Origin of the sequence: Gluconobacter morbifer G707, assembly GCF_000234355.1 — a bacterium.
GTDB classification, from domain to species: Bacteria; Pseudomonadota; Alphaproteobacteria; order Acetobacterales; family Acetobacteraceae; genus Gluconobacter; species Gluconobacter morbifer.
In genome coordinates, this window is record NZ_AGQV01000015.1 from 1 (window position 1) to 46,554 (window position 46,554).

Consider the following 46,554-nt stretch of genomic DNA (forward strand, 5'->3'; position numbering starts at 1 on the left):
TATTCGATATCCGACTTACAGATCGTCTGAGGTCACAGGCTTCCCATCAATGGTCAGAGCCTTGTCTTCCGACGAAACCTTGACCTCTTCCCCATCATGGATGGAACCATCCAGCAGCATTCCAGCAAGCGGATTCTGAAGGCTGCGCTGGATCACACGCTTCAGGGGACGGGCACCATAAACCGGATCGTATCCTGCTTCCGCCAGCCACTCAGTGGCTTTCTGATCCAGATCCAGTGTGATCTTACGATCTTCCAGCAGCTTCTGCAGACGCCCGATCTGGATTGTGACGATACGGTCCATGTCTACCCGTTGGAGACGGGAGAACAGAATGATTTCGTCCAGACGGTTCAGGAATTCAGGACGAAAGTGACTGCGGACCACTGCCATAACCTGCGCCCGGACAAGATCCGTCGATTCTCCATCCGGCTGATTAGCCAGAATGTCAGAACCAAGGTTGCTGGTCAGGATAATGATAGTGTTGCGGAAATCCACGACACGTCCCTGCCCGTCTGTCAGACGGCCATCATCCAGAACCTGAAGAAGGATATTGAAGACGTCTTCATGTGCCTTCTCCACCTCATCAAACAGGATGACCTGATACGGACGGCGACGGACTGCTTCAGTCAGAACGCCACCTTCATCATATCCGACATACCCCGGAGGGGCGCCGATCAGACGGGAGACAGCATGTTTCTCCATGAATTCGGACATATCGATCCGGAGAAGTGCCTTCTCATCGTCAAATAAGAACTGGGCCAGTGCCTTTGCAAGTTCGGTCTTGCCCACACCTGTCGGACCCAGAAACAGGAACGACCCGATAGGACGGTTTGGATCCTGCAATCCGGCACGGGCACGCCGCACGGCATTGGAAACGGCAACAAGAGCCTGCTCCTGACCGACAACGCGCTCACGCAGCACATCTTCCATGCGCATCAGCTTGGCACGTTCACCTTCCAGCATCCGGTCCACCGGCACACCAGTCCAGCGGGAAACAACGGCTGCCACACCCTGATCTGTCACGGTGTCCGCGAACAGACCACTCTTGGATGCAGCGTCTTCCTCTTCCTGGGCCTTGGCGATCTGTGCTTCAAGCTGCGGAATCGCGCCATACATCAGCTCGGAAGCCTTGCCGAGATTGCCCTGACGCTGAGCCACCTCAACATCTGACCGCGCCGTATCCAGTTGTTCCTTGAGTTTCTGGATGGCGTTCACACGATCCTTCTCGGCGTGCCAGTCCGCACTCATGGCGTTGGACTGCTCCTCCAGATCTGCCAATTCGGCTTCCAGAGCAACCAGTCGGTCTTTCGACGCAGTGTCGTCTTCCTTGCGAATGGCTTCTCGCTCGATCTTGAGCTGAATGATGCGGCGATCCAGTTCATCCAGCGCTTCAGGCTTGCTGTCGATCTGCATCCGCAGGCGGCTTGCCGCCTCATCGATCAGGTCAATGGCCTTGTCCGGCAGGAAGCGGTCCGTGATATAGCGGTTGGACAACGTAGCGGCTGCGACAATGGCATTGTCCGTGATGCGGACGCCGTGGTGCAGCTCGTACTTTTCCTTGATTCCACGCAGGATGGAAATCGTGTCCGCGACAGAGGGTTCACCCACGAAAACTGGCTGAAAACGGCGAGCCAGAGCGGCATCCTTCTCGATGTACTTGCGGTATTCATCGAGGGTGGTCGCACCGACGCAGTGCAACGTTCCGCGGGCCAGTTCCGGCTTGATGAGATTGGACGCATCCATCGCGCCATCGGAGCGTCCGGCACCGACCAAGGTGTGCATTTCGTCAATGAACAGGATAATCTCGCCTTCGGCGGCTTCGATCTCCTTAAGGACGGCTTTCAGGCGTTCCTCGAACTCACCGCGATATTTCGCACCTGCGATCAGCGCACCCATGTCGAGCGACATCAGCTTCTTGTTGCGCAGGGCTTCGGGAACGTCACCGTTGACGATGCGCAGGGCCAAACCTTCCACGATGGCGGTCTTGCCGACGCCCGGCTCACCGATCAGGACGGGATTGTTTTTGCTGCGACGGGCGAGAACCTGAATGGTCCGGCGGATTTCCTCATCACGCCCAATGACGGGATCAAGCTTGCCAGCCTGCGCTACCGCCGTGACATCACGGGCGTATTTCTTCAGCGCATCGAAGGTGTTTTCAGCAGAGGCGCTCGTGACGGTCCGGCCCTTGCGGATTTGCGCAACGGCGCGTTCCAGCGCTGCGGCATCGGCCTTGCCCTGAGCCAGAGCCTTGCCGGCGGGAGTGTTGCTGGCGGCGATGGCGATCAGAAGACGGTCCTGCGCGACATGGCTGTCACCGGCAGCTTTCGCAGCGGCTTCGGCGGAATCCAGCAGGCGAACAAAATCCGGAGTTGCCTGTGGCTGACCAGCGCCACCCCCCTGAACCTGAGGTAGTTTGGCAAGAGCGGCATCGTTGGCCTGCTGCACGACCTTGGGATCACCCCCTGCCGCGCGGATCAGGCCGGAAGCGGCGCCCTGTTCGTCATCCAGCAGGGCCTTGAGCAGGTGCTCCGGCGTCAGCTGCTGGTGATAGTCACGGAGCGCAATGGTCTGTGCGGCCTGAAGAAAGCCCTGACTGCGCTCGGTAAACTTCTGAATGTCCATTCTTCAAATCTTCCTTTTATGCCCCGTTCCGGCAGCATGGATGGGTAGGCCGCCCCTTTGAGGCAGCGGCCTTTTGATTAATATTTAGGCAGTCATTTTTTCGTTTCAAGGGCTTCCTTCTGCTGAAGATCCCGAACCCGCTTGGCAGGACCATGTAGCACCATGTCCGCGGGCGACAGCCGATCGAAGGCATTCCGCTGTTGGTGCCAGTAGGGGTAGATCAGGTCCGGCGCGCTCACGTCATCCAGGCGCTGGACCTGTTCGCGGGTCAGGCGCAGGGAGGCGGCGGCCAGATTGTCGAGAAGCTGGCTTTCCTTGCGGGCGCCGAGAACAAGGGACGTGATGCCCGGCTTGTGCAGCGTCCAGGCCAGGGCGACGCGCGCCGGAGAGACACCATGTTCTTCCGCGACCTGAACCAGAACCTCGATGGTGTCATAGAGTTTGTCCAGATTGCGGACTTCCGGTTCCGGCCAGCCGGAGATGCGGCGGCTATCTTCCGGGGTAGCCTTGCCGCGGCGGTATTTGCCAGTCAGCAGACCGCAGGCGAGCGGGCTCCAGACCTGCACCCCCAGTCCCTGATCGACGGCCAAAGGGAGAAGTTCGTATTCAGCGTCGCGGGATTCCAGGGAATAATAGATCTGCTCACTGACCGGAACGACGAGGCGGTCACGCTCGGCGGCGGAGATAAGTTTCATGGACTGCCAGCCCGCATAGTTGGAAATGCCGGCATAGCGGATCTTGCCGTGGTCACGCAGGGTCTGAAGGGCTTCCAGCGTTTCCTCGACCGGAGTCAGGCCATCCCATTCATGCAGGTAATAGAGGTCGATGTGGTCTCGGCCCAGCCGACGAAGGCTGTCCTCGCAGGCATTGAGGATATGATGGCGGGACAGGCCTTCCTCGTTCGGGCCCTTGCCGGTCGGGAAGCGGACCTTGCTGGTGACGAGCAGTTCGCGGCTGCGCCCCTGGAGTACGCGGCCGAGGATTTCTTCCGCCTCGCCACCCGAGTAAGCATCGGCGGTGTCGAACATGTTGACGCCGTGTTCAACGCAGATATCCACCATTCGGGTGGCTTCAGCGATATCAACATTACCGGTGGCTGCGAAGTTGCCCTGTCCGCCGAATGTGACGGAACCGAAATTCAGGGCTGAAATCTTGAGACCGGAACGACCAAGCTGACGATACTGCATATCTTCGGACTCCTCCTGCTTGAGACATGTCTTGATACACAACACCCCATCCCGGGATCAGTCCCGGTAGAAACCGGTTTTCTCGCCGGAAAGTGAGCAGTAGCCCATCTCTCATGCAGGAACTATGTCCACAGGAAGCGCCGGGGTCCATGACCGAAGTCAAAACCGGATCCGGTCTCGATGCCTCCGGCCTTCAGGACGATGGCATCATGCCGCGAAGGCCAGGCTATCCGAAGCGGGCCGGATTTTCAGGCAGCGAAACCATCGAAAAGTCCGACATTAGAGAGCTCGCTCATGGACTGGCGATAGGCTTCCACTTCCAGTGGATAACGGACGCCCTTGATGATCGACAGGCTGTGCAGCTGGGCGAAGAGATGGATGTCGTCGGTCGAAAGAGTCCCGTTGACAGCTTCGGGAGAGCGGATCATGGGCGCCAGTCTCTCCAGATGCCCGTTCAGTTCCGCAAGTTCCGCCGTGCCATCTTCCAGAAGGGCGCTGAATGATCCGACGCCCGGTTCCTTGCGGCGGATAAAGCCCGCCCGTGCCGAAGTCGTGTCAAATTCCGGCAGAGGCGCGGAGGCTGCGCGGGGCAGGAACAGGCGATAAAGGGGTTTTGCGGAAGCGTGAATCCAGTCCGCGATTTCCGGCCGGACCGGCCCCGTCAGGACCGGGGACCCGATCGCGTCAATATGCGCCACGATGTCCATGCTCTCGGCCATGAACCGGCCGTTTTCCTCAAGAATGGGGACAATCTTGCGACCGACCATGCTGACCGGGCCGTCAACATCGTCATTCAGGAAGATACGCCGTTCGTAGGGGATCTTCTTGAGGCCGAAAATCATCCGTGCCTTCACGCAGAAGGGACAGTGTTCGTAAACATGCAGGATATAGGGTGTACTCATGGGGAGATCCTTGCCGGCGGGAAGGCGGTTTGGCTACCCCAGAGCGCAATGAAACCGGGATGGTTGCTCATGCCTCTCCGCTGGTCGTGGAGAAAAGGAGAGGATCAATGTCGATTGTGGCCAAAGCCTTCCGCCATTTTGCGGAATGGTCCGTTCCGAACACGATATCGTCACTGGATGGGGCGACGAACCACGCGCTGTCACGCAGGATTTCCTCTTCCAGCTGACCCGGCCCCCATGCGGCATGTCCGAGCGCCATCAGGGCCCGTTTCGGCCCCTGCCCGACGGCCAGTTCGCGCAGGATGTCCAGACTGGCGGTCAGGGTGGCTTCATCGTTTACGCCCAGACTGCCCTCGCCCGCCCAGTCCGGGGAGTGCAACACGAAACCGCGTTCGGAATCGACCGGGCCGCCCACACAAAGTGCAATCCGTCGTTCCGGCGGGTTTGGCTCGATCCCGAGCTGCGCGAACAGGTCATCCAGCCCCGGCTGCGAGAGCCGTCGGTTGATCACCAGCCCCATTGCGCCATCCTCGAGGGAATGGGCACAGAGATAAATGACCGACTGCGCGAAGGGCGTGTCAGCCAGATGAGGCGCAGCCACGAGAAGCTTGCCTGTCAGGTTGTCATTCTGTCCGGCGAGTGTTTTCTTCATTCTGCAAAGATGGGTGCATCCCCACCTGCATTGCAAGCGTTGCCGTCCGAGACAGCTTATGGAGGTTCCCCATGTCCCTTACCGTCCTCGTTACCGGAGCGACCGCGGGCTTCGGCCATGCCATCGCCAGCCGCCTCATTCATGAAGGGCACCGCGTCATCGCCACGGGCCGACGACAGGACCGGCTGGATGACCTGCGCGGGAAACTGGGAGAGAACCTCCTGCCGTTCCGGCTCGACATGACAGACCGCGCGGCGCTGCGGGCATTGCTCGGCAGCCTGCCAGAAGGATGGCGGGAGATTGACGTCCTGGTGAACAATGCCGGTCTGGCTCTGGGAATGGAGGTCGCACAGGACGCAGAACCCAATAACTGGGAGACCATGATCGCCACCAATGTTTCTGGCGTTGTGGAACTGACGCGCGCGATTCTGCCCGGTATGGTCGAACGGAATTCCGGCTATGTGATTGCGCTTGGCAGCACGGCAGGAACCTATCCTTACAAGGGTGGCAACGTGTACGGGGCGACAAAAGCCTTCGTTCACCAGTTCACCCAGAACCTGCGCACGGATCTGCTCGGGACGCGCATCCGTGTCACGAACATCGAACCCGGGCTCTGCGGCGGGAGCGAGTTCAGCCAGGTGCGGCTGAAGGACACCGACAAGGCGGCGTCCGTTTACAAGGACACGACGCCACTTACACCGGAAGACATTGCCGAGACCGTGTCATGGCTGGTGCGTCTCCCCTGGCATGTGAACGTCAATCATCTGGAGATGATGCCTGTCTGTCAGGCTTCGGGCGGACTGGCGGTGAACCGTCATGTCGGCTGACAGGATCGGACTTCCATCACAGCTGTTCATCACGAACGGAAAGAACTTCAACCTTTCTTCCATTTCCACCAATGACAAGCTGGGCCGCCAGAAAGCCGCCTCCAGGACGCGCATCCGGGACTGCGTGGACCGGATGCGGATCCTTCAGCAGCGTCTGGCCGCCTATGCCACGCATGGAATTCTGGTCGTGCTTCAGGGCATGGATGCGGCGGGCAAGGATGGTGCCATCCGTCATGCCTTTTCCGGACTCAACCCGCAGGGCGTGCATGTTAAATCCTTCAAGGCGCCGTGGGGCGAGGAAAAGCTGCACGATGATCTGTGGCGCATCCACAAAGCGGTGCCCGCGCGCGGGGAAATCGGAATTTTCAACCGCAGCCATTATGAGGACGTACTTGTCGAGCGCGTTCATCCGGACATGGTCCGCGCCCGGGGGCTGGACCCGGATCAGCCTCATTTCTGGGACAACCGGCTGGCGGATCTGCGCGGTTTCGAGACTTATCTGCGCCATCAGAACATTCTGGTTCTCAAGATCTTCCTGCATGAATCACGGGAAAAGCAGCGCCAGCGGCTGCTCAGACGGCTTGAAATGCCGGAGAAACGCTGGAAATTCAGTGCGTCCGATCTGAAAGAGCGTGAATTCTGGCCGCATTATTCAGCAGCGTATGAAGAAGCCATCCGGGCGACGGCCACACCGGAGGCGCCATGGATTGTCGTGCCGGCCGATCACAAATGGCTTGCACGGGTTCTGGTAGCGGAAACGCTCCTGGCCACACTGGAAGGGCTGCATCTGAAAGAGCCGGATGAAAAACTGTCCGATACCCTGAAGAGCGCTCAGGACGCCCTTCTGGCGGAAGCGCCGTCAAAGACTGACAAACCGTCCAAAAAATAGGCCCGTTCATGAAAAAGCCCCGCCGGGATGGATCTCCCGGCGGAGCTTTTCAGCAGGGTGTCAGCCCTGGTGGGTTCATGAACGACGCTTGCGGGTCGAACCTTCTCCCTTCGGGTTGGGGCCAGACTTTGTACGGCTGAAACCGCTGCCGCCGCGCCCCTTGTAACCGCCACCGCCGCTGCGAGGGCCGCCACGGAAGCCACCGCCGCCACCTGGACGGGCGCCGAAGCGCTTGCCTTCACCCGGGTTGCGGCCACGGTTGCCATAGCTGCCACCGGCCGGAGCTTCGGACGGCTCGATCTGCACTTCGTCAGCCTCGGCACCAGCGAGGCAGGATTTGAAGCGGGCGACACTTTCATCGGCGATCTGGAAATAGGTCTGGTCCTGATCGATGCGGATGCTGCCGATTTCCCGCTTCTGAACGCTGCCAAGGCGGCAGATCAGGGGAATCAGCCATTTCGGATCGGCCCGTTCGGAGCGACCGACGCTCATCTTGAACCACTCGCCGGACATGACGCGCTCTTCACGCGGGGCACGCTCGCCACGCTGCGGCTGTTCCACCGACAGCGGACGGATTTCCTCGACCTTGGGCAGACGGGCGCGGTACAGCCCGACCAGTGCAGAAGCAAGCTTCTTGGCGTCATACGCCTCGGCCAGCTTCGTCACCAGTTCGTCGGACGTCTCTTCCGGCGCATCCTTCAGGATCGGGTCTTCCATCAGGCGCTCATTGTCCTGGGCGGCGATCTGCTGGGCCGTGGGGACCGGGCTCCATTCCGCGTCGATCCGCGCGAGGGACAGCAGGCGCTCGGCACGGCGGCGCTGGTTCAGCGGCACCATGATGACACTCGTGCCCTTGCGACCCGCACGCCCTGTACGACCGGAACGGTGCAGCAGCGTCTCGGACGCACTCGGAATACTGGCGTGAATGACGAGGCTCAGGGCCGGCACGTCAATGCCACGGGCCGCCACGTCGGTCGCGACGCAGACGCGGGCCTGACCGGACCGGAGGCTCTCGATGGCACGGCTACGCTCGTTCTGTCCCATCTCGCCTGAAATGGCGACGGAGGCAAAACCACGCGCCAGCAGGGCGGCCTGCACCTGCCCGACCATCATGCGGGTATTGCAGAACACCATGGCCGTCGGGCTCTCGTAATAACGGAGCACGTTGATGAGGGAGCGCTCGATCTCCTGCGGCTGCGTCAGAACGCAGCGATAGGTGATGTCGGAATGCTGTTTTGCACCCGAGACCGTGTCAATCCGCTCGGCGTTCTTCTGGTACCGGCGCGCGAGGGCAGCGATGTCACGGGCGATCGTGGCGGAAAAGAGCAGCGTGCGGCGCTCGGCCGGGGCGGCGTCCAGCAGCTTTTCCAGTTCGTCACGGAAGCCCATGTCGAGCATTTCGTCGGCTTCGTCGAGAACGACGCAGCGCAGGCCGGACAGATCCAGCGCACCACGGTTCAGATGGTCGCACAGGCGGCCGGGCGTACCGACCACGATATGGGCACCACGGTTCAGGTCCCGCGCCTCACGCCGCGCATCGGTCCCGCCGATGCAGCTTGCGATACGGGCGCCGGTCTCGGCGTACAGCCATTCCAGTTCAGACTGGACCTGCAGGGCCAGTTCACGTGTGGGAGCAATGACAAGGGCAAGCGGATGGGGTGCGGGCGGAAGGCGGTCCGCGTCACCCAGCAGGGTCGGCGCCATGGCCAGACCGAAGGCAACCGTCTTGCCCGAACCCGTCTGAGCGGAAACCAGCAGGTCGCGCTCTTCCAGCCCTGGCTTCAGAACTGCTTCCTGAACGGGAGTCGGCTGTTCGTAGCCGCGCGCATCCAGGGCGCGCCGGAGGGCAGGATGGGTATCGGGAAAAGGCATATCTTGATGAACACTCGGCAAACGTCACGCCGACGCCGAAAATGCGGCGGCTGGGATGCCGCTGCATAAAGACTTCCACGCGCGAACGCCAGCAGGAACGCACACCCGATCACATTCTGGGCATATTCTTCCGGCTGACTATGGTTTTTCAGGTACGGCTCTTACGGCCAATCACAGCCCGGACGGTATCGCGCCAGGCGGTCAGGTCTTCTGGCGGAACCACCTCTCCCGTGTCAAGCTCAATCAGCCCGGCGCGTGACAGAAGCACGCTCACCAGACGGACGCGGTCTTCCGGTTCGAGCGCCTGCCACATGGCCACGGCTTTCTGGCGGTAAAACTGGTCCGAGAAGGTGACGATCAGCGGCGAACCCGGCTTCAGGACGCGCACGACCTCGGTCAGGACCTCCAGCGGGTGCGTTAAATAGGCGATGCCATCACACAGGGTCACGGCGTCAAGGCTGTCATCCTCGAAGGGCAGGACAGGCGTTTCATTCAGATCCTGGACGATGCGTTCTGTCAGCACCGGATTCGCGTCCAGTGCCGCTTTCGAGACTCCCAGTCCGGCAACGGCCTCAAAACGCGCCTCTTCCGGATAATGGCTCAGTGATCCCGCCATCAGGTCAAGCACCCGCCCTCCGACCGGCAGGGACGTCTGGTACAGGGCGGTCACGGCAGTGCGGGCGCCCATGTCCATCAGCGAATCCGGCATACGCTGGGCGTAGAAGATCGTGTCCGGTTCGTTGTTGGCCCGTGTGAAGGCCGCCGGGTGGAAGCCTTCAGGCTCCTGGGTCGCACTCATGCTTGTCCTCCTGACTGAACCGACGACATGAGGACATGTTCTCCGTGCGTCAACCCGCCGGATGTTTTATGAGAAGCCCCATCATGACGCTCTCCTTCACCAAAATGCACGGTCTGGGCAACGATTTCATCGTCATTGACGGCCGCCAGATTCCGGTTGTCCTGCCAGACAGCCTTATCCGCAGACTCTGTGACCGGCATCTCGGAATCGGCTGTGACCAGCTTGTCCTTCTGTCCCCGGCCACGCTGGAGGGAGCGGACGTGCATGTCCGGTTTTTCAACCCTGACGGTTCGGAGGCTGGCGCCTGCGGCAATGCCTCGCGCTGCGTCGCGCTGTTTGTAGGGAACTCACCCGTTCTTCAGACGCGCGCAGGGCTGCTGCCTACCACGCAGAAGGGGGAACAGTTTGCCATCAACATGGGAGCGGCGCGTCTGGACTGGCAGGACATTCCCCTCTCTCGACCCTGCGATACGCTGCATCTGCCGCTGGAAAACGCGGCGGCCTGTTCCATGGGGAACCCGCATGCCACGCTGTTCGGCGACATCGGGCGCGCCGAAACGCTGGGCCCGGTTCTGGAACGTGATCCGCTGTTCCCCGAGCGGGCCAATATCGGGTTTGCGCAGATCCTGTCCCCGGACCATATGCGTCTGCGGGTCTGGGAGCGGGGAGCGGGTCTGACGCTGGCCTGCGGTTCTGGCGCCTGTGCGGCTGTGGTCAACGCTGTGCGCCGGGGGCTGACAGAGCGGACCTGCACCGTGACGATGGACGGAGGCGATCTCACCATCACTTGGCAGGAGGATGGCACCGTTCTGATGACGGGGCCGGCCACCACCGTTTTCCACGGAACCCTTGCGTGAGCGCTCCTACTGTCCTGACGTTCGGCTGCCGGCTCAATGCGCATGAGAGTGATGGCATGTCCCATCATGCGCGGGGGCAGTCCGACACCATTATCGTCAATACCTGTGCCGTGACTACTGCCGCTGAACGGCAGGCCCGGCAGGCCATCCGGCGCGCTCACCGGGAACATCCGGACGCGAAAATCGTCGTGACAGGATGTGCTTCGGAAATCGATGCTGGCCGATGGGGCGCCCTGCCCGGCGTGACGCGCATCGTACCGAATGCAGAGAAGCTGAAACCGAAGACCTGGGGTGATACGGCTGGCGGGCTCCCTCCCTCCCGCCATGCCCGGGCGCTGCTTCAGGTACAGCAGGGATGCGACCATCGCTGTACGTTCTGCATCATTCCCTATGGTCGGGGCGATTCACACTCCACACCCGTGCCGGAAGCCATCAGCCGGGCGCGGACGCTGGTGGAGGCCGGACATCGGGAAATCGTCCTGACGGGAGTGGACATCGCATCATGGCAGGGTACGGACGGGCGCGGACTGGGCACATTATGCCGCCGCCTGCTGGAGGCCGTGCCGGGAATCGCACGTCTGCGTCTGTCTTCCATCGATCCTGTAGCGCTTGATCCCGAAACCGGAGATCCGGACCTGTGGTGGCTGCTGGAGCATGACGCCCGGCTGATGCCGCATCTGCATCTTTCGTTACAGGCCGGGTCGGACCTGATCCTCAAACGCATGAAACGCCGCCATGACACGGCCCGTGTCGCCGCCATGCTGAGGCGTGTGCGTGCCCTGCGCCCTGATATCGGGGTCGGGGCGGATCTGATCGCCGGATTCCCGACCGAAACGGACGCCCTGTTTCAGGAGACCCTGTCCTTCATCGAGGAACAGGATATCCCTTTCCTGCATATCTTTCCCTACAGTGAACGTCCCGGGACGCCGGCTGCCCGGATGCCTGCGGTGCCCAACGCCCGCAGGCAGGAGCGTGCGTCACATCTCCGCGCCGTCGGGGAAGCCAACAGGGATCGGTTTCTCCGCCGTTTCATCGGTCGGCCCGTCGATGTTCTGGTTGAAACGGCTGAAAGAGGACATTCGGCAGAGTTTGCATCTGTCCGGCTGGAAGGAGCCGTTCCTTCGCGGGGCAGCGTCGTCACTGTCCGGCCCCACGCGGTTGAGAATGGATCACTTGTGGCAGAAATCCCCGCCTGATTCGGTAGCAAATGCGCTCCTGCCCTTGACGTCCGGCCTGACCTGTCCGAACTCCGGGACATGGCTGGATTTTTCTCACGACTCAAACAGGGTCTTTCACGCTCGAGTTCACGGCTCGGTGCCGTGTTCACGCATCGCAAGCTCGACGAAACCGCTCTTGAAGAGCTGGAAGATGAGCTGATTGCCGCCGATCTCGGTCCGGTAGTCGCCGAGCGTGTAATCGAGAGCTTCCGGAGTTCGCGCTTCGGCAAGGATGTCACAAGCGATGAAATCCGGGATGCGCTTGCGACGGAAGTGGCCAGCGTTCTGGAACCGGTCGCCATTCCTTTCGAACCCGATCCGGCAAAAAAGCCGCATGTCGTGCTGGTCGTAGGAGTCAATGGCGTGGGCAAGACCACGACCATTGGCAAGATGGCGCGCCTCTATTCCGAGGAAGGCAAGTCCGTCATGCTGGTCGCGGGCGATACGTTTCGTGCCGCGGCCGTTGAACAGCTTCAGGTCTGGGGGCAGCGCTCCAATGTGCCCGTCATCTCCGGCAAGCATGGCGCAGACGCCGCCGGGCTGGCCTATGACGGCCTCAAACGCGCAACCGAGGAAGGCACTGATCTTCTCCTCATCGATACGGCCGGGCGCCTGCACAACAAGGGTGCGCTGATGGAGGAACTGGCCAAGATCATCCGCGTCATGCAGAAGTTCGACGCCACGGCCCCGCATTCCGTTCTGCTCGTGCTGGACGCCACAACCGGCCAGAACGCTCTTGAGCAGGTCCGGGTGTTCCGCGAACTCGTCAACGTCACAGGGCTGATCGTCACGAAGCTGGATGGGTCGGCCCGGGGTGGCATCGTCGTAGCGCTGGCGGAACAGTTCAAACTGCCTGTGCATATGGTGGGTGTGGGCGAGCAGGCTGAAGATCTGCGTCCCTTCTCCGCGCAGGAATATGCCCGTGGCCTTGTCGGTGGGACGAACGATCTGGCGGCCAAGCTGGTGGAAAGCCAGCAGGAGGCCTCCGAAGAGGCGTTGCCAGAAGCTCCGTCGCACGCCGAAGACTGATCAGGCGGTCATCGGGCGCGTCTTTCAGGATGCGCCCGACGTATCATCCGGAACGCTCCACTCTTTCCGCAGAACGGCGATACGCTTTTCGATGGCCCTGCGCTCACGGCGGGCGACATCCGCGTACCACAGGCGCGTGCCAATGGATGACCCTTCCGCCACCAGCCATGCCGCCCCGACGGCCATCCAGTCCAGCAGCAGCGTCAGGGGTTGCAGAACAAGTTCCAGACAGGTCTGCCAGTCCCCTGCGGAACGCCAGGCCTCCCGCAGGGGATGGACCATGACGGCCCCGACATAGAACATGACCACCATCAAGCGCTGCCGGTCCGCGTCCGGATCGAAAAGACGCAGGAACAGGAGCGGCAACAGCAGCATCAGCATGACCAGCAGGCTGCCTGGCGCATAAGCCAGCAGCAGACCAACAATCAGGCCATGCCACCACTGGAACAGGGGACGTTTTTCTCCTCCCGCAGCGCCAGCCCTAAAAACTGCCATTGTTGCTTCTCACTGACAGAATTCCAGCCAGACACTCGCCATGGCCACGGCGATCCCGGCCAGAAGGGAAAAGAACTCGCCCGCATCCCGCGCGCGCCGGTCATTGATGGTACGCTGCGCCGGCTCCTGCACCAGAAGCTCCTGAAGGTGCAGGATTTCCTCTTCCGCCGCCGCAGCCAGACGCTGGTCTTCCCGCAGGCCGGAGACATCATTTACAATGGACAGAAAGCGCGTCAGATCGCCCCTTTTCGCTTCCCTGACCAGAGCGTCCCGCCGTTTTGCCCGGTTGGTCCGGCTGCGCCACTGGTTCAGTTCTCCTTCCAGCAGGGGAAGCGCGCGTCCTGCGATCGTCCGCAGGGACGTTTTGTCAAAATGACGCTGGGCAGCGGCCATCAGAGTCAGATCGGACAGCCAGAGCGGCAACCCTGCCTTTTGCGCATGCGACAGGGGGATGATGCCGCCTTCCGCATAGTGACTGTCCAGGAAAAGCCGCATCTGCTCATCCAGAAACCCTGTCCGCGCCACAACCTCCTGCGGAAGTTCACCCTCTCCTGTATGGTGTTCAAGCCAGCCCAGCAGACCGCCCGGCAACGAAATCCGGAAGGACAGGCAGCGGGAGGACAGGCAAATCAGATACCTGTTCCAGTCATAGGGGAGGCGACGGACCTGTTCCGTCCCCTGCAAGCCTGCGCGCCGGACATCCATCATGACCCTGTGCATCTGCTCATCCATCAGGTCAGACAGATGCAGCGCTTCGAAAAGATCGGGATTGGAGATCAGAAAGCTGGTCATGTTCTGGATGTTGCGGCTTTCCTCCGGGCCAACGATACCGGTCATGCACTGCACCAGCATCTGTGGCAGGGCATCCGGCCAGAACCATCGACCGCCCCAGAACATGGGTGCGGCCGGGTCGAGGATGGCAATGGCGCGCGTCAGGGTCATGGTCGCGGCATCACCGCCCCGACTGGTGCCTGCTGAGAGAAAAGGGGTACTGATCTGTTCGATCAGACTTCCCATGGCAGAGCGTTCAAGCTCCCGGTAAAGCCACTGCGACACGATCCTGCGCTGAAGAAGGGACGAAAACTCTGCCGGGTACTGCCCCGCATACCAGGCCAGGGCGCGGGGTGTGCGGACCTTTACGCCACCGATGAGCAGAGGCGCGCGGGCAGGAATTTCAGGGTGGATAGTGAACAGTTTGTTGGGCGCAATGGTGCTCAGGTCCCAGGGTGAGGGACGACTGTCCGGCTGATCCGCCAGCATGGCTTCAAGAAGGGAGACCAGCCCGGGCGGGATGTTCTGCCCGTCCATATAGGCTGCTGCTGTCCCCATATCGAAGCGACGCTTCAGGATCTCCACGTCGGACAGTCCCTCAAGAGGCCGTCTGCCCGTGGCGAGCATCAGGATCAGGACGCCGAGGGAGAAAATGTCGCAGGGAAGCGTGCCCTCTCCACGCGCGGCGGGCACGCAGACGGCCGCGGACAGCGGCTCGAACAGGACCGGCTGTTTCTCCGCCGGCGGGGTAAGGCCCAAGGGCCCCAGAATGAGACGGTGAATACCCTGCGCCAGAAACAGGTTATCCGGGCGGATGGCGCGGCAGGGAATGCCGGCATCCTGCAGGGCCTGAAGGAGATTGGCCAATGGACGGATCACGCCGTCGATGAGTTGCCCTTCCGTCCAGATACCGGGCTTGTCAGTCAGGGGCGGTCCGGGTGGATTGGGACAGATGACCCAGAGCGCACCTTCCTGATATTCATAGGCGTGTATCGGAACGAGATTTTCATGCCGGAAGCGCAGGATGTCATCGAGACGCGGCGATGGCGCAACCGGCGCGAGCGCAAGATAGGACGCACCCGAGGCTGAAATATCCTGCGCGGAACAGGCCGGGCAACCACCGAGGCCAGGCTGTTTCCGGTCAGGATTGACCAGATAGCGTTCGGCGATAACGAGTTCAGGACTGTCCGCTCTGTTCTGGTAGGCCATGGGTGTTCTGTCGTCTCCCTCCTGCCCGGTCGCTTATGCCCGACAGGAGTTGAGACTTCGTTAATGCCGGGACCATATCCGGCATTCCGCAAGAGGTCAGTCTTCGAACGGATCCCGCATCAGAATGGTGTCGTCGCGTTCGGGGCTGGTGGACAACAGCGTGACGGGTGCTTCGATCAGTTCCTCGATCCGGCGGACATACTTGATGGCCTGCGCCGGGAGTTCGGCCCAGGAGCGCGCGCCGGCGGTCGTTTCCTTCCAGCCGGGCATCGTTTCGTAAACCGGCTTGACGCGGGCCTGCGCGCCCGGCGCGGAAGGGAAGCTTTCGATCTGCTTTCCATCCAGTTCGTAACCGATGCAGATGGAAATTTCATCCAGCCCGTCCAAGACGTCCAGCTTCGTCAAAGCAATGCCGCTCACTCCACCGACGCGCGCCGCACGCCGGATCAGAACGGCGTCAAACCAGCCGCAGCGGCGGGGACGCCCCGTATTTGTCCCGAATTCATGACCACGCTCTCCGATCAGGCGACCCGTGTCATCGTGAAGTTCGGTCGGAAACGGTCCCTCGCCCACGCGGGTCGTGTACGCCTTGGCAATCCCGAGAACGAAGCCGACCGCTGCGGGGCCCATGCCGCTTCCGGACGCGGCGACGGCGGCGACCGTGTTGGAACTGGTCACGAAGGGGTAGGTGCCGTGATCGACATCGAGCATGACCGCCTGCGCACCCTCGAACAGGATGCGGCGACCCGCGCGGCGGGCTTCATCCAGACGGTCCCAGGCCTGGCAGGAATAGGGCAGAAGCCGGGGCGTGATCTCCGTGAGGAAGTCCCTGAGCTGCTCCTTGGTGAAGGTCTCGGCGCCCAGACCGGCCAGCAGCGTATTGTGATGCAGGAGGAGTTCGTCCAGCTTCCAGTCCAGTGTTTCCGGCTCTGCCAGATCGCAGATCCGGATGGCGCGGCGCGCGACCTTGTCTTCGTAGGCCGGACCGATTCCGCGGCCTGTCGTGCCGATCTTATGGTCGCCACGGGCCGCTTCACGGGCACGGTCGAGCGCGCCATGCACCGGCAGGATCAGAGGTGCGTTCTCGGCGATCCACAGCGTTTCCGGCGTGACGGTCAGGCCCTGCGCCGTCACACGGTCGATCTCGGCCATGAGAGCTTTCGGATCGACGACGACGCCATTGCCGATCACACCGATCTTTCCCCGTACGAGACCCGATGGCAGCAGGGACAGCTTGTAAACCTGATCGCCTACGACGAGCGTATGACCGGCATTGTGACCGCCTTGGAAACGGACAACAATATCCGCGCGGCTGGCGAGCCAGTCCACGATCTTGCCTTTGCCTTCGTCGCCCCACTGGGTTCCGATAACGGTGACATTGGACATGAACTGACTTCCTTGATCCTGAAAATTCGTGTGCGGAGGGGTATAACGGGCAGGATCAGAGCGGCTGTGCCGCGCCATCCTGCCAGACATGGGTGCAGCGCAGATGCCGCGCCTCGACCGTCAGATCACTCTCGTGACCGAGCGCCGGGACCGTTGCAAATCCGGCACGATGCAGCGCAATGAGGCTGTCCTGGTCCAGTTCCATCGGCACGTAGCAGCGCGGGCGGGGAGACGGACGGGGTGCTGCCTTCAGCAGGGCCTGCGGACGCAGCGTCAGGCCGCAGGCCGGCTCCTGCCCGGCCAGATAGCGCCCGCCCCGCCCCAGTTCCTCACGCGACGTGTTGGAAAAGACCGTGACGCAGAGGCCGGTATGGTACTGCCAGCCCCGGAAATCGACCGGATCGATGGTCAGACGCAGCGCAGGCATCCGTTCACGAATGACGGCAACGACACCGGCCAGACGCTCGAACTGCGCGCGGCTGGCCGGGGGCCAGTCCAGTGCGGCGAGGATGTCCAGGGCACGGTCTGCCGGGCCGGCGGCCCGCAGCATGACGGCCAGCATCCCCGCGACCGGCCCGCCGAGTTCCGCCACGGCGCTGGCATCTTTGCGGTCCAGTGCGTGGATCAGGCCCTCCCGGTCAACTTCGGAAACGGCACCCTCGATCAGGCCCATCACGAGACCGGGCATGGACAGATCGAAGGACACACCTTCGATCCCGAGTTCCTCAAGGGCTTTCGCACCAAGAATGATGACTTCGGCGTCCGCCTGTGCGGAATCGGGGCCGATCAGCTCGATTCCGGCCTGCGAGACCTGCCGGTCTGACTCGCGTCCCGCCGTGCCGATGACAATGCAGCTTCCGGAATAGGACAGCCTCAGCGGTCGCGGGGCATCCTGAAGACGGACACTGGCGATCCGAGCGATCTGCGTTGTCATGTCGGGACGCAGGGCCATCATGCGATGGCTGTTCGGATCCATCAGGCGGAAGGTCTGGGTTGCGAGGGCCGCACCGGAGCCACTGAGAAGAGACGTTTCGAATTCCAGCATCGGCGGACGGACACGCTCGTAGCCGTGGCGCGAGAATGCCTCCATGACGCACGCGATGCCGCGCGCCTCCGCCTCCGCCTCACCCGGCAGAAGATCGGCGAAACCGGACGGCAGAAGGGCGGTGCTCGGTGTTTCGGAATACAGATTCATCCCGCGAATTCCCGGCGTGTTTCTTCATGGGCCCAGTCAAGCCACGGCAGCAGGCCCCTGATGTCATCCGCGTCCACCGTGGCGCCGCCCCAGATCCGCAGACCGGGAGGAGCATCACGGTAGGATGCAAGGTCATAACCCGCACCTTCCTTGGCCACGAGACCGGTCAGATGCTTGACCGCCCGGCTGCGCGCCTCCGGAGACAGGGCCTCGAACCACGGCGCAGTAATTTTCAGGCAGATGGAGGTCCAGGAACGTTTTGCCTCGTCCTGCGCAAGAAAGGACACCCAGTCCGACGTTTTTACCCACTCCGTCACAACGGACAGGTTCTGCCGGGAGCGGGCTTTCAGCGCGGGCAGCCCGCCGATCTCCTCGGCCCAGCGCAGCCCATCCAGAGCATCCTCGACGCAGAGCATGGATGGGGTGTTGATCGTATCCCCTTCGAAGATGGCTTCGATCAGGCCTTTCCTGTTGGCCAGGCGGAAAACCTTGGGCAGCGCACGGGGCGCGGGCCGGGCCAGACGGGCGGCGGCCTTCGGGCTCAGGGCCACCATGCCATGCGCGGCTTCCCCACCCAGCGCCTTCTGCCAGGACCAGGTCACGATATCCAGCCGATCCCAGGGAAGATCCATTGCAAAAGCGGCGGAGGTGGCGTCACAGATCACCAGCCCCGCATGATCGGCCGGGATGGCACTGGCATCCGGGATGCAGACGCCGGAGGTCGTGCCGTTCCATGTCAGGACGACGTCCCGGCTCCAGTCCACCTGCGTCAGGTCCGGCAGTTCACCATAGGGCGCTTCGAGGACGCGAAGATCTTCAATCCCCAGAACATCCCGCAGGTCCTGCGCCCAGATCCCGGAAAAACTCTCGAAGGACAGGACGTCAATTCCGCGTTCGCCGGCAAGGGACCAGAGGATCATCTCCACCGCGCCGGTATCGGAGGCTGGAACGATGCCGACACGCCAGTCCTCAGGAATACCAAGGACACGCTGCGAGCAGATGATGACGTCCTTCAGACGTGCCCGGCCTTCGGCAGAACGGTGAGACCGGCCCAGCAGGGCCTGCTCCAGTCCCTGAAGGGACCATCCGGGACGTTTGGCACAGGGACCGGAGGAAAAGAACGGGCGGGAGGGCTTAACGGTCGGCTTGGACATGCACGTTCCGGGGCTTGAGCGGTCCTGGGGAGCCTTTCCGGGGTGGAAAAGGCCAGTCATGGTGCGAGAGAGGGGACTCGAACCCCTATGCCTTTCGGCGGTCGATTTTGAGCCGACTGCGTCTACCGTTCCGCCACTCTCGCGTAAGCGGGCAAGACCCTAGTGCATTCGCAACAAAAGGACCAGACCCCTGACGAAGCTATTAAAGGCCCAGCATCAGAAGCAGATTCTGGATAGCCGCCCCTGAGGCGCCCTTCCCCAGATTGTCGAGACGGGCCGTCAGCACGACCTGTTCACCATTATGGTGCACGCGGAGCTCCATCCTGTCCGTATTGGCAAGGGCATCGGCCAGGAGACGTGTCTCCGGAGGCAGGACAAGGACATGCTCGCAGCCCCGGTAAGCCTTCGTGAGCGTGGCTTCGAGATCGCGTGGCGTCGGATAGCCGGGCAGATCCTTCAGATGCAGGGGAATGGAAACGATCATACCCTGCGGAAAGTGTCCGACGGACGGAACGAAAAGCGGAGAATGGGTCAGGCCGGAATAATGCCGGATTTCCGGCAGGTGCTTGTGGTGCAGGTCCAGCCCATACAGGAAAAAGGCGGGACCGCCGTTTTTCTCATGCTCCTCGATCGCCACCCGGCCGGCGCCACTGTATCCCGACACGGCGTTGATGGAGACACGATGGTCTTCCGGCAACAATCCGGCCGTCACCAGAGGATGCAGGAGCGCGATGGCGCCGGTGGAATAGCATCCTGGATTGGCGACGTATTTCGCTGTCCGGATCCTGGCTCCCTGCTGTTCGTCCAGTTCCGGCAGACCATAGACCCAGCCGGGTGCAATGCGATGGGCTGTGCTGGCATCCAGCAGACGCACATTCAGCCCTTCCGCCAGTTTCACGGCTTCGCGGGCGGCGTCATCCGGCAGGCAGAGAATGGCGATATCGGCCTGTTTCAGCAGGGCCCGCCGGGCATCCGCATCCTTGCGCTGGGCTGGATCGATCGACAGGATCTCGAGGTCATATGTGCGGGGAAGAGCCTGAATCCGCTGCCGGATGCCCAGCCCCGTCGTTCCGGCTTCGCCATCAATGAAAATCTTCGCCATTCGCCCAGTCATCCGGTCTGAAAAAATCGGCCTCCGCAATACGGAAACATGATCGGTCGCTTCTCTTTACTCTCTCTTTCCGGCCGCTGTCATCAGCCCTCATGCTTTGCGTCGGAGCGCGCCGGACAGTATGGAAGATGACACGTGCGCTTCACAGCAGTTCCTCCAGAGCAGCCCCCTACAGCAGGATAGTGTTCATGACCCAGCCCGTCCGCCAGATCGACCGTCTTCTGGACATCATGAAGCGCCTGCGCGACCCGCAGAATGGCTGTCCGTGGGATATGGAACAGACGCCGGGTACCATTGCGCCCTATGCCATCGAGGAAGCCTACGAAGTTCTCGACGCCATTGAGCGAAATGACGAAGCTGCCCTGCCGGACGAACTGGGCGACCTGCTTCTTCAGGTCGTTTTCCAGGCGCAGATGGCGGAAGAAGCGGGACGTTTCGATTTCGAAACCGTCTCAGGCATGATTGCCGACAAGCTGGTTCGCCGTCATCCGCATGTCTTTGGAGAAGAAAGGGCCGAAGACCAGAACTGGGAGAACGAGAAGGAGGCCGAACGTCATGGACGGGCGGAATTCGGTGCGCTGGCCGGAGTGGCGCGGCCCCTCCCTGCCCTTCTCCGGGCCGCCAAGCTGTGCAAACGCGCCGCGCGGGTCGGTTTTGACTGGGACGATGCATCCGGTGTGCTGGACAAGATGCATGAGGAAATCGATGAGATGAAGGCGGAGCTTGGGGGAGACCGGGACCGCATCGAGGATGAGCTCGGGGACGTGCTCTTCACGGTGGCCAGCCTGGCGCGGAAACTGGACATTGATCCGGAAGCGGCCCTGCGCCGCAGCAATGCCAAGTTCACCCGGCGTTTCGAGGCCATGGAAGAGGTTTTGGCAGCGGAAGGCCGGACCATGACCGAACAGGATCTTCCCGCACTGGAAGCACTCTGGCAGGCGGTCAAGAAGAAGCCCGGTATGCGCTAAGCCCGTGCTCCTGCATTCCGGGATAGTCCGTGACAGAGAACGCGCCGGCTGAAACCTTCAGAGTCCTGTTCAGGCTTCGTTAACTTTATGACTGGACACTGGAAGCTCCACAGACGGAGTTCACATCATGAGCAGCATTTCCTCCATTTCGGGATCGGCCCTGAGCAGTCTTTACAGCACGTCCGCCAGCAATAGCGGTTCAGGAACATCCTCCTCATCCGGCACGTCCTCCACGCAGGACACGACCAGCACCACAACCAACGCTGACGGATCCATCACGACAACCGTTACGGATTCAGAGGGGAATATCGTGTCCCAGACCATGTCCGGCGGTTCCGGATCGGAGAGTTCCGGTCACGCAGTCAATGTGACAGCCTGATTCATGAAAAGATAACCGGAAGAGGTACGGACGCTGGCGCGAATGTTCGGAAAGAGGAATTTTTTGAAACCCCTGCGCGGGTAATGGCTTATCCTTTTTCGCCTGCTTCGTAAGGAACACCCCGCCATGCCCCAGCCCCCTGCCCGGACTTTTCTGCTGACTGTCACGGGCGTCATACTCGCTTTTCTGGGTCTGGCGCTTTTTCTCCCCGGGCTGCATCTGATCGCTCTTGGCGGATCAGTCTATTATGCTCCGGCCGGACTGCTGATGCTGCTTTCAGGCATCATGATCGCCATGGGACGCGCGAAAGGGCTGCTGGTCTATGCAGCGATGCTGGGACTGACAGTGGTCTGGGGGCTATGGTGTGTAGGACTGGATGGCTGGCGGCTGCTTCCGCCACTGGCTCTTCCCGCCGGGCTGGGACTATGGATTTTCGGACCTTGGATCGGCGGCAGGCTGACGGACCGCGAAAACAGGCCGCGCCTGAATGCGATCTCCCTGGCGGGCATGGGCAGCTGCGTCGCGCTGTTCGTCCTTGTTTTCGCGAGCGGCTGGGCCGTTACGGCTTCGCGTTACCAGAAATACTCCCCTTTCCCGGGCACGACCGGCGCTTCGCTGAATGAGCTGAACGCAGAGAGCCGGAATGACTGGCCGTTCTATGGCGGAACGCCAGCCGGCAACCGCTTCGCTTTGCCCACGCAGATCAACGCGTCGAATGCGCGTGACCTGAAGGTTGCCTGGACCTATCACAGCGGAGACATGCCACGGGAAGGCGAAAATTCCCGCGGACGTGAGTTCAGCTTCGAAGCAACCCCCATCAAAGTGGGTAACAGGCTGTTCTTCTGCACGCCACATCGGGACGTGATCGCCCTTGATGCCACTACAGGCAAGGAAATCTGGCGTCATACTCCCGGAGGTCAATACGGAAAGAACATCTATCAGGCCTGTCGGGGCGTGTCCTATGCCGATATCCCGGGAACAACGGACTGCCCGCATCGTATCATTTCCACCAATTCCGGCTCTCCACCCACGCTGTTCGCACTTGATGCGGAGACGGGACAGTTCTGTCAGGGGTTCGGGAATCACGGGGTGGTCGATCTGCGGGAAGGCATGAGCGCCATGCCAGCCGGCTTTCACTTCGTCACCTCGCCACCCATGGTGATGCATAACCGCATTGTCACGAGCGGCTGGGTCTATGACAACCAGACGGTCGGGGAGCCTTCCGGGGTGATCCGGGCCTTTGACGCGGTCACCGGCAAGCTGGCCTGGGCGTGGGATATGGGCCATGTCCCTGCTAACAGACCTCTGGCACCGGGCGAAACCTATACCTACGGCACACCCAATGGCTGGGGCGTCTATACCGCGGATGCGGAACTGAACATGGTTTATGTTCCGCTGGGGATCGCCACGCCGGATTATTACGGTGCGATGCGCCGTCCTTTCGACGAAAAATATGACACGTCCCTCGTTGCGCTCGACCTGACGACAGGTGAGGAACGCTGGCATTTCCAGACCGTGCATCATGATCTGTGGGACTTTGACCTGCCGGTTGGTCCATCCCTCGTCGATCTTCCCGATCCAGCCGGTCATCTGACGCCCGCGCTGGTCCAGACAACCAAGCAGGGAGAGCTGTTCGTTCTGGACCGGCGCACCGGCGAGCCATTCTATCGTGTGCAGGAACGTCCCGTCCCGCGGGGAGACATTTCCGGTGAGCATTATTCCCCGACGCAGCCTTATTCCGTGGAAATGCCAAACCTGCGCCGACCGAATCTGACGGAAGACGATCTGTGGGGGGCAACACCCTATGATCAGATGGCATGCCGGATTGCGTTCCATTCGATGAAATTCAAGGGGCTGTTTACCCCGCCCAGCGAACAGGGAACGATCGGCTTTCCCGCGTTTGACGGGGTAGCGGACTGGTATGGCGGGACTGTCGATCCCATCCACGGGGTGATGTACATCAACACCACCTTTATCCCTTTCATCATGAAACTGGTGCCGCACCAGAAAGCCATCACGCAGGGGCTGTTCAAGCCTTGGCATGGCTGGAGCCAGCCTTATCCGGAGCCGGATTTTACGAACAACCCCGAGCATGGCCTGCCTTACGCTGCCGTCATCAAACCTTGGCTGGGCATTTTCGGTGCGCCCTGTCTTGCGCCGCCCTGGGGCAAGATGCAGGCCATTGATCTTGTGCATCGGCGGGTGATCTGGGAACGCGCACTGGGCACGACAAAAAATATCGGACCGACGAACATGCTACGGATGCCTGTAGGTCTGCCGACCGGCATTTTCTCGATGGGCGGCAGCGTGACGACGCCGAACGGACTGGTGTTCATGGGCGCGCTGGCGGACCAGAGTTTCCATGTTCTTGATGGCCATGACGGTCGCACCCTTTTCAGCACACAGCTTGATTATGGCGGGAACGCCACACCCCTGACCTATATGGGCGAGGACGGGCGGCAGTATGTTGTACTGGCAGTGGGCGGACATGGGGGCCTGAAAACGCGCAATGGCGATGAAGTCGTGGCGTTCGCGTTGCCGAAACAGCAATAAAAGCAGCGTTTTTTGTTAAAAGATGCGCCGGGCCGGCAGGTCCGGCGTTTTCATGTTCGCGGAACCTGCTAGAGAGCATCCCCATGACGGATGAACTCGCCCCATTCGACTTCCACCTTCCGCACGACCACATCGCGACGGAACCAGCCCGCCCCCGGGACAGCGCAAGGCTTTTGCATGTCCGGCCGGGACAGGCGCCCGTGCTGAATACGGTCCGTGACCTGCCAGGCCTGCTGCGGGAGGGGGATCTGCTGATAGCCAACAACACCGCCGTCATCCGCGCGCAACTGGCTGCGACGCGGGGTGAAGCGAAGATCGGCCTGACCCTTGACCGTATCCTCCCGGACGGGATCTGGCATGCGCTGGCCCGCAATGCACGCAAGCTCAGACCGCAGGACGTACTGCGCTTCGGTGATGATCCCGTGACCGCGACGGTGCGGGAGAATGAAGGGGATGGTGCGGTGAGTATCCGCTTTTCCGTGGAAGGAGAGGCGTTCGATGCGTTTCTGGAGCGGGTGGGCGCACTGGCCCTGCCCCCTTATATCGATCGTCCCTTTGGACCAACGAAGCAGGATGACATCGATTACCGCACGATTTTCTCGCAGTATCGCGGAGCCGTGGCCGCACCGACGGCCGGACTTCATTTCACACCCGAACTTCTGGCCGCACTTGATAAGAAAGGCATAAAACGCCGGACCCTGACGCTGCATGTCGGAGCCGGAACATTCCTGCCCGTCCGTTCCTCCATCGCCGAGCACAGGATGCATGCGGAATGGGGCGAGATCGATCAGGACACGGCGGACGCCATCAATGAAACGCGCGCCAGGGGTAGCCGGATCGTAGCAGTCGGCACCACGTCCCTGCGTCTGCTGGAAAGCGCGGCAGCAGACGATGGCACCGTATCGCCCTGGCGGGGGGAGACGTCCATTTTCATCAAGCCCGGCTACCGCTTCAGGGCGGTGGACGTCCTGATGACCAATTTCCATCTGCCGCGTTCGACGCTGTTCATGCTCGTCTGTGCGTTCAGCGGCACTGAAACCATGCGTGAGGCCTATGCCTACGCCATCGCCCGCGGACTGCGGTTCTATTCCTACGGCGATGCCTGCCTTCTGGAGCGTGCGGAATGACGGAACATGCCACCAAGATGACATGGGTGCCGGAAGCAGCCTGCGGACAGGCGCGCGCCGGACATCTGCACACCCGGCACGGCACGGTCCAGACGCCGACCTTCATGCCCGTTGGCACAGTCGGGACCGTCAAGGGCATGACGATGGACGCCGTGCGTTCGACGGGTGCGGGCATCGTGCTGGGGAACACCTATCATCTGATGCTGCGTCCGGGAGCAGAGCGCGTTCGCAAACTGGGCGGCCTGCACCGGATGATGGACTGGCAGGGACCGATCCTGACGGATTCCGGCGGGTTCCAGGTCATGTCCCTCGGCGCGCTGCGCAAGCTCGATCAGGATGGCGTGACGTTCCAGTCTCACATTGATGGAAGCCGTCACCGTCTGACGCCCGAAATCTCGACCGACATCCAGTACAGGCTGGATGCGACGATCAGCATGGCGTTTGATGAGTGTCCGGCCCTTCCCGCCACGCCGGAAACGCTGCGGAAGTCCATGGAACTGTCCATGCGCTGGGCCGCACGCTCCCGCGAGGCTTTTGTCCAGCGGGATGGCTACGGGCAGTTCGGGATTGTGCAGGGCGGCACGGAGCGTGACCTGCGCGAATATTCGGTCAAGGCCCTGACGGAGATCGGTTTCGAGGGTTATGCCATTGGCGGTCTGGCCGTTGGGGAAGGACAGGAGTTGATGTTCTCGACCCTCGACTTCACGACGCCCATGCTGCCGCAGGACAAGGCGCGCTACCTCATGGGAGTTGGCACGCCGGATGATCTGCTGGGCGCGGTCATGCGGGGCGTGGACATGTTCGACTGCGTGATGCCTTCCCGGGCCGGACGGACGGCGCGCGCCTATACCGAGCGTGGCCATCTGAACCTGCGCAATGCGCGCTTCGCCGATGATACGCGTCCTCTCACACCCTATGACGACAGCCCTCTGGCCGGACGTTACACCCGCGCCTATCTGCATCATCTGTTCCGCGCCAACGAAATGCTCGGCCCGATGCTGCTGACCTGGCACAACCTCGCTTATTACCAGCGCCTGATGCGCCAGATCCGCGCCGCCATCGTGGATGGAACGCTTGATGCACTGGCCGTGAAGCTGCGGTCAGATTGGGCGAAAGGGGACTGGACCGAAGACGAGTGGCCGATGCCGGATCTGTCATTATGAGCGGATGGCTCTGAGAGTTGAAATCTGACATCTTTCCGGAGAATGCTCCCTTTTCCCGCCCCTCCGCTGAAAGGCCTGTCTTCATCTGGCCAGAAAGATTTTTCACATCATGAAACGTTTCATTCTTGTATCGTTCTGCCTTGCCAGCGCGCTGGCCCTGAGCGCCTCGGCCTTCGCGCAGGAAAGCCCGAAAGAGGAAATCCGGGTCTTGGTGGTCGCCAATTTCGAGGTCGGACAGGATACGGGAGACGAACCCGGGGAATTCCAAGAGTGGGTGGAACGTCTGCATCTGGACGAGACGGTGCCGATCCAGGGTGTACCTGATACGCTGCGCCGCAACCGGGACGGTGTTTATGGCATTGTCCTGCGGAACGGGGATCTGGACCTACACGCCCTGGCGCTTGATCCGCGTTTCGACCTGCATCACACCTATTGGCTCTTCACCGGAATTTCTGGCGTCAATCCGAATATTGCGTCCGTCGGGAGTGTGGCCTGGGCACGCTGGGTCGTGGATGGGGACGCCTTGCGGGAAATCGATGACCGCACGGTTCCCGGGGGATGGCCTTATGGACTTTACGCCATCGGCGCCAGCCGCCCCGACACCCTGCCGGACAACCCAAATCATTATGGTTCCGTCACGGATGTGGCGCAGTTGACCAAAGCCTATCCGCTCAACCAGCAACTGGCAGCTTGGGCGTTCAGACTGTCGCGCTCCGCCCGTCTGGTGGATGACCGCACTATCGCCGAGCGCCGCCGAAGCTGGGGTGGCTATCCCAATGCCCGGCGCGCACCGTTCATCCTCATGGGCGAGACGCTGGGCGCGGAACGGTACTGGCACGGTGCGCCGCGCAATCTGTGGGCAGAGAACTGGGTCAGGCTCTGGACGAAGGGCGCCGGGCGCTTCGTGATGACCAATGAGGAAAGCCAGCGTTATCAGTCCGACATGCGGCAGCTCGGGCGGCTGGGTTATATCGATCCGGACCGGATCATGGTTCTGCGTTCGGGCAGTAATTTCGACATGCCGCCGCCCGGGTTGGCCGTCACGGTTTCCATGGGTGATGAAGGACCGGGCCAGAAGATCGCCTACGAGAACAACGAGCGGGCTGGCGAACCTGTCGTGCAGGAACTTGTCCGCCACTGGGACCGTTACCGCGACCATCTCCCCCAGTTCTGACTGCTGATCCTGTCCTTCCTGTCGGGACTGCCCTGCTGACCGGTGCTTTCGGGTCACCAGACAACGTCTTTCGGTCTGACGGCGTTAAAGCAGGAGGAACAGGAAGGAGACTCCATGCACAACATGATCGAACTGACAGCCCAGGGACTGGTCGGGGAAGGCCGGCTTCAGCTCGAGGAACTGGCTCTGGCGTTCGTGCTGTCCTCCCTCGTCGGGCTGGAACGGGAAATACGCCAGAAGAGCGCGGGACTGCGGACCCATACGCTGGTCGGTGTCTCGGCCGCACTGTTCATGCTGATTTCCAAATACGGCTTCATGGATGTGCTGGACGCAGGCAAGGTGGTGCTTGATCCCTCCCGTGTGGCAGCGCAGATCGTCTCCGGCATCGGCTTCATCGGCGGCGGCGTGATCTTCATGCGTCAGGACGTCGTAAGGGGCCTGACCACAGCGGCATCCATCTGGTTTACCGCTGCCCTCGGCATGGCGTGCGGTGCGGGGCTGCCCATTCTGGCCATAGCCACGACCGTCGCACATTTCGTCGTTATGGTGTTGTTCCCCCGTCTGCTTCAGAAGCTGCCGCGTTCCCAGGGGCATACGACCGAACTGTCCATTTCCTACGAGGACAGCCGGGGTCTCCTGCGCACTATTCTCGTACGCTGCACGGAACTGCGCTTCGCCATTGATGGCGTGCGGCTGGAGGGCGACGGCGGTCGCAGTTCAGAGGAAATCCTTGATGAAGCGGACTATGAAGGCACGGAACCCCGTCCCCGCACGGCCAGGCTGGTCACGCTCAGTATGAAGGTTCACGGTAACAAACCGGTTTCGCATCTCATTACCGGGCTGAGCGCCATCGACGGGGTTCATGAAGTCCGGAAAGTTGATACCGATCCGGACTGAGAACCGCAATCAGTCCGCCCCGGGAGGGGTTTTCTCGTACCTGTTCCAGTGCGTTGCCAGTTCCTTCACGACCACACTCCCTACCGTATAGGCCGCATCCACGGAGGCCGGGAAACCGGAAAAACCGGTCTCGTGCGCTTCATCCGCCAGAAGCTGGGCCGCACTTTTACCGGGTGGGGGCATGTCGAAGTTGCTGGTTGTCCGCAGGATCAGAGCACGTTTCGGGTCAACCTGCCCGGCCTTGCCCTGAAGCGCCAGCGCCTGACAGAACGCCACGTCTTCTTCCGCTGTCGTGACCAGCGTTCCCTGATTGTCCGTCCAGTACTGGACCCAGCGTTCGGCCCAGCGGTTCATTTTCGCGCCCACCCAGAAGGTCTCGCCGGAGATCGTAATCCCCAGCATGACGCTAGGAGGTTTCAGGGCAGCGGCATATCCCCTGTAGGGAGCACGCGCGGCCTGAAGACCCGCATTATCTGGCAGAGCGACCTCTTTTGTCAGCCCATAGGCCCAGTGGACCAGTGGTGGATCAAGGGTATATTCCATGTCGCCCATGCCAGAATGAAGGGGTGGACGGGGCATCTCATCAGGGGTGCTACCCTGAACAGGGGTGAAGCCATCGGGCCATGACGACGGGATTTCCCGCGGGTCGATCAGGTGCGAAAGCCCGCCATTCACGACCCGGGGCGCCCAGACGGCTGAACCGATCGTCCCGGTATTGGGGTCCACGCCTGCAATACCAGCCAGCACGAAATAAGCGTGCCGGAGATCGAAGCGCGGATCGAGGGCCAGCGCCGTAATCGCGGAAGCCATGTGCTCCGGTCCCTCCCCGCTGGCGATCCCCAGAACATGCAGATCCGGATTGTAATGCATGACGTCATGGTCAGTGCCGGGAGCGGGAATGGTCTGGCCAAGCGGGAGCTTCTCGACCCAGTTCTGATATTCCCCGGCCGTATCGCCCGTATCGCGGCCGATTTCAAAGGTCGTGACAACGACGACCCGTATGGGAAGAGGCGCAGCCCGGGCGATCGGCGCATAGACGAACGCGGCACAGGCCAGGAGAGAAGAAGCACAAAGGGCTGTCAGGCGGTTCATCGATACAGCATTTCATGTCGGGCAACGGTCTCGAAGGAGGCGAAGCGGGTTTCCAGAGCCCATTGCAGCCGGGCTTTCTCGCTTGTCTTCAGGAAGTCTCCACAGGTTCCGCCAGGTTGTTCCGCCAGAGACGTTGTCTGACAGGCCGCGACGCGAGTACCGACCTGGTGGTTCGCCCAGAGACTGTCTCCGGGCAGGAAGGCATATTCCAGTCCGTTGCGGGAGAGTTGCCGGATGTCCGCGTAACTCAGGTCATAGGTCTGGACGGCACGGAGATATTCCTGCGTGAGATCGCCACGGGAGACACCTTCGTCATCGGTGGACAGCGCCAGCGGCACGCCCGCCCGGCGATACAGGTTGAAGGGATGGTCCGCGCCCTTGACGCCGAGGATCTCGTCATTGCTCGTCAGGTTGATCTCCACCATGACATGCTGACGCGCCATGATGTCCAGCAGGGCTGGTGGGTCATCCTCCAGAGCGACATCCACGCCATGGCCAATCCGCAGGGCACCGGCCGTCCGGACGGCTTCGCGGATGTGATGGCGCAGACCATCGGTCGGGACCAGGCCGGTCGTCAGTTCTCCGGCATGCAGGCTGAGTTTCACGCCGGGATAAACGCCGTTCAGCCACTGGAACATACGCATGTGCAGGTCGTAGTCCCGCATGGCGACCGGGTTGTCTTCCGGCGCGACGATGTTGAGGCCGACGAAGCGGGCATCCGCCCGGACGGTTGCATAACCGGCGTCGAGCTGTGCGTAAACGGCATGCGGAGGAAGAGTCCGCAGGGTCTGGAACAGGTAGCGGGTCGTCACGTCGCAGCCGGGATGGGCCTGCGACGTTCCGCATTTCAGGACGGCCTGCGCCTGTGCCTCCATGGCGTCCGTTTCCGCCCGTGCCTTCTGTACCAGAGCCGGGATTTCAGGGGCGAGTGCCTGATGAGCGGCCGGGAAACCGTCACCCTGCAGGGGGTGGCGGAACCCTGCGCCGATCATCGGGCCGATCCCGGGGGAGACCATCAGTTCCAGATAGGTCACATGATCCCGCGCGGCACGATCCCGGGCTTCAGCTAGCATGTCACCGGCATGGGGGGTGTCCATTACATCAAAACGGCGGAAGGCAGAAAAGAAATGATCGTGGCCCGAGGCGTCATCGGGCGTGGGAACAAATGCACGCATGGACATGGCATCCACGAGCCGGTTTTCCACGTCCGCCTGTCCTGCGAGGGCAGTAGCTGGAAGTTCACCGGTATGTGGATGCGGGCAGGCCCGGTCCAGAATGCGCTGTTGCGTGACGGAAACGCACAGATTGTCCCGCGCTGCCCAGTCGAGCATGTTTTCCGCGTAAACCGCTCCGGCCAGATGGTTGTGCAGATCCGCCCCCTTGGGGAAAGCGCGGAGGAACAGCCCTAGGCGGACGGGATCCTGCCGGACATGCTGGTAGACCTGCTCGATGGTCGGAGGAGCCGGGAACTGTGGTGGCGTCTGCGCCAGGGCAGGCGTAGCCGACAGGAAACATGCCAGGGCCACGGGAAAGAAAGGGAAAGATCCGGAACATTGCATAAGCGAACGATGCCGCTCCCTCCGGTGACTGGCAAGAGAATTTCGAACCGTCACGAACGGGTAGGTCCGCCCTCTCAGAACTGATCCGTCAGAAGGGTCCGCGTTTCGGTTCCGGTGCTGATGGTCCCGGTCTCGCTTCCACTGCCCTCCGGGCTGATCTGTACGTTCGGACAGGAGGATGAACTCTCCCGGGTCTGAACGGAAACCTGCACGCTCATCTGTGCTCGCATGGTTTCGTTCATGACGCTGGCCGGTTCGGAGGATGACGGACTGTCCTGTAGCGCATGCGTCGGTTGCAGGGCCTGGGCCTGAAGGGCGGCAATGGCGGACGCGGAAAAAGCCGCCGCACCCGCCTGAAGCCGGGTCATCACTCTGTCCTGAAGGTACCTCGCCAGTCCCTGTACGGCGGAAGGATGGCTGGCATGACCGTTCTGCGTGGCTGTTGTGCCGAGACTGCCGGACAAAGCGGCCTGCCGGGTGACGGTTCTGCGGGTTTCGATAACCCTGCCGGACAGGGCTGGACCATAAAACGTACAGGCGACGGTCCAGGTGGCGGTTCCCTCTACACTTCCACGAATGTCCAGGATGTCATTCCCGCCGGAGGCCGGCAGCGGACTGCCCGTTTCTCCTACTTTCGCGGCCTGTATGTCTGTTTCCGGAATGGCAGCAGGCGTTTTCACGGTGGGAAAGAGTATGATGCCATAATTTGTGGAAACAGTCATGACATTCCTTCCCGGCAATAGAAGCGAATCGACCTTACTGTTACAAAGGTAAAAAGGGTCTTAATGGTTCGGACCAAACTTCTGGTGCATTCTGCAGGGAATGTCATAGACTGCGCCGAATTTCCAACAGCCTGTGATCTGCATGTCCTCCAGCGCCAAGTCTTCTGCGACGACCCGGTCTTTCCTGGAAGACCGGATTGCAGAACAGGCCCGTCGTCTCGGCTTCGATGCCGTCGGATTCTGCGAAGCCCGTCTTGATCCGGAAATAGAGAAGACACTGCGGGTGTTCGTGGGAGATGGCCATCACGGCACGATGGAGTGGATGGAAACACGCATCGAGCAACGTGCACAGCCCAGAGTACTCTGGCCGGAGGTCAGGAGCATCATCGTGCTGGGCGTGTCCTATGCTCCGGCGGACAACGCGCTGGAAACGCTCGGTAATCCCGATTGCGGCAATATTTCCGTCTATGCCCGTAACCGGGATTACCATGATGTCATCAAGGGGATGCTCAAGCATCTCGCCCAGTTTGTCGTGAAGCTGGGAGATAACGATACACAGGTGAAGGTTTTCGTGGATACCGCACCGGTTTCAGAGCGGGCGCTGGCGGAAAAGGCGCAGCTTGGCTGGACAGGGAAGCATACCTGCCTGGTCTCCCGGACGCAGGGATCATGGCTGCTTCTGGGAGAGATCTACACGACGCTGGACCTTCGTCCGTCTGCACCACAAGGCGGAAGTTGCGGGACCTGCTCGCGCTGTCTGACCGCCTGCCCGACGGAAGCGTTTCTGGGGCCGTACCAGATGGATGCCCGGCGGTGCATTTCCTATCTGACGATCGAACACAAGGGACCGATCCCGCATGAGCTGCGAGAGAAGGTGGGCAATCGCATCTACGGATGCGATGACTGTCTGGCCGTCTGCCCATGGAACCGGTTTGCTGCGGCCTCACGGCATATCAAGATGCAGCCGAGACCGGAACTGGTGGCGCCAAAGCTGGATGAATTGGCCGCGCTGGACGATGCAGCCTTTCGCAGGTTGTTCTCGGGGTCACCTGTCAAACGGATCGGACGGGACCGGTTTGTGCGCAATGTGCTGATCGCGATCGGCAATTCCGGAGACCGGGCGCTCGCCCCGTCCGCGCGGGCGCTACTGGCAGATGCCGATGAGGATGTTGCGGAGACCGCACGATGGGCACTGGAGAAACTGATATGAGCGATCTGGTCAAACGCAGCATTTCCCTTCTGGGACATCGGACGTCCATTGCGCTGGAACCGGAGTTCTGGGCAGTGCTGGACGACATGACACGCCAGCGGCGGCAGAATTTCGCCGCATTCATTGCGTTCATCGATTCCAGCCGACCGCCCGAACGGCCGCTGGCATCTGCGTTGCGGGTCGCGGCCCTGCACCATGCCAGCCAGCAGCTCCCGGAGGCATAGGTATCAGGCTGCCTTGTCTTCCTTGCTGGCGGCTGGGAGGCCCATCCATTCCGGATGGCGGTTCTGGACCCAGAGGAGTGTCCGATCCAGAAACTTCCGGAAAAGCGGAATGTCCTGCGCCAGAAGAATCACCCCGACAGGCAGCATCCAGATCCCCAGGATGGGCAGGATCGAAAGACAGCCTCCGATCAGAAACAGGACACCGGCGGGAATGCGGACCCATTTCCTGTCCGGACGCCGGAGCCAGTTCAGGGTTTTCTGAAGCCACTCCGGCAGGCGACCGATCAGGAGGTCCATGCGTTCATCCATGGTGCGGGGCATTTCTGGGGTCTGTGCGGGTAGCTGGTCTGTCATGAAAAGTCCTTTCTGGTGCAGTGTCCTGCGGAATGAGAACGACGTGTCGAGACTGGAAAGCGCCAGACAGGCCCTGGAGTTTGCCGCCAGTTCCTTGCGGAAGAAGGATGTTGAGCAGAATGTACCATATCTGTCCGATCTGTCATTTGCCCGCTTATCACCGCGTGCTAGGTTGAAGATATGGCTATCTGGGGCAAGATGTTCGGTGGGGTTGCTGGCTTTGCGGTTGGCGGTCCGTTTGGGGCACTGATGGGAGCGGCCCTCGGGCACGCGGCCGATAACGGATCGCTGCTCAAACCATCCACGGGAGGGTGGAGCGAGCGTTTTCCGTCACGCGGCCGACCAGACCCCAACAGCGCGGCGTTCTTCGGTGCGGCGAAGATTGCCGCAGCACTCGGCAAGCGGGACCAGCTTTACGCCATCGGACTGGTGGCCCTTTCCGCCAAGCTGGCGAAGATCGATGGCCCCGTGAACCGACAGGAAATCAATGCCTTCAAGGCCTGCTTCCAGTTTCCGCCGGACAATACGAAAGAGGTCGGCATGCTGTTCGATCGCGCGCGCGATCGGACGGACGATTACGAGATGTATGCCCGTGAAATGGGCAAGGCTTACGGGGACAACAAAGCGCCACTGGAAAACCTGATGGTGGCGCTTTTCCGTATTGCACGTGCGGATGCGGGACCGGATCGGGAACTGCATCCGGCCGAGGTGACCTTCCTCAAGCGTGTACATGTGGCGTTCGGCCTGCCGCCCGGCGCTTGGGACCGTGCGCAGAGCGGCAATGCCCGCGCGGCCAGCAGCAATGAACCCGATGCCTATCGCGTTCTGGGCATCGCCAGCACCGCGACCGACAAGGAGATCCGTGTACGCTGGCGGATGCTGATTCGTGAACACCACCCGGATGTTCTGGCACAGAAGCCGATGACGGAGCGCGAACGCCAGCGTGCGCAGGACCGGGTAGCCCGCATCAACGCGGCCTGGGACCGCATCAAACGTGACCGGCAACTCTGAAGACAGCTTTCCCACCGTAAAGCCTTTCGCACCCCTGCCCTCCTGGCGCTACGCCTTCAAATATGCAGGGGCCATCGGGATCGTTTCCGCGATTGTCGTGGAATCGGAACTGCTGGCGGTCCCGCAGGGCCGGCCCGGATTTTTCCTGCCGCAATGGATCGCCCTGACCATTTTCCTCGGGACCCTGTTCATCGTACCGTATGCGCTGTGTGTCCGTCATGCGCAGCACTATCCGGTCAGGATGATTTACTGGATTTTCTGGGGAATGGCGGGGGGGGTCGTAGGGCCTATCCTGTTCATCGCAATCGTGGAACTGCTGGTCTCCGGGGTTGCGCTGGATGACAGCACGAGTTTTCTCCAGCTTCTGCCCAGTCTGGAGGAAACTTTCGATTCCACGCTGCTGTTGGCGCTGCTGCTCGCGGGCGTCAGTATTCCTCTTGGCGCACTGGGCGGTCTGCTGATCTGGTTCCTCTGATCCACCATCAGTGAAACAACGGACAGGACGAGGGCGCCGGCTCCCGGATGGAAGCGGCGCCCTTACAGATGTTCAGGCCGGAATGGCGGCCTTGACACCCTTTTCGCGGATGACCTTGCGCAGTGCGATCACTTTGCGGTCCAGTTCCGACGTATCGAGATCACGCCACGCATCGAAAGCCGGCAGTTTGAGCGCACTTTCGTAATCATCTGCCTTGGCCAGTTTCTGCTGGGCCGGACCGTAAGTGGGTTCGGACGATTCATAGGTATGGCCTTTCTCGTCCCGCCCACGCAGCATTTCGAGATAGGACGCGATACCGAAAGCGATTCGTGACAGATTGCGTTTCCCCTCGATGGCCTTGCGCACCGTTTCCGTCCAGAACACCTGGATTTTGGAGGCGCCACCGCTGGCGATGCGCAGCGTCTGATCCGCCATGGCAGCGTTGGAGAAACGGCTGATCACGCTGTCACGGTATTTTTCCAGCGTCATGCCCGCGGGAGCCTTCAGGGTGGGGATCACGTCCCTGTTCAGGAAGTTTTCCAGATTGCGGCGCAGATCACTGTCCTGCACGGCCTGATCGACATTTTCGTATCCGACCAGAATGGCGGGGAAGCAGAGCATGATATGCCCGGCATTCAGCATCCTGACCTTGACCTGCTCCCAGTCCGTGACGTCATCCACAAACTGCACGCCGGCCTTTTCCAGCGGCGGCCGACCGTCCGCGAAACGGTCTTCGAGAACCCACTGGTGGAAATCCTCCGCGACGAGCGGGATGTCATCGTCGAGACCGCTTTTTTCGTTCAGTTTACGGGCAATGTCCGGGGTTACGGTCGGGGTGATGCGGTCCACCATCCCGTTCGGGAAGGTCGCGTTCTCTTCGATCCACCGGGCCAGTTCCGGATCGCGCGCTTTCGCGTAACCGAGGAAAGCCTTGCGGGCGACATTGCCGTTATGACGCAGGTTATCACAGGACATGATGGTGAACGCCTTGCCACCCGCCTCCCGCCGGCGACGAAGACCTTCCACCACATAGCCGAACACGGTTTCCGGGTTCTCCGGATTTTTGAGATCCTTCTGGACGGCTTCGTCTTTCAGATCGAACTCGCCGGTTCTCTCGTCAATGTTATAGCCACCTTCCGTGATGGTCATGGAGACGATGCGAATAGCGGGATCGGCCAGATGGGTCAGTACCTTCTGCGGATCGGCCGGCGCCAGGTGATAGTCGCGGAGCGCACCGATGACGCGGACGTCACTTTTCCCGGATGGTGTCGTTTCCGTCAGGGAATAGAGGCAGTCCTGTTTGACGAATTCTTCTGCTTTCCGGCGGGAGCGATCACCAGACGTGAGCCCGACGCCAATGATGGCCCAGTCCGGAGCATGCACCAGGATCTGCTCCACATAGAAGGCTTCATGGGCCCGGAAGAAATTCCCGACGCCGAAATGCACGATCCCCGGTCTGATCCCGTCAATGTCGTATGGAGGAGCCTGGACATCTGCGGGCAGAGATTTGAGGGTTTCGCGCGTGATCATGAAGATCTCCGTTATTGCTGGCGGGTCACTGACGGGGACCGCGATTGCCGGGCATGTTGCCATTATATCACAAATTCAACGTGCATTGTGAAACCGGGTTGCCTTCGGGGACAGACGCGTCTTCGTCAGAGGTCGCTGGCTGCTCCGGCATCCTTGCGCATGACTACGCCCACGGCCCGCTCCAGATCCTCACGGAACAGAGACATGACAAACCGCATTTCCGGGCGGCTCTGTTCTTCAAGCCGGGGAAGCAGATCAAGGATTTCGGTATCGGTGGGATTGTGGGCGTCCTTGTCCGACTTTCCACTCACGATTGTCTCGCAGTTATGGGCGAGCGCGCGCAGGGCGTGGCTCATGCCCTTATAGAGGGGAAGCAAACCGGTATTTCCCGCTGCGCGGCCCGTGGCAATGGCGCGGGCCACAAGCATCGTGTCGTTCAGAAGACGCCGCAGCAGGCGCGGCAGGGCTGCCAGTACGGGGTCGCCCTTTTCAAGATCGCTGAGCCGTTCACGGCGGGCTTCCTCGACCGCGTTTTCGAGATCCGTCAGCAGGGCCACGCAGTCATCATTGCTTTTCTCGATCTCCCGCCACCCGGTGTCCTGCTCCAGTGCGGTCCGGAGCATCTGGTCCAGCCGACGGAACAGGCGAGCGGAGGTGTGGAAGGCCTGACGTCGGGCGCTGCTGTGCAGAACCACGAAGGACACGACGATCGAAATGACTACGCCGACCACGATGGCTGTCAGGCGCGTCACCATGGGCAAGAACGGGCTGCCCTGACTTGGAAAGAGATAGACGATCATCAGAGTGATACAGGCAAAGCGCAGGCTGGGCTGTATGGCGGCCAGGAAAACCAGCGGCATCAGCATCAGCCAGAACGGCATCCAGCGCGTCCCCGTCCAGATTTCCAGAATGACAGCGATCGTTCCCGCCACGGCGCCGATCAGCGTTCCGCTGATCTGGTCGCGGGCCGTGGACATGGTCTGGGTGATACTGGACTGGGTCACGATCAGCGCTGTTACCAGCGCCCATATCGTTTCCTGAAGGTGCATCAGGGCCCCGACGCCCCAGGCCGAGGCGACCGAGATCAGCACCCGGATCGTCTGGCGCGTGGCGGGACGCATGACCTCCCGCCAAGAACTGTTGCGTGGTGGGACGGACAGCCAGCGTCGTGTCAGGTGCGTGAGCACGGTCATGCGGTGTGTCCGCGCAGGTGGGAACCGTCCGTTCCGCAGTCTGTCACAGGCGTCAGTTCCCGAGGAAAGGCACGGGAACCCAGCGCAGGCCGTCGTCATCCTGTACCAGCAGGAGCGCTTCCGTCTTCCTGCGGGCGTGGACCTGCTGGATGGCCTTGGCGAAAGCGTCCGGCGTGTTCACCTGATCCTGTCCGACCTGTGTGATGACATTGCCGGTCGCGATGCCGCGTGACGCTGCCGGGCTGCCGGGTTCAACGCGCGTAACCAGAACGCCGCGCTGGTCATCGGAAAGGGCGTATTGCGTGCGGGCATCGGCGTCGATCGCGCTGACTTCAAGCCCCAGTTCGCCCATGGCGGCATGACGGTGTGCGGGCCGATGAACGTCGGACGGCAAAGCATCAGGTGCGTTGGGGGACTGCCCAAGGGTGATGGACAGGGTTTTCATGCTGCCCCTGTGCCAGACGGTCAGGGTGGTTTTCGTACCCGGCAGGAGCGATGCAATGACACGCGGCATGCTCTGTCCCGTCACGTCACGGTCTCCGACACGAGTGACGATGTCCCCGACCTCCAGACCGGCTTTCGCAGCCGGGCCTTTCGGGCCGATTTCGGAGATGAGAGCGCCCTTGCCATCCGTGCCGTCCGGCTGATGGAAGTCGAGTGTCTCGGCAATATCATTGGTAACGTTCTGGAATTTCAGCCCCATCCAGCCCCGCGAGACATGGCCCGTCCGGCGGAGCTGATCAATGATGCCCCGGGCGTCATCGGCCGGAATTGCGAAGCCGATCCCGATGGAATCACCACCTGAACCACCGTAGATCAGGGTGTTGATCCCAACGACCTCACCGGAAAGATTGAACAGGGGGCCACCGGAATTACCACGGTTGATGGCGGCATCCGTCTGGATGTAGTCGTCATACAGGCCGTGTTCGACATTACGCCCGCGGGAGGAAATGATGCCCGCCGTGACGGTTCCATTCAGGCCAAAGGGGTTGCCGATAGCCAGAACCCAGTCTCCAATGCGAGTTTTGTCACTGTCCGCCAGCGGCACGGCCGGAAGGGGTTTCTTGGGTTTGACTTCCAGAACGGCCAGATCGACTTGGCTGTCACGCCCAACGATTCTTGCAGGCATTTCCGTACCGTCATGCAGGGTGACGGTCACCTGATCCGCCCCTTCAATGACATGGTTGTTCGTCACGATGATACCGGCCGGATCAATGATGAAACCCGATCCTAGGGCCTGCATCCGGCGGGGCGCCCGGTTCGGGGCGGGCTTGTGATTCATGTAGTCATGGAAGAATTTTTCCAGCGGCGACCCCGGCGGAAAGCCCGGCACCTGTGGCCCGTCCGGCGGACTGGCGTCCGGTCCCTTGTCCTCATCCTTGCCCGGCTTGAGGATGGCGGAGGTGGAGACGTTCACAACCGATGGAAGAAGCCGGTTTGCCAGATCCGCGAAGCTGGAGGGTACGGAACGGGGCGCCGCCACGGGTGCGGGCGATGGCAGGGCGGCCGTCTGCGCCAGCGCCTGGGCAGTGAACAGGCCCAGCGACAGAACCAGCAGCGGAGCAAGGGAGTAAGCGGCAGGACGGACAGGTCGTTTTGTCATGATCTGCACGCTAACGCAGAAGGTGGCCTTTCGTCACCATCCCAGGCACGTCATCCCGCGCCTGTAGATGCGTTCCGGCACGATCCGTGCTAAAGTACACGTTCTTCCTGACAGGCCGCTTCCCGATTGAGAGCCCCGGCATGACCGATAATTCCAAGCCCCCCGTTGATGACACCACACCGTCTGTCAGCCCCGAAAAACGCATCGCCGATCTTCTGAACAGCGAGCAGGACGACGCAGGTGCGAATGTGCTGTCCTTTGCGGCGCTGGAGAGCATTTCCGTTCGGGACGGCCACGCGCATGTGTCTCTTTCGACTTCCCGTGACAATGCCGAACGCGTGACGCCTTTCCGGTCGCGGGTGGAGGCGGCGATTGTCCAGTTGCCGGGCATCAGTGCCGCCACGCTCTCCCTGACAGCTCATCGCACGCCTACAGCCGCCAATGCTCCTACCGCAGGACAGGGCGACGGCGGCCATCGGCCACTTAATCTCGGAGGGCGTCGTAACGCCGCCAGTCGGCACGATGCGGCCAGTCTGCTGACGGGCGTCAGGGCGGTGATTGCCGTGGCATCCGGAAAAGGCGGGGTCGGCAAGTCTACCACGGCTGTGAATCTGGCAGTCGGACTTGCAAAACAGGGTCTGAAGGCCGGTCTACTGGATGCGGACATCTATGGCCCTTCCCTGCCCCGTATGCTCGGCCGCAACGCCCGCCCCGAAGTCCGCGATGGCACGATTCTCCCTATCGAGGCCTGGGGACTGAAAAGCATGTCGATCGGATACCTGGTGGATGAAAACCAGGCGATGATCTGGCGTGGCCCCATGGTCATGGGTGCCCTGACGCAGTTTCTGGGAGAAGTGGACTGGGGGGAGCTGGACGTCCTGATCATCGACATGCCGCCCGGCACGGGAGACGCGCAGCTGACACTGGCCCAGAAGCTGGGACCAAAGCTGGCTGTCGGCGGGGCCGTCATCGTCTCCACCCCGCAGGACATTGCGCTGCTGGATGCACGCCGGGGTGTTGCGATGTTCGAGCGCATGGAAACGCCGATCCTGGGTGTTGTGGAAAACATGTCCTATTTCTGCTGCCCGAACTGCAACCACCGGACGGAACTGTTCGGACATGGCGGGGCACGGACAGAAGCGGAAAAACTGGGCGTGCCGTTCCTCGGAGAAGTGCCGCTTCTGGCCGATATCCGCGCCAGTGGGGATGAAGGTACGCCCATCATCCTTTCCGCGCCCGACAGCGAGGCCGCCCGCGCCTATACGGCGCTGGCCACCACGATTGCCCAGAAACTTGAGTCCTCTCCCGTGAAAGAGCCGTCATGATCCGTCTTTCCGCCCTGACAATCCTGCTTCTTCTGGCCGGATGCGCCCATTCCCATCATGCCATCCATCAGGGCCTTTCAGAGGACGGATACGGTTTTGCTCCCAACTCCCCCCACCTGGGACCGCCAGCAGACCTGATGACACCGGTCGGACAACAAAAACCATAAAATCGCTGTCTGGACGCTTGACCTCACTGCCCCGGCCATGGAAAAAGCCGAGGCTGTGGATGCCGGGTTAGCACAGTGGTAGTGCAGCGGTTTTGTAAACCGAAGGCCGGGGGTTCAAATCCCTCACCCGGCACCACGTACCCCAGAATACCGCCAATCCCTCATGGGCGCATGTCGTGCATAAAGTGCAAGTCGCGCACACAGCCCTGGATAAAAACCCGGACACTTATCCGGGCCGTTTTGTGAGCCACGTAAGGTAGATTTCCGTGGCCTTTACTGAGCCATGCTCCAGGTGTCTGGAGTCGTAAATGGAGCGGCCCTGCTGCAAGGATCGAATCGCATAGGTATGGCGAAGGTCATGACATTGGAACCGTTGCGAATCATCCGGAAGCGCCTTTGACATGAGCACTCGAAAACGCCCCGTCACATTCGAGTATCGATCGCCGTGCGGCCCGACGAACACATATTGATCGAATCGCCTGCGTTCGCGTTGCCGGATCAGGTCGCCAATCAGGCGCGGTGACAATGTGATCACTCGCGGAGAGCGTGTTTTTGTCTTTGTGAAGGTGCATGTGCTTTTCACAAGATCAAGCTGCCCCCATTCCAGGGATGCTCCTTCTTCCTGTCTACATCCGGTACGAGCAAGGAAACGGACCAGATCACGAAATCCATCCGGAACAGGGTTTGTTGCAATCCAGCCAGCACGCCGCGCCATCTGCATGAGTCGACTCATTACTGTCAGATCACGACGGATTGTCGCGGATGAAATTTTCTTCCGCCTGCGACCGGCAACATAGCCATGAACGTCAGCAGCAGTGATTTCGGAGATATCGCGGCCTGCGAAGCTATCATGCAACTTCCGCAGACTGATCATGTAGCATTTCTGCGTCGTGGGACGAAGATCCGAAAACTACACTTCCACCCACCGGATTGGGGCGCGTTGTCGCGGCGCGCTGTGAGATGCTCTGAACACTGTGCTGACGGGCATGTTCGACGGCCCGAGCGGACCAGAGCCTGTTTCGGGTTCCGGGATGGGGAAAATCGTCTCTGCCAGCATGGAAGTAAAAAAATCCGCTGGTGATCGATGAAGGGGCGGACCGTCGGCTGACCATGTCCGACATCCGGGAAAGTGGCGCTATCGAGCAGGACGCCCGCTGCATTCTTGGCATGCACCGGGCGGAATACGCTCTCCAGCCTCGTACCGGCATTGACGACAATGTGGCTCGATGGGCCGACAACCCAGTTCAGGGATCAGACGGAAGATGAACGGGGGAAAGCGTGGTGCGGCAGCAGAAAAACCCGTATTTCCTTCTGCTGCCGCACCGAAAGAGCGTCGAAGTTTGTTGCTGAATGTTGTGTAATATCTATCTGATGTCTGTATGTCGAACAGCGGATTTAAATGAACTCCAGCAGCAAATATGAGGGCCATGATGAAGAACACGTATGTTGTCGTGATTGGTGCCGCAGCTTTTTGCGTGGCGTTGGGGGTCTTGGCCGCAAGTGGTCCTCACGGATCCGCTGGCAGGTTGCTCGCCATCGGGATTCCGGTTTTTACGGCGGTTATTTTTACAGTTAATAAAAACAAGCGTCGGCTCTAATGTCCCGCGGAAAAGGAAAAATCGAGCGTACCCCCGCCAAGGAAGACCTACCCTCGAAAGTCTGCCCTGTGTGTGACCGCCCATTCACCTGGCGCAAAAAGTGGGCGAAGGACTGGAATCAGGTCCGGTATTGTTCCGAAGCTTGCAAGGGAGCACGGCAAGCATGACTGCCCATTAGTTCCTGAACCCTTGGGCGGAAGTGCGGTGGGCCTACAAACAGTGTCGACTTATTGGCCTGGACTATATGCTAAAGTTTGCTTGTGATTGTGCTCGACAGCAAGCTTGCCGTTTACAAAAGCCGGGACATATCTTTGCACCTTGCAATAGTCCAATGCACTGGCGTTGAAGCCCGGATCGCTACTGGAAACAATCTTGCAATTCATCGTGCGGCCCGTCTTATCAATGTCCATTGATATTGTAACCTTGCCGCTCATTTTCCTTGCTTGCATCTCGGGTGGGAAATAAGGGCCAGCTTGAGTTATATGCTCAGCAGTGGTTATTTTCTTGTCCTCGGCTTTAGCAGCGATCGGAAATGTTAATACCGCGATCAATAACAGCAAATGTTTCACTTGAAACCTTCCAGAATCAATTATTGAACCATGATGATACATTTTGGCAGTTTGCGGTAGGTATCGCGTTTTCCCTTGTACTAATGAGTTTTATCTGGGGATTATCAAATTATGCTAGACGTGGCGGAAAAGCTGCAAGGAAACTGCGGGGCTGCCTACCACCCATTTCCCCATGGCGGCTCCATATCGTGCTGCGGGGGCGTTCCAGGTGCAGAGAGTTGTGGCCCTGCCCCGTTCCATTTCTCGTTGTTCCAGCCCCAGCCGTCTGGACCTATCCCGGGGCCGTAGCAGCCTGACAGCAGAAGCGGGAGTACAGTGATCGTCAAACGCACAATGATCTTTAGGCGAACCATGGGTTGAGTGTGCGCCTCAAACAGCTGATTGCAAAACCATAATCACCCGGAATTCCGGAAGTTTACTGTAACCACAGCTGGGTCAGATGGAAAATGGGCTGACCTAAGACAGGCTAAGTTCTGTATGCTTCAGCGGTTCGGTAAGTCGGTATTGAGAATTGGTTGAAAGGCAGCCTTGGGCGTTTTAGGGTCGTAGATCTCAAACGTTACCTGATCGATGATATCTTCTAAATCAGGCGTGTTCTCAGGATTTTCAGATTTCCATCCATCGTAAGACTTCCGAATGAGATCAGTCTTCATCTCTGCATTATCGCCAATCAGGAAAGCAGAAATACCCCGATATTCTATCTCGCCTCCAATAGGAAATCCTATTCTATATCTTACTTCCAGCAGAGAAGTTTTTATTTTAATTCCATCCGTATCCATTTTGATGATCTCGCTTGCTATTTTTTCATTTATATTATGAGCTTTTCATAGACCACGTTTTTGTGCCGATAAAAGCGTAATCCAAAATGTCTAGCGATGCAGTGTTTTCTTGCCGATTTTGCTTGTACTGGCGGGGTTAGTCCGAGTATGATTGAACTATACTAAAAGCCGCAAAAAACCGCCCCGTTGACGTTACTACGCTGCGCCAGATGTCCTCTCCGAAGAAGGTGCGAAAAACGGCACTCGTCATTCCGAAAGCGGAAGACAATTCGTCCACGCCGGAGCAGGAGGAAAAGGGAGATTATGAATGACAGGGTACGCATATCGGGATGGCTGTGCTCTCGAAGTCAGGTTTGGGTCAGCTGTAACGTCTCTGTCTTTCTCCGCGCGGACAGGGAGCGGCACAACGCCAGCGATCATCAGCAGCATTAAGGGGGCATCAGCCGGAACGCGGCTGTCCCTTCTGTATGTCGGCACCACGACCGGAAACGAGGGCGGCCCAGCCTGGTTCGTGTCCTGATCCGAACCTTGACGCGCCTGTTTTCTTGCTGGGCGCAATTTGCCCCTGCTATCGCCCGATCATGCCGCCTTTCGGGCGGTTTTTTCTTATCCGGAACCTGAAATTATGGACCCTGTGACCCTGCTGGTGGCGATGCTGCCGGCCAAGGATCCCGGCTGGGCGCTGCTGGTGCTGCTGGCCCTGTCCGGGCTGTGCAACTGCATCGCCCCTTTCATCCTGCCGCCGAAGCCGGGCGCGCCTCGCTATGCCCTGAAGAAGGCGTTCTATGTCGCCATCACCTGGGGGGCGGCCAATCTCGGCAAGGCGGCCAACCGGATCCAGTGCGGCCGGACAGGCGTGATGGTGCCGTATCAGGACAGGGAAAAGGCCAGGGCTCTCCTGACCGGTCACGGCATCGCTGTTCTGACGAAGAAGAAGCCGGACACGTGACTGAGCCCTCTGCGGGCCGGTCCCGGCTCTCTCAGTCCCATCGCCGGAGGAGGCAGCAGTCCCGCTGTCAGACCGGCATCTCTCACGGCGTCCTTCGGGGCGCCTTTTTTATTGGAGGCCCCTGTGGCTGATCTGAATTCCCTGACCTCTCTCCAGACCCTCGTCTCCACGGTTGCCGGCAAGCATGAAAGTTCTGTTGTGAAGAACGATCTCGCCCTGGTCGGGACGGCCGTGTCCCTGCTGGCCCAGACGCTGGTCCCGCGTCTTGATCCGTCCCTGAACCTGTCGGGCATCGATGCCGGTCTGGCCAGGGCCTTCGATGGCATCACCGATACGGTGACAGCCGCTGAGACGAAGGTGAGCACCGAGACGGAGGCTTCTGGTGCTTCCTCCGCAACGGAGGCCTCGGCCCATGCGTAATCCTTCCCGCCGCGGCTTCCTGAAAGCCGCCCTGGCAGGTTCGGCGGTGGCCGGCCTTGCGGCTTGTACGGTTACGACATCCGGCAATGTGACCACGATCACGCTCAACGTCGCCAAGGTGAAGGCCTATGGCACGGCGGGTGTGAACGCGGTCTCGACCGTGCTGTCCATCACAGCCGTCGCCACGGCGATTGGAGCGCCGGCCGTTGCGGTCATCGAAGCCGCATCCGTTGCGCTGGATGCCGCCCTTGCGGCTTTCGCAGCCTCTGCGGGGTCGAGCGTGACCGTCAGCTATGACAGCACGTCCTTCAAAACCGAAGTGGACACGATCCTGTCGGACCTCGGGACAGTCGCAACCGATCTCGAGAGCGCAATTTCAGGCGCCAGCACGAAAGTGGCGTCTGCCGATCTGTCCAAAGCCACCACGGCCCTGGATGCCCTCAAGACGATCATCTCCGTTTTCGAGGGGCTGATTGGCAGCGTCGGCGCGCGGGTAGCGGGTCCGCTGTTCATGAGCGAAGCGCAGGCTCTCCGCGTCCTGCACGTCACGCCGTGATGGCTCTCCCCACGTCCATGACCCTGACAGGCTGGGACGGACCGATGGCGTGGGGACTGCCTGTCGCCTTTGTGGTGGTCCTGCTCCTCACAGTTTGTCTGATCGGGAGAATGCACTGATGGCGGCCATAGTACGCCTGTATTACCCGGCTGACCCGTTCGGGCGGCTGATCTGCTGGCGGCTGGAGAGCGCGTTTTCTCACGCGACAATCGAACTGGATGGCACGCTCTATTCGGCCACCTTCCCGCGTATTGTCGGCGTCGGTCCGACGGACCGGTCTTTCGGCATGCCACCCCGGACCGGGCAGTCCTATGCGATCCGGCTTACGGATGAAGAGACGGCCAAAGCGGTCATGTACTGCCAGTCCATGCTCGGGACGTCCTATGACGTGCTGGCGATGTTCGGCTGGGCGTTCCGCATCCAGTCCATGCAGCGCCCGGGCCATGCCTACTGTTTCGAGTATGTCTATGACGCGCTTGCGGCGGCCGGCGTCTTTGCATCCAGCAGGCGCCTTGTGACGGGCGATCAGCTTCTGGCCGATCTGTATGCCGCCGGCCGGGTCGAAAATCTCACAACCTGTATTGGCACGGAACGGCTGGCTTCGCACCAGAAGCCGGCCGTTGTCGTGCCTGCTCCAAAGGTGAACCCATGAGCGTTCCTTTCATCGGTCGCTGTCTTGGCAAACGGCCGCCCGGACATGACCCGCGCACCTACCGGCTTTCGCCGCTTCTGGCCGAGAAGCTGCCGGCCATTCCCGCCTCGAAAGACTGGTCGGCCGGCGTG

Annotated in this window: 47 protein-coding genes and 2 tRNA genes; 26 read left to right on the top strand and 23 right to left on the bottom strand. The window is 60.9% G+C overall.

The window, feature by feature from the left end; genetic code table 11:
• Window positions 1-15: 15 nt before the first annotated feature.
• From clpB to GMO_RS12930, 4 genes are all read right to left on the bottom strand, one after another.
• Entirely contained in the window at window positions 16-2,622 is a 2,607-nt protein-coding gene (gene clpB, locus GMO_RS12915) for an ATP-dependent chaperone ClpB (protein WP_008852888.1), read from the bottom strand.
• Window positions 2,623-2,714: 92 nt separating this feature from the next.
• On the bottom strand, window positions 2,715-3,809 hold the full coding sequence (locus GMO_RS12920; RefSeq protein ID WP_008852889.1) for an aldo/keto reductase: 1,095 nt from the start codon (window positions 3,807-3,809) through the stop codon (window positions 2,715-2,717).
• Window positions 3,810-4,057: 248 nt separating this feature from the next.
• Complete coding sequence (gene grxB, locus GMO_RS12925) at window positions 4,058-4,711, bottom strand: glutaredoxin 2 (RefSeq protein WP_008852890.1); 654 nt, start codon at window positions 4,709-4,711, stop codon at window positions 4,058-4,060.
• A gap of 67 nt (window positions 4,712-4,778) precedes the next feature.
• Complete coding sequence (locus GMO_RS12930) at window positions 4,779-5,363, bottom strand: YqgE/AlgH family protein (protein WP_008852891.1); 585 nt, start codon at window positions 5,361-5,363, stop codon at window positions 4,779-4,781.
• A 71-nt stretch (window positions 5,364-5,434) separates the two neighbouring features.
• On the opposite strand from GMO_RS12930, the gene GMO_RS12935 reads away from it, so the two are divergent.
• Together GMO_RS12935 and GMO_RS12940 are read left to right on the top strand one after the other, a co-directional pair.
• Window positions 5,435-6,190, top strand: a complete 756-nt coding sequence (locus tag GMO_RS12935; protein ID WP_008852892.1) for an SDR family NAD(P)-dependent oxidoreductase — start codon at window positions 5,435-5,437, stop codon at window positions 6,188-6,190.
• Window positions 6,180-7,079, top strand: a complete 900-nt coding sequence (locus GMO_RS12940) for a PPK2 family polyphosphate kinase (protein WP_008852893.1) — start codon at window positions 6,180-6,182, stop codon at window positions 7,077-7,079. Before GMO_RS12935 ends, GMO_RS12940 begins: the two co-directional genes overlap by 11 nt.
• A 75-nt stretch (window positions 7,080-7,154) precedes the next feature.
• On the opposite strand, the gene GMO_RS12945 is transcribed toward GMO_RS12940, so the two are convergent.
• Together GMO_RS12945 and GMO_RS12950 are read right to left on the bottom strand one after the other, a co-directional pair.
• Window positions 7,155-8,951: a DEAD/DEAH box helicase gene (locus tag GMO_RS12945; protein ID WP_008852894.1), complete on the bottom strand. Its 1,797-nt coding sequence runs from the start codon at window positions 8,949-8,951 to the stop codon at window positions 7,155-7,157.
• Window positions 8,952-9,099: 148 nt separating this feature from the next.
• Window positions 9,100-9,750 (bottom strand): class I SAM-dependent methyltransferase, encoded by a 651-nt coding sequence (locus GMO_RS12950; RefSeq protein ID WP_008852895.1) that lies wholly within the window; start codon window positions 9,748-9,750, stop codon window positions 9,100-9,102.
• A gap of 83 nt (window positions 9,751-9,833) precedes the next feature.
• On the opposite strand from GMO_RS12950, the gene dapF reads away from it, so the two are divergent.
• The 3 genes from dapF to ftsY are packed head-to-tail and all read left to right on the top strand — an operon-like array spanning window position 9,834 to window position 12,853.
• On the top strand, window positions 9,834-10,607 hold the full coding sequence (gene dapF / locus GMO_RS12955; RefSeq protein WP_040509768.1) for a diaminopimelate epimerase: 774 nt from the start codon (window positions 9,834-9,836) through the stop codon (window positions 10,605-10,607).
• Window positions 10,604-11,803 carry a MiaB/RimO family radical SAM methylthiotransferase gene (locus tag GMO_RS12960; RefSeq protein ID WP_008852897.1) on the top strand — a complete coding sequence of 400 codons (1,200 nt, stop codon included), beginning with the start codon at window positions 10,604-10,606 and terminating at the stop codon, window positions 11,801-11,803. Before dapF ends, GMO_RS12960 begins: the two co-directional genes overlap by 4 nt.
• A gap of 60 nt (window positions 11,804-11,863) precedes the next feature.
• Window positions 11,864-12,853 (top strand): signal recognition particle-docking protein FtsY, encoded by a 990-nt coding sequence (gene ftsY / locus GMO_RS12965; protein ID WP_040509747.1) that lies wholly within the window; start codon window positions 11,864-11,866, stop codon window positions 12,851-12,853.
• 24 nt (window positions 12,854-12,877) lie between these two features.
• Here ftsY and GMO_RS12970 read toward each other — a convergent pair whose 3' ends face one another.
• The 7 genes from GMO_RS12970 to argC all read right to left on the bottom strand — a co-directional run bounded on the left by GMO_RS12970 (window position 12,878) and on the right by argC (window position 20,165).
• Complete coding sequence (locus GMO_RS12970; RefSeq protein ID WP_008852899.1) at window positions 12,878-13,348, bottom strand: hypothetical protein; 471 nt, start codon at window positions 13,346-13,348, stop codon at window positions 12,878-12,880.
• A 9-nt stretch (window positions 13,349-13,357) separates the two neighbouring features.
• Window positions 13,358-15,328 carry a serine/threonine-protein kinase gene (locus GMO_RS12975; RefSeq protein ID WP_008852900.1) on the bottom strand — a complete coding sequence of 657 codons (1,971 nt, stop codon included), beginning with the start codon at window positions 15,326-15,328 and terminating at the stop codon, window positions 13,358-13,360.
• Between the two features lie 96 nt (window positions 15,329-15,424).
• Window positions 15,425-16,714 (bottom strand): adenylosuccinate synthase, encoded by a 1,290-nt coding sequence (locus GMO_RS12980; protein WP_008852901.1) that lies wholly within the window; start codon window positions 16,712-16,714, stop codon window positions 15,425-15,427.
• Window positions 16,715-16,769: 55 nt separating this feature from the next.
• Window positions 16,770-17,909 (bottom strand): ATP phosphoribosyltransferase regulatory subunit, encoded by a 1,140-nt coding sequence (locus tag GMO_RS12985; protein WP_008852902.1) that lies wholly within the window; start codon window positions 17,907-17,909, stop codon window positions 16,770-16,772.
• Entirely contained in the window at window positions 17,906-19,063 is a 1,158-nt protein-coding gene (locus GMO_RS12990; RefSeq protein WP_008852903.1) for a phosphoserine transaminase, read from the bottom strand. Before GMO_RS12990 ends, GMO_RS12985 begins: the two co-directional genes overlap by 4 nt.
• 59 nt (window positions 19,064-19,122) lie before the next feature.
• Window positions 19,123-19,206, bottom strand: a tRNA-Leu gene (locus GMO_RS12995).
• A gap of 59 nt (window positions 19,207-19,265) precedes the next feature.
• A complete protein-coding gene (gene argC / locus GMO_RS13000; protein WP_008852904.1) occupies window positions 19,266-20,165 on the bottom strand; it encodes an N-acetyl-gamma-glutamyl-phosphate reductase in 900 nt (299 codons plus the stop codon).
• Between the two features lie 197 nt (window positions 20,166-20,362).
• Here argC and mazG point away from each other — a divergent pair, with 197 nt between their 5' ends.
• From mazG to GMO_RS13035, 7 genes are all read left to right on the top strand, one after another.
• Entirely contained in the window at window positions 20,363-21,142 is a 780-nt protein-coding gene (gene mazG / locus GMO_RS13005; RefSeq protein ID WP_040509750.1) for a nucleoside triphosphate pyrophosphohydrolase, read from the top strand.
• A gap of 127 nt (window positions 21,143-21,269) precedes the next feature.
• Window positions 21,270-21,521: a hypothetical protein gene (locus GMO_RS13010; RefSeq protein WP_008852906.1), complete on the top strand. Its 252-nt coding sequence runs from the start codon at window positions 21,270-21,272 to the stop codon at window positions 21,519-21,521.
• A 126-nt stretch (window positions 21,522-21,647) separates the two neighbouring features.
• The gene (locus GMO_RS13015) at window positions 21,648-24,074 is read left to right on the top strand and encodes a membrane-bound PQQ-dependent dehydrogenase, glucose/quinate/shikimate family (RefSeq protein WP_008852907.1); all 2,427 of its coding nucleotides are present in this window, start codon (window positions 21,648-21,650) and stop codon (window positions 24,072-24,074) included.
• Between the two features lie 83 nt (window positions 24,075-24,157).
• Window positions 24,158-25,201: a tRNA preQ1(34) S-adenosylmethionine ribosyltransferase-isomerase QueA gene (queA, locus tag GMO_RS13020; RefSeq protein ID WP_008852908.1), complete on the top strand. Its 1,044-nt coding sequence runs from the start codon at window positions 24,158-24,160 to the stop codon at window positions 25,199-25,201.
• Complete coding sequence (gene tgt / locus GMO_RS13025; RefSeq protein ID WP_008852909.1) at window positions 25,198-26,364, top strand: tRNA guanosine(34) transglycosylase Tgt; 1,167 nt, start codon at window positions 25,198-25,200, stop codon at window positions 26,362-26,364. The genes queA and tgt overlap by 4 nt, the downstream gene beginning before the upstream one ends.
• 109 nt (window positions 26,365-26,473) lie before the next feature.
• Window positions 26,474-27,538, top strand: a complete 1,065-nt coding sequence (locus GMO_RS13030) for a purine-nucleoside phosphorylase (protein WP_008852910.1) — start codon at window positions 26,474-26,476, stop codon at window positions 27,536-27,538.
• 114 nt (window positions 27,539-27,652) lie between these two features.
• Window positions 27,653-28,435, top strand: coding sequence for an MgtC/SapB family protein (locus GMO_RS13035; RefSeq protein WP_040509770.1), 783 nt, complete (start codon window positions 27,653-27,655; stop codon window positions 28,433-28,435).
• 9 nt (window positions 28,436-28,444) lie between these two features.
• Here the strand turns inward: GMO_RS13035 and GMO_RS13040 are convergent, their stop codons facing one another.
• The 3 genes from GMO_RS13040 to GMO_RS13050 all read right to left on the bottom strand — a co-directional run bounded on the left by GMO_RS13040 (window position 28,445) and on the right by GMO_RS13050 (window position 31,808).
• Window positions 28,445-29,527, bottom strand: coding sequence for a purine nucleoside permease (locus tag GMO_RS13040; protein ID WP_008852912.1), 1,083 nt, complete (start codon window positions 29,525-29,527; stop codon window positions 28,445-28,447).
• Window positions 29,524-31,086 (bottom strand): adenosine deaminase family protein, encoded by a 1,563-nt coding sequence (locus GMO_RS13045; protein WP_008852913.1) that lies wholly within the window; start codon window positions 31,084-31,086, stop codon window positions 29,524-29,526. The genes GMO_RS13040 and GMO_RS13045 overlap by 4 nt, the downstream gene beginning before the upstream one ends.
• A gap of 74 nt (window positions 31,087-31,160) precedes the next feature.
• The gene (locus GMO_RS13050) at window positions 31,161-31,808 is read right to left on the bottom strand and encodes a hypothetical protein (protein WP_040509754.1); all 648 of its coding nucleotides are present in this window, start codon (window positions 31,806-31,808) and stop codon (window positions 31,161-31,163) included.
• A 142-nt stretch (window positions 31,809-31,950) separates the two neighbouring features.
• Here GMO_RS13050 and queG point away from each other — a divergent pair, with 142 nt between their 5' ends.
• Window positions 31,951-33,018 carry a tRNA epoxyqueuosine(34) reductase QueG gene (queG, locus tag GMO_RS13055; protein WP_040509755.1) on the top strand — a complete coding sequence of 356 codons (1,068 nt, stop codon included), beginning with the start codon at window positions 31,951-31,953 and terminating at the stop codon, window positions 33,016-33,018.
• Window positions 33,015-33,242 (top strand): ribbon-helix-helix domain-containing protein, encoded by a 228-nt coding sequence (locus GMO_RS13060; protein ID WP_008852916.1) that lies wholly within the window; start codon window positions 33,015-33,017, stop codon window positions 33,240-33,242. The genes queG and GMO_RS13060 overlap by 4 nt, the downstream gene beginning before the upstream one ends.
• 3 nt (window positions 33,243-33,245) lie before the next feature.
• On the opposite strand, the gene GMO_RS13065 is transcribed toward GMO_RS13060, so the two are convergent.
• Window positions 33,246-33,596 (bottom strand): hypothetical protein, encoded by a 351-nt coding sequence (locus GMO_RS13065; protein ID WP_050801487.1) that lies wholly within the window; start codon window positions 33,594-33,596, stop codon window positions 33,246-33,248.
• A 180-nt stretch (window positions 33,597-33,776) separates the two neighbouring features.
• Between GMO_RS13065 and GMO_RS13070 the strand changes: the two genes are divergently transcribed.
• Both GMO_RS13070 and GMO_RS13075 read left to right on the top strand, forming a co-directional pair.
• Window positions 33,777-34,607, top strand: coding sequence for a TerB family tellurite resistance protein (locus tag GMO_RS13070; protein WP_008852918.1), 831 nt, complete (start codon window positions 33,777-33,779; stop codon window positions 34,605-34,607).
• Window positions 34,591-35,082, top strand: coding sequence for a hypothetical protein (locus GMO_RS13075; RefSeq protein WP_008852919.1), 492 nt, complete (start codon window positions 34,591-34,593; stop codon window positions 35,080-35,082). The genes GMO_RS13070 and GMO_RS13075 overlap by 17 nt, the downstream gene beginning before the upstream one ends.
• A 72-nt stretch (window positions 35,083-35,154) precedes the next feature.
• Here GMO_RS13075 and GMO_RS13080 read toward each other — a convergent pair whose 3' ends face one another.
• The 3 genes from GMO_RS13080 to GMO_RS13090 form a co-directional block, all read right to left on the bottom strand.
• Window positions 35,155-36,612 (bottom strand): mannitol dehydrogenase family protein, encoded by a 1,458-nt coding sequence (locus GMO_RS13080; protein ID WP_008852920.1) that lies wholly within the window; start codon window positions 36,610-36,612, stop codon window positions 35,155-35,157.
• A gap of 125 nt (window positions 36,613-36,737) precedes the next feature.
• On the bottom strand, window positions 36,738-37,805 hold the full coding sequence (locus GMO_RS13085; RefSeq protein ID WP_040509757.1) for an FUSC family protein: 1,068 nt from the start codon (window positions 37,803-37,805) through the stop codon (window positions 36,738-36,740).
• A gap of 52 nt (window positions 37,806-37,857) precedes the next feature.
• Complete coding sequence (locus GMO_RS13090; protein ID WP_040509772.1) at window positions 37,858-39,408, bottom strand: Do family serine endopeptidase; 1,551 nt, start codon at window positions 39,406-39,408, stop codon at window positions 37,858-37,860.
• A gap of 140 nt (window positions 39,409-39,548) precedes the next feature.
• Here GMO_RS13090 and GMO_RS13095 point away from each other — a divergent pair, with 140 nt between their 5' ends.
• From GMO_RS13095 to GMO_RS13100, 3 genes are all read left to right on the top strand, one after another.
• A complete protein-coding gene (locus GMO_RS13095; protein WP_083813687.1) occupies window positions 39,549-40,733 on the top strand; it encodes an Mrp/NBP35 family ATP-binding protein in 1,185 nt (394 codons plus the stop codon).
• Complete coding sequence (locus tag GMO_RS14480; protein ID WP_008852924.1) at window positions 40,730-40,900, top strand: hypothetical protein; 171 nt, start codon at window positions 40,730-40,732, stop codon at window positions 40,898-40,900. The genes GMO_RS13095 and GMO_RS14480 overlap by 4 nt, the downstream gene beginning before the upstream one ends.
• 61 nt (window positions 40,901-40,961) lie before the next feature.
• A tRNA-Thr gene (locus GMO_RS13100) sits at window positions 40,962-41,036 on the top strand.
• A gap of 90 nt (window positions 41,037-41,126) precedes the next feature.
• Here GMO_RS13100 and GMO_RS13105 read toward each other — a convergent pair.
• Window positions 41,127-41,774, bottom strand: coding sequence for a tyrosine-type recombinase/integrase (locus GMO_RS13105; RefSeq protein ID WP_040509759.1), 648 nt, complete (start codon window positions 41,772-41,774; stop codon window positions 41,127-41,129).
• Window positions 41,775-41,977: 203 nt separating this feature from the next.
• Between GMO_RS13105 and GMO_RS13110 the strand changes: the two genes are divergently transcribed.
• Both GMO_RS13110 and GMO_RS14050 read left to right on the top strand, forming a co-directional pair.
• The gene (locus GMO_RS13110; protein WP_008852926.1) at window positions 41,978-42,166 is read left to right on the top strand and encodes a DnaB-like helicase C-terminal domain-containing protein; all 189 of its coding nucleotides are present in this window, start codon (window positions 41,978-41,980) and stop codon (window positions 42,164-42,166) included.
• A gap of 331 nt (window positions 42,167-42,497) precedes the next feature.
• A complete protein-coding gene (locus tag GMO_RS14050; RefSeq protein ID WP_083813688.1) occupies window positions 42,498-42,665 on the top strand; it encodes a DUF2256 domain-containing protein in 168 nt (55 codons plus the stop codon).
• Window positions 42,666-42,725: 60 nt separating this feature from the next.
• On the opposite strand, the gene GMO_RS13120 is transcribed toward GMO_RS14050, so the two are convergent.
• Together GMO_RS13120 and GMO_RS13125 are read right to left on the bottom strand one after the other, a co-directional pair.
• Window positions 42,726-43,067, bottom strand: coding sequence for an energy transducer TonB (locus tag GMO_RS13120; protein WP_040509763.1), 342 nt, complete (start codon window positions 43,065-43,067; stop codon window positions 42,726-42,728).
• 482 nt (window positions 43,068-43,549) lie between these two features.
• The gene (locus GMO_RS13125) at window positions 43,550-43,846 is read right to left on the bottom strand and encodes a hypothetical protein (protein ID WP_040509765.1); all 297 of its coding nucleotides are present in this window, start codon (window positions 43,844-43,846) and stop codon (window positions 43,550-43,552) included.
• Window positions 43,847-44,153: 307 nt separating this feature from the next.
• Between GMO_RS13125 and GMO_RS13130 the strand changes: the two genes are divergently transcribed.
• The 5 genes from GMO_RS13130 (at window position 44,154) to GMO_RS13150 (ending at window position 46,423) form a co-directional block, all read left to right on the top strand.
• Window positions 44,154-44,366, top strand: coding sequence for a hypothetical protein (locus GMO_RS13130; protein ID WP_040509767.1), 213 nt, complete (start codon window positions 44,154-44,156; stop codon window positions 44,364-44,366).
• Between the two features lie 105 nt (window positions 44,367-44,471).
• Window positions 44,472-44,795, top strand: a complete 324-nt coding sequence (locus GMO_RS13135) for a hypothetical protein (protein ID WP_008852928.1) — start codon at window positions 44,472-44,474, stop codon at window positions 44,793-44,795.
• A 123-nt stretch (window positions 44,796-44,918) separates the two neighbouring features.
• Window positions 44,919-45,215, top strand: coding sequence for a hypothetical protein (locus GMO_RS13140; RefSeq protein ID WP_008852929.1), 297 nt, complete (start codon window positions 44,919-44,921; stop codon window positions 45,213-45,215).
• Window positions 45,208-45,771, top strand: coding sequence for a twin-arginine translocation signal domain-containing protein (locus GMO_RS13145; RefSeq protein ID WP_008852930.1), 564 nt, complete (start codon window positions 45,208-45,210; stop codon window positions 45,769-45,771). Before GMO_RS13140 ends, GMO_RS13145 begins: the two co-directional genes overlap by 8 nt.
• A gap of 118 nt (window positions 45,772-45,889) precedes the next feature.
• Entirely contained in the window at window positions 45,890-46,423 is a 534-nt protein-coding gene (locus GMO_RS13150) for a C40 family peptidase (protein ID WP_008852932.1), read from the top strand.
• Window positions 46,424-46,554 lie beyond the last annotated feature (131 nt).

Excerpts from the sequence above, each read along its gene's own strand:
- clpB (WP_008852888.1), bottom strand. The coding sequence starts at position 2,622 with ATGGACATTCAGAAGTTTACCGAGCGCAGTCAGGGCTTTCTTCAGGCC.
- GMO_RS12920 (WP_008852889.1), bottom strand. The coding sequence starts at position 3,809 with ATGCAGTATCGTCAGCTTGGTCGTTCCGGTCTCAAGATTTCAGCCCTG.
- grxB (WP_008852890.1), bottom strand. The coding sequence starts at position 4,711 with ATGAGTACACCCTATATCCTGCATGTTTACGAACACTGTCCCTTCTGC.
- GMO_RS12930 (WP_008852891.1), bottom strand. The coding sequence starts at position 5,363 with ATGAAGAAAACACTCGCCGGACAGAATGACAACCTGACAGGCAAGCTT.
- GMO_RS12935 (WP_008852892.1), top strand. The coding sequence starts at position 5,435 with ATGTCCCTTACCGTCCTCGTTACCGGAGCGACCGCGGGCTTCGGCCAT.
- GMO_RS12940 (WP_008852893.1), top strand. The coding sequence starts at position 6,180 with ATGTCGGCTGACAGGATCGGACTTCCATCACAGCTGTTCATCACGAAC.
- GMO_RS12945 (WP_008852894.1), bottom strand. The coding sequence starts at position 8,951 with ATGCCTTTTCCCGATACCCATCCTGCCCTCCGGCGCGCCCTGGATGCG.
- GMO_RS12950 (WP_008852895.1), bottom strand. The coding sequence starts at position 9,750 with ATGAGTGCGACCCAGGAGCCTGAAGGCTTCCACCCGGCGGCCTTCACA.
- dapF (WP_040509768.1), top strand. The coding sequence starts at position 9,834 with ATGACGCTCTCCTTCACCAAAATGCACGGTCTGGGCAACGATTTCATC.
- ftsY (WP_040509747.1), top strand. The coding sequence starts at position 11,864 with ATGGCTGGATTTTTCTCACGACTCAAACAGGGTCTTTCACGCTCGAGT.
- GMO_RS12970 (WP_008852899.1), bottom strand. The coding sequence starts at position 13,348 with ATGGCAGTTTTTAGGGCTGGCGCTGCGGGAGGAGAAAAACGTCCCCTG.
- GMO_RS12975 (WP_008852900.1), bottom strand. The coding sequence starts at position 15,328 with ATGGCCTACCAGAACAGAGCGGACAGTCCTGAACTCGTTATCGCCGAA.
- GMO_RS12980 (WP_008852901.1), bottom strand. The coding sequence starts at position 16,714 with ATGTCCAATGTCACCGTTATCGGAACCCAGTGGGGCGACGAAGGCAAA.
- GMO_RS12985 (WP_008852902.1), bottom strand. The coding sequence starts at position 17,909 with ATGAATCTGTATTCCGAAACACCGAGCACCGCCCTTCTGCCGTCCGGT.
- GMO_RS12990 (WP_008852903.1), bottom strand. The coding sequence starts at position 19,063 with ATGTCCAAGCCGACCGTTAAGCCCTCCCGCCCGTTCTTTTCCTCCGGT.
- argC (WP_008852904.1), bottom strand. The coding sequence starts at position 20,165 with ATGGCGAAGATTTTCATTGATGGCGAAGCCGGAACGACGGGGCTGGGC.
- mazG (WP_040509750.1), top strand. The coding sequence starts at position 20,363 with ATGACCCAGCCCGTCCGCCAGATCGACCGTCTTCTGGACATCATGAAG.
- GMO_RS13010 (WP_008852906.1), top strand. The coding sequence starts at position 21,270 with ATGAGCAGCATTTCCTCCATTTCGGGATCGGCCCTGAGCAGTCTTTAC.
- GMO_RS13015 (WP_008852907.1), top strand. The coding sequence starts at position 21,648 with ATGCCCCAGCCCCCTGCCCGGACTTTTCTGCTGACTGTCACGGGCGTC.
- queA (WP_008852908.1), top strand. The coding sequence starts at position 24,158 with ATGACGGATGAACTCGCCCCATTCGACTTCCACCTTCCGCACGACCAC.
- tgt (WP_008852909.1), top strand. The coding sequence starts at position 25,198 with ATGACGGAACATGCCACCAAGATGACATGGGTGCCGGAAGCAGCCTGC.
- GMO_RS13030 (WP_008852910.1), top strand. The coding sequence starts at position 26,474 with ATGAAACGTTTCATTCTTGTATCGTTCTGCCTTGCCAGCGCGCTGGCC.
- GMO_RS13035 (WP_040509770.1), top strand. The coding sequence starts at position 27,653 with ATGCACAACATGATCGAACTGACAGCCCAGGGACTGGTCGGGGAAGGC.
- GMO_RS13040 (WP_008852912.1), bottom strand. The coding sequence starts at position 29,527 with ATGAACCGCCTGACAGCCCTTTGTGCTTCTTCTCTCCTGGCCTGTGCC.
- GMO_RS13045 (WP_008852913.1), bottom strand. The coding sequence starts at position 31,086 with ATGCAATGTTCCGGATCTTTCCCTTTCTTTCCCGTGGCCCTGGCATGT.
- GMO_RS13050 (WP_040509754.1), bottom strand. The coding sequence starts at position 31,808 with ATGACTGTTTCCACAAATTATGGCATCATACTCTTTCCCACCGTGAAA.
- queG (WP_040509755.1), top strand. The coding sequence starts at position 31,951 with ATGTCCTCCAGCGCCAAGTCTTCTGCGACGACCCGGTCTTTCCTGGAA.
- GMO_RS13060 (WP_008852916.1), top strand. The coding sequence starts at position 33,015 with ATGAGCGATCTGGTCAAACGCAGCATTTCCCTTCTGGGACATCGGACG.
- GMO_RS13065 (WP_050801487.1), bottom strand. The coding sequence starts at position 33,596 with ATGACAGACCAGCTACCCGCACAGACCCCAGAAATGCCCCGCACCATG.
- GMO_RS13070 (WP_008852918.1), top strand. The coding sequence starts at position 33,777 with ATGGCTATCTGGGGCAAGATGTTCGGTGGGGTTGCTGGCTTTGCGGTT.
- GMO_RS13080 (WP_008852920.1), bottom strand. The coding sequence starts at position 36,612 with ATGATCACGCGCGAAACCCTCAAATCTCTGCCCGCAGATGTCCAGGCT.
- GMO_RS13085 (WP_040509757.1), bottom strand. The coding sequence starts at position 37,805 with ATGACCGTGCTCACGCACCTGACACGACGCTGGCTGTCCGTCCCACCA.
- GMO_RS13090 (WP_040509772.1), bottom strand. The coding sequence starts at position 39,408 with ATGACAAAACGACCTGTCCGTCCTGCCGCTTACTCCCTTGCTCCGCTG.
- GMO_RS13095 (WP_083813687.1), top strand. The coding sequence starts at position 39,549 with ATGACCGATAATTCCAAGCCCCCCGTTGATGACACCACACCGTCTGTC.
- GMO_RS14480 (WP_008852924.1), top strand. The coding sequence starts at position 40,730 with ATGATCCGTCTTTCCGCCCTGACAATCCTGCTTCTTCTGGCCGGATGC.
- GMO_RS13105 (WP_040509759.1), bottom strand. The coding sequence starts at position 41,774 with ATGATCAGTCTGCGGAAGTTGCATGATAGCTTCGCAGGCCGCGATATC.
- GMO_RS14050 (WP_083813688.1), top strand. The coding sequence starts at position 42,498 with ATGTCCCGCGGAAAAGGAAAAATCGAGCGTACCCCCGCCAAGGAAGAC.
- GMO_RS13125 (WP_040509765.1), bottom strand. The coding sequence starts at position 43,846 with ATGGATACGGATGGAATTAAAATAAAAACTTCTCTGCTGGAAGTAAGA.
- GMO_RS13130 (WP_040509767.1), top strand. The coding sequence starts at position 44,154 with ATGACAGGGTACGCATATCGGGATGGCTGTGCTCTCGAAGTCAGGTTT.
- GMO_RS13135 (WP_008852928.1), top strand. The coding sequence starts at position 44,472 with ATGGACCCTGTGACCCTGCTGGTGGCGATGCTGCCGGCCAAGGATCCC.
- GMO_RS13145 (WP_008852930.1), top strand. The coding sequence starts at position 45,208 with ATGCGTAATCCTTCCCGCCGCGGCTTCCTGAAAGCCGCCCTGGCAGGT.
- GMO_RS13150 (WP_008852932.1), top strand. The coding sequence starts at position 45,890 with ATGGCGGCCATAGTACGCCTGTATTACCCGGCTGACCCGTTCGGGCGG.